Annotated in this window: 50 protein-coding genes and 1 riboswitch (2 of these 51 running past the window's edge); of the genes, 31 read left to right on the forward strand and 19 right to left on the reverse strand. The window is 61.8% G+C overall.

Features of this window, described 5'->3' with window-relative positions:
- Together IB266_RS11320 and IB266_RS11325 are read left to right on the forward strand one after the other, a co-directional pair.
- Positions 1-66: the 3' portion of an HlyD family type I secretion periplasmic adaptor subunit gene (locus IB266_RS11320; RefSeq protein WP_192261224.1), read on the forward strand. Its footprint begins 1,245 nt before the window's first position; only the last 66 of its 1,311 coding nucleotides appear in the window; the start codon falls outside the window, past its left edge; the stop codon is at positions 64-66.
- 56 nt (positions 67-122) lie between these two features.
- Positions 123-6,221, forward strand: coding sequence for a hypothetical protein (locus IB266_RS11325; protein WP_192261225.1), 6,099 nt, complete (start codon positions 123-125; stop codon positions 6,219-6,221).
- Between the two features lie 198 nt (positions 6,222-6,419).
- Here IB266_RS11325 and IB266_RS11330 read toward each other — a convergent pair whose 3' ends face one another.
- On the reverse strand, positions 6,420-9,311 hold the full coding sequence (locus IB266_RS11330; RefSeq protein ID WP_060741041.1) for a ribonucleoside-diphosphate reductase subunit alpha: 2,892 nt from the start codon (positions 9,309-9,311) through the stop codon (positions 6,420-6,422).
- Between the two features lie 862 nt (positions 9,312-10,173).
- Between IB266_RS11330 and IB266_RS11335 the strand changes: the two genes are divergently transcribed.
- Together IB266_RS11335 and IB266_RS11340 are read left to right on the forward strand one after the other, a co-directional pair.
- Complete coding sequence (locus IB266_RS11335; RefSeq protein WP_060741042.1) at positions 10,174-10,896, forward strand: response regulator transcription factor; 723 nt, start codon at positions 10,174-10,176, stop codon at positions 10,894-10,896.
- Entirely contained in the window at positions 10,893-12,503 is a 1,611-nt protein-coding gene (locus IB266_RS11340; protein ID WP_192261226.1) for an ATP-binding protein, read from the forward strand. Before IB266_RS11335 ends, IB266_RS11340 begins: the two co-directional genes overlap by 4 nt.
- Positions 12,504-12,635: 132 nt before the next feature.
- On the opposite strand, the gene IB266_RS11345 is transcribed toward IB266_RS11340, so the two are convergent.
- Both IB266_RS11345 and IB266_RS11350 read right to left on the reverse strand, forming a co-directional pair.
- The gene (locus IB266_RS11345) at positions 12,636-13,361 is read right to left on the reverse strand and encodes a 4'-phosphopantetheinyl transferase family protein (protein ID WP_225613491.1); all 726 of its coding nucleotides are present in this window, start codon (positions 13,359-13,361) and stop codon (positions 12,636-12,638) included.
- 178 nt (positions 13,362-13,539) lie between these two features.
- Positions 13,540-14,331, reverse strand: coding sequence for a dienelactone hydrolase family protein (locus tag IB266_RS11350; protein ID WP_192261228.1), 792 nt, complete (start codon positions 14,329-14,331; stop codon positions 13,540-13,542).
- Positions 14,332-14,475: 144 nt separating this feature from the next.
- Between IB266_RS11350 and IB266_RS11355 the strand changes: the two genes are divergently transcribed.
- From IB266_RS11355 to IB266_RS11365, 3 genes are all read left to right on the forward strand, one after another.
- Positions 14,476-15,075: a hypothetical protein gene (locus IB266_RS11355; protein WP_092330496.1), complete on the forward strand. Its 600-nt coding sequence runs from the start codon at positions 14,476-14,478 to the stop codon at positions 15,073-15,075.
- Positions 15,076-15,180: 105 nt separating this feature from the next.
- Entirely contained in the window at positions 15,181-15,858 is a 678-nt protein-coding gene (locus tag IB266_RS11360) for a response regulator (RefSeq protein ID WP_192261229.1), read from the forward strand.
- The gene (locus IB266_RS11365) at positions 15,855-17,201 is read left to right on the forward strand and encodes an ATP-binding protein (protein ID WP_060741047.1); all 1,347 of its coding nucleotides are present in this window, start codon (positions 15,855-15,857) and stop codon (positions 17,199-17,201) included. Before IB266_RS11360 ends, IB266_RS11365 begins: the two co-directional genes overlap by 4 nt.
- 163 nt (positions 17,202-17,364) lie before the next feature.
- Here IB266_RS11365 and IB266_RS11370 read toward each other — a convergent pair whose 3' ends face one another.
- On the reverse strand, positions 17,365-18,363 hold the full coding sequence (locus IB266_RS11370; RefSeq protein ID WP_192261230.1) for an AraC family transcriptional regulator: 999 nt from the start codon (positions 18,361-18,363) through the stop codon (positions 17,365-17,367).
- 332 nt (positions 18,364-18,695) lie between these two features.
- Between IB266_RS11370 and IB266_RS11375 the strand changes: the two genes are divergently transcribed.
- Positions 18,696-20,048, forward strand: a complete 1,353-nt coding sequence (locus tag IB266_RS11375) for a dicarboxylate/amino acid:cation symporter (protein ID WP_060741049.1) — start codon at positions 18,696-18,698, stop codon at positions 20,046-20,048.
- A gap of 210 nt (positions 20,049-20,258) precedes the next feature.
- On the forward strand, positions 20,259-21,440 hold the full coding sequence (locus IB266_RS11380; RefSeq protein ID WP_192261231.1) for a CaiB/BaiF CoA transferase family protein: 1,182 nt from the start codon (positions 20,259-20,261) through the stop codon (positions 21,438-21,440).
- Between the two features lie 115 nt (positions 21,441-21,555).
- Here the strand turns inward: IB266_RS11380 and IB266_RS11385 are convergent, their stop codons facing one another.
- A complete protein-coding gene (locus tag IB266_RS11385; RefSeq protein ID WP_003204703.1) occupies positions 21,556-22,050 on the reverse strand; it encodes a SprT family zinc-dependent metalloprotease in 495 nt (164 codons plus the stop codon).
- A 148-nt stretch (positions 22,051-22,198) separates the two neighbouring features.
- Positions 22,199-22,801 (reverse strand): Yip1 family protein, encoded by a 603-nt coding sequence (locus IB266_RS11390; protein WP_039591896.1) that lies wholly within the window; start codon positions 22,799-22,801, stop codon positions 22,199-22,201.
- 428 nt (positions 22,802-23,229) lie between these two features.
- On the opposite strand from IB266_RS11390, the gene ttcA reads away from it, so the two are divergent.
- Positions 23,230-24,054, forward strand: coding sequence for a tRNA 2-thiocytidine(32) synthetase TtcA (gene ttcA / locus IB266_RS11395; RefSeq protein ID WP_003204698.1), 825 nt, complete (start codon positions 23,230-23,232; stop codon positions 24,052-24,054).
- Positions 24,055-24,135: 81 nt separating this feature from the next.
- Positions 24,136-24,810 carry a DNA-3-methyladenine glycosylase I gene (locus tag IB266_RS11400; protein ID WP_092169966.1) on the forward strand — a complete coding sequence of 225 codons (675 nt, stop codon included), beginning with the start codon at positions 24,136-24,138 and terminating at the stop codon, positions 24,808-24,810.
- A gap of 89 nt (positions 24,811-24,899) precedes the next feature.
- On the opposite strand, the gene IB266_RS11405 is transcribed toward IB266_RS11400, so the two are convergent.
- Genes IB266_RS11405 through arsC form a run of 3 tightly spaced genes read right to left on the reverse strand, consistent with a single transcriptional unit; the run spans position 24,900 to position 26,273 of the window.
- Positions 24,900-25,325: a DUF2069 domain-containing protein gene (locus IB266_RS11405; RefSeq protein WP_092169969.1), complete on the reverse strand. Its 426-nt coding sequence runs from the start codon at positions 25,323-25,325 to the stop codon at positions 24,900-24,902.
- Positions 25,318-25,923 (reverse strand): NAD(P)H:quinone oxidoreductase, encoded by a 606-nt coding sequence (wrbA, locus tag IB266_RS11410; RefSeq protein ID WP_103310752.1) that lies wholly within the window; start codon positions 25,921-25,923, stop codon positions 25,318-25,320. Before wrbA ends, IB266_RS11405 begins: the two co-directional genes overlap by 8 nt.
- Entirely contained in the window at positions 25,920-26,273 is a 354-nt protein-coding gene (arsC, locus tag IB266_RS11415; RefSeq protein ID WP_192261232.1) for an arsenate reductase (glutaredoxin), read from the reverse strand. Before arsC ends, wrbA begins: the two co-directional genes overlap by 4 nt.
- Before the next feature lie 114 nt (positions 26,274-26,387).
- Between arsC and IB266_RS11420 the strand changes: the two genes are divergently transcribed.
- Positions 26,388-26,855 (forward strand): TlpA disulfide reductase family protein, encoded by a 468-nt coding sequence (locus tag IB266_RS11420; RefSeq protein ID WP_192261233.1) that lies wholly within the window; start codon positions 26,388-26,390, stop codon positions 26,853-26,855.
- Positions 26,856-27,056: 201 nt separating this feature from the next.
- Here the strand turns inward: IB266_RS11420 and IB266_RS11425 are convergent, their stop codons facing one another.
- The 4 genes from IB266_RS11425 to IB266_RS11440 form a co-directional block, all read right to left on the reverse strand.
- Positions 27,057-27,461 carry an META domain-containing protein gene (locus IB266_RS11425; protein WP_060741057.1) on the reverse strand — a complete coding sequence of 135 codons (405 nt, stop codon included), beginning with the start codon at positions 27,459-27,461 and terminating at the stop codon, positions 27,057-27,059.
- A complete protein-coding gene (locus tag IB266_RS11430) occupies positions 27,461-27,895 on the reverse strand; it encodes a hypothetical protein (RefSeq protein ID WP_060741058.1) in 435 nt (144 codons plus the stop codon). Before IB266_RS11430 ends, IB266_RS11425 begins: the two co-directional genes overlap by 1 nt.
- A gap of 205 nt (positions 27,896-28,100) precedes the next feature.
- Entirely contained in the window at positions 28,101-29,090 is a 990-nt protein-coding gene (locus IB266_RS11435; protein WP_192261234.1) for a 2-hydroxyacid dehydrogenase, read from the reverse strand.
- A 77-nt stretch (positions 29,091-29,167) separates the two neighbouring features.
- On the reverse strand, positions 29,168-31,918 hold the full coding sequence (locus tag IB266_RS11440; protein ID WP_192261235.1) for a response regulator: 2,751 nt from the start codon (positions 31,916-31,918) through the stop codon (positions 29,168-29,170).
- Between the two features lie 325 nt (positions 31,919-32,243).
- Between IB266_RS11440 and IB266_RS11445 the strand changes: the two genes are divergently transcribed.
- From IB266_RS11445 to IB266_RS11475, 7 genes are all read left to right on the forward strand, one after another.
- Positions 32,244-32,642 carry a hypothetical protein gene (locus IB266_RS11445; protein WP_192261236.1) on the forward strand — a complete coding sequence of 133 codons (399 nt, stop codon included), beginning with the start codon at positions 32,244-32,246 and terminating at the stop codon, positions 32,640-32,642.
- 229 nt (positions 32,643-32,871) lie between these two features.
- Positions 32,872-33,267 carry a hypothetical protein gene (locus tag IB266_RS11450; RefSeq protein WP_192261237.1) on the forward strand — a complete coding sequence of 132 codons (396 nt, stop codon included), beginning with the start codon at positions 32,872-32,874 and terminating at the stop codon, positions 33,265-33,267.
- A 156-nt stretch (positions 33,268-33,423) separates the two neighbouring features.
- Positions 33,424-34,326 (forward strand): cysteine synthase CysM, encoded by a 903-nt coding sequence (gene cysM, locus IB266_RS11455; RefSeq protein ID WP_060741061.1) that lies wholly within the window; start codon positions 33,424-33,426, stop codon positions 34,324-34,326.
- A complete protein-coding gene (gene rlmD / locus IB266_RS11460; RefSeq protein WP_192261238.1) occupies positions 34,326-35,696 on the forward strand; it encodes a 23S rRNA (uracil(1939)-C(5))-methyltransferase RlmD in 1,371 nt (456 codons plus the stop codon). Before cysM ends, rlmD begins: the two co-directional genes overlap by 1 nt.
- Positions 35,697-35,797: 101 nt before the next feature.
- Complete coding sequence (gene relA / locus IB266_RS11465; RefSeq protein ID WP_192261239.1) at positions 35,798-38,044, forward strand: GTP diphosphokinase; 2,247 nt, start codon at positions 35,798-35,800, stop codon at positions 38,042-38,044.
- 160 nt (positions 38,045-38,204) lie between these two features.
- Positions 38,205-39,038, forward strand: coding sequence for a nucleoside triphosphate pyrophosphohydrolase (gene mazG / locus IB266_RS11470; RefSeq protein WP_103310926.1), 834 nt, complete (start codon positions 38,205-38,207; stop codon positions 39,036-39,038).
- A 26-nt stretch (positions 39,039-39,064) separates the two neighbouring features.
- On the forward strand, positions 39,065-39,604 hold the full coding sequence (locus IB266_RS11475) for a DUF2058 domain-containing protein (protein ID WP_053124301.1): 540 nt from the start codon (positions 39,065-39,067) through the stop codon (positions 39,602-39,604).
- 142 nt (positions 39,605-39,746) lie between these two features.
- On the opposite strand, the gene IB266_RS11480 is transcribed toward IB266_RS11475, so the two are convergent.
- The 4 genes from IB266_RS11480 to purM form a co-directional block, all read right to left on the reverse strand.
- On the reverse strand, positions 39,747-39,941 hold the full coding sequence (locus tag IB266_RS11480) for a hypothetical protein (RefSeq protein WP_025215049.1): 195 nt from the start codon (positions 39,939-39,941) through the stop codon (positions 39,747-39,749).
- A 391-nt stretch (positions 39,942-40,332) separates the two neighbouring features.
- On the reverse strand, positions 40,333-41,046 hold the full coding sequence (locus IB266_RS11485; RefSeq protein ID WP_060741064.1) for a DUF3108 domain-containing protein: 714 nt from the start codon (positions 41,044-41,046) through the stop codon (positions 40,333-40,335).
- Positions 41,047-41,054: 8 nt separating this feature from the next.
- Positions 41,055-41,705: a phosphoribosylglycinamide formyltransferase gene (gene purN / locus IB266_RS11490; RefSeq protein ID WP_192261240.1), complete on the reverse strand. Its 651-nt coding sequence runs from the start codon at positions 41,703-41,705 to the stop codon at positions 41,055-41,057.
- Positions 41,705-42,763, reverse strand: a complete 1,059-nt coding sequence (purM, locus tag IB266_RS11495; RefSeq protein WP_003204658.1) for a phosphoribosylformylglycinamidine cyclo-ligase — start codon at positions 42,761-42,763, stop codon at positions 41,705-41,707. Before purM ends, purN begins: the two co-directional genes overlap by 1 nt.
- Before the next feature lie 363 nt (positions 42,764-43,126).
- On the opposite strand from purM, the gene IB266_RS11500 reads away from it, so the two are divergent.
- The 5 genes from IB266_RS11500 (at position 43,127) to IB266_RS11520 (ending at position 47,706) form a co-directional block, all read left to right on the forward strand.
- The gene (locus IB266_RS11500; RefSeq protein ID WP_192261241.1) at positions 43,127-44,185 is read left to right on the forward strand and encodes a DUF2066 domain-containing protein; all 1,059 of its coding nucleotides are present in this window, start codon (positions 43,127-43,129) and stop codon (positions 44,183-44,185) included.
- Positions 44,186-44,217: 32 nt separating this feature from the next.
- Positions 44,218-45,291 carry an AI-2E family transporter gene (locus IB266_RS11505; RefSeq protein WP_192261242.1) on the forward strand — a complete coding sequence of 358 codons (1,074 nt, stop codon included), beginning with the start codon at positions 44,218-44,220 and terminating at the stop codon, positions 45,289-45,291.
- A gap of 169 nt (positions 45,292-45,460) precedes the next feature.
- Positions 45,461-46,165, forward strand: coding sequence for a DnaA regulatory inactivator Hda (hda, locus tag IB266_RS11510; protein WP_003178999.1), 705 nt, complete (start codon positions 45,461-45,463; stop codon positions 46,163-46,165).
- Between the two features lie 212 nt (positions 46,166-46,377).
- On the forward strand, positions 46,378-47,004 hold the full coding sequence (locus tag IB266_RS11515) for a C40 family peptidase (RefSeq protein WP_192261243.1): 627 nt from the start codon (positions 46,378-46,380) through the stop codon (positions 47,002-47,004).
- Between the two features lie 165 nt (positions 47,005-47,169).
- A complete protein-coding gene (locus tag IB266_RS11520) occupies positions 47,170-47,706 on the forward strand; it encodes a C40 family peptidase (protein ID WP_192261244.1) in 537 nt (178 codons plus the stop codon).
- A 144-nt stretch (positions 47,707-47,850) separates the two neighbouring features.
- Here the strand turns inward: IB266_RS11520 and IB266_RS11525 are convergent, their stop codons facing one another.
- Positions 47,851-49,161, reverse strand: coding sequence for a PQQ-dependent sugar dehydrogenase (locus IB266_RS11525; protein WP_192261245.1), 1,311 nt, complete (start codon positions 49,159-49,161; stop codon positions 47,851-47,853).
- Between the two features lie 177 nt (positions 49,162-49,338).
- Positions 49,339-49,923, reverse strand: a complete 585-nt coding sequence (locus tag IB266_RS11530) for a hypothetical protein (protein ID WP_092170032.1) — start codon at positions 49,921-49,923, stop codon at positions 49,339-49,341.
- 154 nt (positions 49,924-50,077) lie between these two features.
- Positions 50,078-50,289: riboswitch (cobalamin riboswitch) on the forward strand.
- Positions 50,290-50,369: 80 nt separating this feature from the next.
- On the opposite strand from IB266_RS11530, the gene cobO reads away from it, so the two are divergent.
- The 7 genes from cobO to cobU form a co-directional block, all read left to right on the forward strand.
- The gene (gene cobO / locus IB266_RS11535) at positions 50,370-50,981 is read left to right on the forward strand and encodes a cob(I)yrinic acid a,c-diamide adenosyltransferase (RefSeq protein WP_060741073.1); all 612 of its coding nucleotides are present in this window, start codon (positions 50,370-50,372) and stop codon (positions 50,979-50,981) included.
- Positions 50,978-52,372, forward strand: a complete 1,395-nt coding sequence (locus IB266_RS11540) for a cobyrinate a,c-diamide synthase (protein WP_192261246.1) — start codon at positions 50,978-50,980, stop codon at positions 52,370-52,372. Before cobO ends, IB266_RS11540 begins: the two co-directional genes overlap by 4 nt.
- Complete coding sequence (gene bluB, locus IB266_RS11545) at positions 52,369-53,019, forward strand: 5,6-dimethylbenzimidazole synthase (RefSeq protein WP_192261247.1); 651 nt, start codon at positions 52,369-52,371, stop codon at positions 53,017-53,019. Before IB266_RS11540 ends, bluB begins: the two co-directional genes overlap by 4 nt.
- The gene (cbiB, locus tag IB266_RS11550; protein ID WP_192261248.1) at positions 53,016-53,924 is read left to right on the forward strand and encodes an adenosylcobinamide-phosphate synthase CbiB; all 909 of its coding nucleotides are present in this window, start codon (positions 53,016-53,018) and stop codon (positions 53,922-53,924) included. Before bluB ends, cbiB begins: the two co-directional genes overlap by 4 nt.
- Positions 53,917-54,909 carry a threonine-phosphate decarboxylase CobD gene (gene cobD / locus IB266_RS11555; RefSeq protein ID WP_192261249.1) on the forward strand — a complete coding sequence of 331 codons (993 nt, stop codon included), beginning with the start codon at positions 53,917-53,919 and terminating at the stop codon, positions 54,907-54,909. The genes cbiB and cobD overlap by 8 nt, the downstream gene beginning before the upstream one ends.
- Positions 54,906-56,357: a cobyric acid synthase gene (locus tag IB266_RS11560; protein ID WP_192261250.1), complete on the forward strand. Its 1,452-nt coding sequence runs from the start codon at positions 54,906-54,908 to the stop codon at positions 56,355-56,357. Before cobD ends, IB266_RS11560 begins: the two co-directional genes overlap by 4 nt.
- A gap of 150 nt (positions 56,358-56,507) precedes the next feature.
- Positions 56,508-56,800 carry the 5' portion of a bifunctional adenosylcobinamide kinase/adenosylcobinamide-phosphate guanylyltransferase gene (gene cobU, locus IB266_RS11565; RefSeq protein ID WP_060741079.1) on the forward strand. Its footprint extends 229 nt past the window's final position, so the window shows 293 of its 522 coding nt (coding positions 1-293); its start codon is at positions 56,508-56,510; the stop codon falls past the right edge of the window.

Consider the following 56,800-nt stretch of genomic DNA (forward strand, 5'->3'; position numbering starts at 1 on the left):
AACGTCATGTCTTATTTGCTTAAACCGATCAGCGACCACGCCCAGCGGGCCTTCCGGGAAGGATGAGGCTTTGCTGTTCCACTGACGCACAACCGATTCATCAACAGGGCAAGGAAGAAAAAATGGCAGTGATTAATGGGACATCGGGTGCGGACACGCTGGTAGGGACCACGAGTGCGGATCAGCTGTATGGGTTGGAAGGGAATGACTCGCTGAGTGGCGGAGATGGCAATGATTGGCTGGAGGGTGGCGCGGGTGCGGACACCCTCAACGGTGGGACAGGTATCGATACGGCGTCCTACGCGAATTCGACCGCTGGGGTGACAGTCAGCCTGATCACGGGGACTGGCCTGGGCGGGGACGCTCAGGGCGATACTTTGACGGCTATAGAAGCCGTGGTGGGCTCGTCCTTCAACGACACGCTGACCGCCCAGACCAGTGGGCATTCCCTTCAGGGTGGGGCTGGTGATGATGTGTATATCGTCGGCGGAACGGGCGTGACGGTCTCCGAGTTGGTTGACGGAGGCAACGATGAAGTACGCACGACGCTGGGCGACCTGACGTTGGCAGCCAACGTTGAGCGCCTGACCTACACCGGTGCGGGCAACTTCGTCGGTCGTGGCAACGCCTCGGACAACATCATTACCGGCGGCGCGGGTAACGATGTGCTGATCGGTGGCAATGGCGCGGACCAATTGATTGGCGGTGCCGGTGCGGACATCGTCAGTTACGAGGATGCCAGCAGCGTCACCCTGAATCTGAAGACCGGCGTACATACGGGCTTCGCCGCGGGCGATACATTCAGTGGCATCGAAACCTTCCGTGGCTCGACCGCTGGCGACACGTTCTACGCCAGTGCCGCAGCTGATAGCCTGGATGGCTACACGGGCACCGACATGCTCTCTTATTCGCAGTCGGAGCAGGGCGTCAACATCACGATGACGTCTGCCACGGCGGGGACTGGGCTGGGCGGCGACGCCCAAGGCGACACCTTCACGGCCTTCGAGAGAATTACCGGTTCCAACTTTGACGATGTGTTCACCACTGCCCTGGGCACCACCGAATTCTATGGCGGTAATGGTAACGACGTGTACGTCATCAACGGCACGGCCAGCCAGCTCGTGCGGGAGTTTGCCGGTGGTGGTGACGACGAAGTTCGCACCAATCAGGCCAGTGTGACCCTGGCCACAGAGGTCGAGCGCCTGACCTTCACCGGCACGGGTAGTTTCCGTGGCGTTGGCAACGCCTCGGACAACATCATTACCGGCGGCGCGGGTAACGATACCTTGATCGGTGGTGCGGGCGCGGACCAATTGATTGGCGGTGCCGGTGTGGACATCGTCAGCTACGAGGACGCCAGCAGCGTCACCCTGAATCTGAAAACCGGTGTACATACCGGGTTTGCAGCGGGCGATACATTCAGTGGCATCGAGACCTTCCGTGGCTCGACCGCTGGCGACACGTTCTACGCCAGTGCCGCAGCTGATAGCCTGGATGGCTACACGGGCACCGACATGCTCTCTTATTCGCAGTCGGAGCAGGGCGTTAACATCACGATGACGTCCGCCACGGCGGGGACGGGACTGGGCGGCGACGCCCAAGGCGACACCTTCACGGCCTTCGAGAGAATTACCGGTTCGAACTTTGACGATGTGTTCACCACCGCCCTGGGTACCACCGAATTCTATGGCGGTGCGGGTAACGACGTGTACGTCATCAACGGCACGGCCAGCCAGCTCGTGCGGGAGTTTGCCGATGGCGGTGACGACGAAGTTCGCACCAATCAGGCCAGTGTGACCCTGGCCACAGAGGTCGAGCGCCTGACCTTTACCGGCACGGGTAGTTTCCGTGGCGTCGGCAACGCCTCGGACAACATCATCACCGGCGGCGCCGGTAACGATGTGCTGATCGGCGGCAATGGTGCGGACCAATTGATTGGCGGTGCCGGTGTGGACATCGTCAGTTACGAGGACGCCAGCAGCGTCACCCTGAACCTGAAGACCGGCGTACATACCGGGTTTGCGACGGGCGATACATTCAGCGACATCGAGACCTTCCGCGGTTCGACCGCCGGCGACACGTTCTACGCCAGTGCCGCAGCCGATAGCCTGGATGGCTACACCGGTACCGACATGCTTTCCTACTCGCAGTCGGAACAAAGCGTCAACATCACCATGACGTCCGCCACGGCGGGGACTGGGCTGGGCGGCGACGCCCAAGGCGACACCTTCAGTGCCTTCGAGAGAATTACCGGTTCGAACTTTGACGATGTGTTCACCACTGCCCTGGGCACCACCGAATTCTATGGCGGTGCGGGTAACGACGTGTACGTCATCAACGGCACGGCCAGCCAGCTCGTGCGGGAGTTTGCCGGTGGTGGTGACGATGAGGTTCGTACCAATCAGGCCAGTGTCACCCTGGCCACAGAAGTCGAGCGCCTGACCTTCACCGGCACGGGTAGTTTCCGTGGCGTCGGCAACGCCTCGGACAACATCATCACCGGCGGCGCGGGTAACGATACCTTGATTGGTGGTGCGGGCGCGGACCAATTGATTGGCGGTGCCGGTATTGACGTGGTCAGTTACGAGGACGCCAGCAGCGTCACCCTGAATCTGAAGACCGGCGTGCATACGGGCTTCGCCACGGGCGATACATTCAGCGACATCGAGACCTTCCGTGGCTCGACCGCTGGCGACACGTTCTACGCCAGTGCCGCAGCCGATAGCCTGGATGGCTACACCGGTACCGACATGCTCTCCTACTCGCAGTCGGAACAAAGCGTCAATATCACCATGACGTCTGCCACCGCGGGGACGGGGCTGGGCGGCGATGCCCAAGGCGACACCTTTACTGGTTTTGAGAGAATTACCGGTTCGAACTACGACGACGTATTCACCACGGCTGTGGGCACTAACGAGTTTTATGGTGGTGCGGGCAACGACGTGTATGTCATCAACGGCACGGCCAGCCAGTTCGTGCGGGAGTTTGCCGGTGGTGGTGACGATGAGGTGCGCACCAATCAGGCCAGCGTGACCCTGGCCACGGAAGTCGAGCGCCTGACCTTCACCGGTACAGGTAATTTTCGCGGTAATGGCAACGCTTCAGACAACATCATCACCGGCGGCGCCGGTAACGATTTACTGACCGGCGGCAATGGTGCGGACCAGTTGATTGGCGGTGATGGTGTTGATATCGCCAGTTACGAGGATTCGGGTGGCGTCACCCTGAACCTGAAAACCGGCGTGCATACCGGGTTTGCGGCGGGCGATACATTCGACGGCATCGAAACCTACCGGGGTTCGACAATCAACGATACGTTCTACGCCAGTGCCGCAGCCGATAACCTGGATGGCTACACGGGCACCGACATGCTCTCTTATTCGCAATCGGAGCAGGGCGTCAACATCACCATGACGTCCGCCACGGCGGGGACTGGGTTGGGCGGCGACGCCCAAGGCGACACCTTCACGGCCTTCGAGAGAATTACCGGCTCGAACTTTGACGATGTGTTCACCACCGCCCTGGGCACTACTGAGTTCTATGGTGGTGCGGGTAACGATGTTTACGTCATCAATGGCACGGCCAGCCAGTTCGTGCGGGAGTTTGCCGGTGGTGGTGACGATGAGGTGCGCACCAATCAGGCCAGCGTCACCCTGGCCACAGAGGTCGAGCGCCTGACTTTCACCGGTACAGGTAATTTCCGCGGTAATGGCAACGCCTCGGACAACATCATCACCGCCGGCGCCGGTAACGATATTTTGATCGGCGGCAATGGTGCGGACCAGTTGATTGGCGGTGATGGCGTTGATATCGCCAGTTACGAGGACTCGGGTGGCGTCACCCTGAACCTGAAAACCGGTGTGCACACCGGGTTTGCGGCGGGCGATACATTCGACGGCATCGAGACCTACCGGGGCTCGACAATCAACGACACGTTCTACGCCAGTGCCGCAGCCGACAGCCTGGATGGCTACACCGGTACCGACATGCTCTCCTACTCGCAGTCGGAACAAAGCGTCAATATCACCATGACGTCCGCCACGGCGGGAACTGGGTTGGGTGGCGACGCCCAAGGCGACACCTTCACTGGCTTCGAGAGAATTACCGGTTCGAACTACGACGACGTGTTCACCACGGCTGTGGGCACTAACGAGTTTTATGGTGGTGCGGGTAACGACGTTTACGTTATCAACGGTACGGCCAGCCAGTTCGTACGGGAGTTTGCCGGTGGCGGTGACGATGAGGTGCGCAGCAATCAGGCCAGCGTGACCCTGGCCACGGAGGTTGAACGCCTGACCTTTACCGGCACGGGTAACTTCCGTGGCGTTGGCAACGCCTCGGACAACATCATTACCGCCGGCGCCGGTAACGATATTTTGATCGGTGGCAATGGTGCGGACCAATTGATTGGCGGTGCCGGCATCGACACCGTCAGTTACGAGGATGCGAGCAGCGTAACCCTGAACCTGAAAACCGGCGTGCATACCGGGTTTGCAGCGGGCGATACATTCAGCGGAATCGAGACGTTCCGAGGCTCGGCAATCGACGATACGTTTTACGCCAGTGCCGATGCTGACAGCCTGGATGGCTACTCAGGTACCGACATGCTTTCTTATTCGCAGTCGGAACAGGGCATCAATATCACCATGACGTCTGCCACCGCGGGGACGGGGTCGGGCGGCGATGCTCAAGGCGACACCTTCACTGCCTTCGAGAGAATTACCGGCTCGAACTATGATGATGTGTTCACTACTGCACTGGGCACTACCGAGTTCTACGGCGGTAACGGCAACGACGTGTACATCATCAACGGCACGGCCAGCCAGTTCGTGCGGGAGTTTGCCGGTGGCGGTGACGATGAGGTGCGCACCAATCAGGTCAACGTGACCCTGACTTCGGAGGTCGAGCGCCTGACCTTCACTGGCACGGGTAATTTCATCGGTCGCGGCAACGCCTCGGACAACGTCATCATCGGCGGTGCGGGTAACGATACCCTGTTCGGTGGCGCTGGCGCGGACCAACTCATCGGCGGCGCGGGCACCGATACAGTCAGCTACGCTGACAGCGGTGCGAGTGTCACCATCAACACCCAAACGGGTATCCATACCGGCATCGCGGCAGGTGATACCTACAGCAGCATCGAAGCGATTACGGGCTCCAATTACAGTGACGTATTTGTCGGTGATGCAGGGGCCAATATCTTCAACGGCGGCACCGGCCTGGACTTGTTGAGCTTCGCCAGTGAGAGCTCGGGTATCACGCTGGACCTGAGTGCGCCTCTGGTGACGGGTGTCGCGGCCGGCGATAGCTACACCTCCATCGAGATTTTCCAGGGGACCGCCCAGGCCGATGCCTTCACCGGCAGTACGGGAGCTGCGGAAAACTTCATCGGAGGGGCGGGCGCTGACACGCTCAATGGATTGGGCCGTGGCGACGGTGCCTGGTATCTGACCAGCAACGATGCGGTACAGGTCGATCTGTTGGCGGGAACCGCGTCGGGAGGTGATGCGCAAGGCGACGTGCTGGCCAATATCGATAATCTGATCGGCTCGCAATTCAACGACACCCTGACGGGCAATGCCTACTCGAACAAGCTGGAAGGTGGGGCGGGTAACGACTTGCTTTACGGCGGCGATGGCGATGACTTTATCTATGGCGGTACCGTCACGGATATCAGCACCCTTGCATTGACGCCTTCCTCGGGCGCCCAAGCCGATACGCTGTATGGCGGCAATGGCAATGACACCATGATGAGCAGCGGCAACGATGTTGGCAGCGTGCTTTACGGCGAGGCCGGCAGCGATACGTTGACGGTCTCCTCCGGCATTGCTCATGGCGGCGATGGCAACGACATCCTGACGGGAACCGGTTACGCCTATGAGCTTCATGGTGGCGCGGGTTTCGATACCTTCAATATGAATGCGTCTGGCGATGCCTATGGTGGGGAAGGTGGTGACGCCTACATAGTCAACTCCAAGAGCATGGTCGCCATTGAGGACACCGGGACAACCGGTGTCGACACTGTCAGGTTGAAAAATATCCAGAGTGTCAACGACGTGCAGGTGATCAAAACCGATGCGGGCGCCTACATCTTCAACGTGGCCGATTACCAGAGCGGAAACCTGGACTCCGGTGTTTTCCTGAAGGACTGGTACGCAGGAAGCAATACCATCGAGACGTTCTTCACCAACAACGGTGACTCTTTCACCCTTCCGGTCTAAGCGTCACCTGGCCACCGCGGCATCCGTCGATTTTCGGCGGATGTTGCGGTGAGATGAAACACCAACGGCAAAGCCCGCAATCAGGCCTTGCCGTTTTTTTTACCCGGCTTTTCTCCACACAAAAGAAAACCCCCGATAAACCAGCGGTCTATCGGGGGCTTCTTTCAGCAGGCGCCTTTACGCGCCCACCCGCTCAGCTTATTGGCAAGCTTCGCAATCCGGCTCGTCGATCGCACAGGCCTTTGGCACTGGCGCAGGTCCTGCTGGCGCTGCCAGGACCGAATCGTCACCGTGGTTGCCGCCGCTGGAAACCGCGTTCAGCTTGCCGGTGTTGATGGTCGACTTCTCGGTGCTGGTGGCGGCCAGGGCACGGAGGTAGTAAGTGGTTTTCAGGCCACGGTACCAAGCCATGCGGTAGGTCACGTCCAGCTTCTTGCCCGAAGCGCCGGCGATGTACAGGTTCAGCGACTGAGCCTGGTCGATCCACTTCTGGCGACGGCTGGCGGCGTCGACGATCCACTTGGTGTCCACTTCGAACGCGGTAGCGTAGAGCGCTTTGAGCTCTTGCGGGATGCGCTCGATCTGCTGCACCGAACCGTCGTAGTACTTCAGGTCGTTGATCATGACCGAGTCCCACAGGCCGCGAGCCTTGAGGTCGCGAACCAGGTACGGGTTGATCACGGTGAATTCGCCCGACAGGTTCGATTTCACATACAGGTTCTGGTAGGTCGGTTCGATCGACTGCGACACGCCGGTGATGTTGGCGATGGTGGCGGTCGGTGCGATGGCCATGATGTTGGAGTTACGGATGCCTTTCTGCACACGGGCGCGAACCGGTGCCCAGTCCAGGGATTCGTTCAGGTCGACGTCGATGTACTTCTGGCCGCGCTGGGCGATCAGGATCTGTTGCGAGTCCAGCGGCAGGATGCCCTGGGACCACAGCGAACCCTGGAACGTCTCGTAGGCGCCACGCTCGTCGGCCAGGTCGCAGGAAGCCTGGATCGCGTAGTAGCTGACCGCTTCCATGGACTTGTCGGCGAACTCGACCGCGGCATCGGAACCGTACGGGATGTGCTGCAGGTACAGCGCGTCCTGGAAGCCCATGATGCCCAGGCCGACCGGACGGTGCTTGAAGTTGGAGTTCTTCGCTTGCGGCACCGAGTAGTAGTTGATGTCGATCACGTTGTCGAGCATGCGCACAGCGGTGTTCACGGTGCGTTGCAGCTTGGCGGTGTCCAGCTTGCCGTCGACGATGTGGTTCGGCAGGTTGATCGAGCCCAGGTTGCAGACCGCGATCTCGTCCTTGTTGGTGTTCAAGGTGATCTCGGTGCACAGGTTCGAGCTGTGGACCACGCCCACGTGCTGCTGCGGGCTGCGCAGGTTGCACGGGTCCTTGAAGGTCAGCCATGGGTGGCCGGTTTCGAACAGCATCGACAACATTTTGCGCCACAGGTCTTTGGCCTGGACGACTTTGAACAGCTTGATCTTGTTGTACTCGGTCAGGGCTTCGTAGTACTCGTAGCGCTCTTCGAAAGCCTTGCCGGTCAGGTCGTGCAGGTCCGGCACTTCGGATGGCGAGAACAGGGTCCACTTGCCGTCATCGAAGACACGCTTCATGAACAGGTCGGGGATCCAGTTGGCGGTGTTCATGTCGTGGGTACGACGACGGTCATCACCGGTGTTCTTGCGCAGCTCGATGAACTCTTCGATGTCCATGTGCCAGGTTTCCAGGTAGGCACAGACCGCGCCCTTGCGCTTGCCGCCCTGGTTGACCGCAACGGCGGTGTCGTTGACCACTTTGAGGAACGGCACGACGCCCTGGGATTTGCCGTTGGTGCCCTTGATGTACGAGCCCAATGCGCGAACCGGGGTCCAGTCGTTGCCCAGGCCACCGGCGAATTTCGACAGCATGGCGTTGTCGTGGATGGCGCCGTAGATGCCCGACAGGTCGTCCGGAACGGTGGTCAGGTAGCAGCTCGATAGCTGTGGACGCAGGGTGCCGGCGTTGAACAGGGTCGGGGTCGACGCCATGTAGTCGAAGGACGACAACAGGTTGTAGAACTCGATCGCACGGTCTTCGCGCTGCTTCTCTTCGATTGCCAGGCCCATGGCCACGCGCATGAAGAAGATCTGCGGCAGTTCGAAACGGATACCGTCCTTGTGGATGAAGTAACGGTCGTACAGGGTTTGCAGGCCCAGGTAGGTGAACTGCTGGTCACGCTCGTGGTTGATCGCCTTGCCGAGTTTTTCCAGGTCGAATTCGGCCAGGACCGGGTTCAGCAATTCGAACTCGATACCCTTGGCGACATAAGCGGGCAAAGCCTTGGCGTACAGGTCGACCATTTCGTGGTGGGTCGCGCTCTCGGCGACTTCCAGGAAGCTCAGGCCTTCGGCACGCAGGGTGTCCATCAGCAGGCGGGCGGTCACGAAGGAGTAGTTCGGCTCGCGTTCCACCAGGGTCCGGGCGGTCATCACCAGCGCGGTGTTGACGTCCTTGAGGGCGACGCCGTCATAGAGGTTCTTCAGGGTTTCGCGCTGGATCAGGTCGCCATCGACTTCTTCCAGGCCTTCGCAGGCCTCGGTGACGATGGTGTTCAGGCGGCCCATGTCCAGCGGCGCCAGGCTGCCGTCGGCGCGTGCGATGCGGATCGACGGGTGGGCCTGGACCGGAGCGTCGGCCGGGGAGCGGGTAGCACGTTCCTTGGCGCGGGAGTCACGGTAGATCACGTAGTCGCGGGCCACTTTCTGCTCGCCGGCACGCATCAGGGCCAGTTCGACCTGGTCCTGGATTTCTTCGATGTGGATGGTGCCGCCCGAAGGCATGCGACGCTTGAAGGTCGCGGTGACCTGTTCGGTCAGGCGGGCCACGGTGTCGTGGATTCGCGACGAAGCGGCAGCGGTGCCGCCTTCAACTGCGAGAAACGCTTTGGTGATGGCGACGGTGATCTTGTCATCGGTGTAAGGAACGACAGTGCCGTTACGCTTGATCACACGCAGTTGGCCCGGCGCGGTGGCGGACAGATCCGGGCTCGAATCGGCGGCCAGCGGCGCGGTGCCCTGCGGGTTCTCGCGAGTTGTGTCGGTGTGCATGGGTGTCTCCACGTTCTCTATGTTTGTTTGGGCACCATCACGGTGCCCACCGTTCCGTCCTGAAGCACTACAACCGACTGGCGCCGGGCATAACAACTTCGGGACAGTAGGAAGCAGGCGTTTAATGCCGCTTCCATCCGAAGTTCTCAGGTTGCGAGCGAGGCTCGAAACCGGGTTGTCGGGGTGGCAGCAATTGACTGCAACACCCGTACCGTTTCGGTCGTTTTCGACCTAGAAACAGCTGCCATCCGCAGGGGCGGTCTGGGCTTGGGGAAATGCGATGTTTCAGTTGGACAGAAGCAAGAAAAGCGCTTGAATTCTCTGCCCGACTTGTGTTTGGTTTTTGGCCTGAAACCCTACATGTAGGGTTTTTTACGCGGCGGGCTACAAGATAATGCGTTTTTGGGGGGTATGCAACGTACTACCTGTGGATAAGCCTGTGCGTAATTTGTGTGCGAAACGTGGAACTGCTCTGTAGGCCGCGACCTAGCTGGAGTGGACCTTTTTTCACCGGTTTCGACGATCCGAAAACAGCCTGAAGATTTTTGCGGGCGCGGACGTTACCACATAAAACCCACCCGACCGAAACGCATTTGTCCGCTTGTTTTATGTGCAGGCGGCGTTTATACAATCGGCCCGTGCATGGGTGTGTTTATCCCCCTTTAACATGACAAAAAGACGGGGAGGCGCAGGACCCAACCTGTGGGAGCGAGCTTGCTCGCGATAGCGTCGGAGCAGCAGCATGGAGGCTGACAGACACACCGCCATCGCGAGCAAGCTCGCTCCCACAGGGTTCGTGCCTTGTCAGTGAGATTGGCAACACGCCTCTCCTTATTTAGCTAATCAGCCAAAAGGTCCCCCAGTGGAACAAGAAGCCTGGCAGGTATTGATCGTCGAGGATGACCAGCGTCTGGCCGAGCTGACCCGGGAATACCTCGAAAGCAACGGGTTGCGTGTCGCCATCGAAGGTGACGGTGCGGTGGCGGCGGCGCGGATCATTGCCGAGCAGCCGGACCTGGTGGTCCTCGACCTGATGCTGCCCGGCGAAGACGGCCTGAGCATCTGCCGCAAGGTGCGCGAGCACTATGACGGGCCGATCCTGATGCTCACCGCCCGCACCGACGACACCGATCAGATCCAGGGCCTGGACCTGGGCGCCGATGATTACGTCTGCAAGCCGGTTCGCCCGCGTCTGCTATTGGCGCGGATCCAGGCCCTGCTGCGACGCAGCGAGCCGGAGCCGAGCGTGGCGCAGAAGCAGCGGCGCCTGCAATTCGGTCCGCTGGTGGTCGACGACGCCCTGCGCGAAGCCTGGTTGCAGGGCAACGGTATCGAGCTGACCAGCGCCGAATTCGACCTGCTGTGGCTGCTGGTATCCAATGCCGGGCGCATCCTGTCCCGGGAAGAAATCTTCACCGCCCTGCGCGGCATCGGCTATGACGGCCAGGACCGCTCCATCGATGTGCGTATTTCGCGCATCCGGCCCAAGATCGGCGACGACCCGGACCATCCCCGGCTGATCAAGACCATCCGCAGCAAAGGCTACCTGTTCGTTCCCGAAGCTTGCGCAGACTTGGCACCGTGAATTCGATCTTCCTGCGTATTTATGGCGGCATGTGCGCGGCGCTGGTGCTGGTGGCGGTCCTCGGCGTACTGGCCCTGCACCTGCTCAACCAGACTCGCGGCGAGCAATACCGCGAGCGCCTGGCCCACGGTACGTTTTCGTTGATGGCCGACAACCTGCGGCCAATGAACGACACCGAGCGCCGTCGGGCATTGGCCGTGTGGGAGCGTCTGCTGGGCATTCCCCTGGCCTTGCAGACGTTCTCCCAGACCGACCTGGACCTCGGCCAGCGCACTCGCGTGTTGCGCGGCCAGGCGTTGGTCGAGCAGACCGGGCCCCATGCGGCAAAAGTCTATCGGCTGGTCAATGACACCGAGCAATTGATGTTGGTCGGGGAAGTCCAGCAGATCAGCGAGCAACTGGCCCGCGCGACCATTTACCTGTTGGCCGACGAACTGGTGCGTTACCCCGTGGCCGAGCAACCCAAGCGGCTGGCGCAACTGGAGCAGGAAAAAGGGTTTGGTTTCGACCTGCGACTGATGACCGCCGAGCAGGCCGACATGGACGAAGACCAGCGCCGTCGCGTGTCCGAGGGCGATACGGTGATGGCGCTGGGCAAGGGTGGCGATTCGATCCGGGTCTTCGCCGGCATGGTTGGCACACCGTGGGTCCTGGAGATCGGCCCGCTGTACCAGATGAACCCTTATCCGCCGCAATGGCTGGTACTGATCGCGGCGCTGGGGTTGAGCCTGATCGGGTTGATCGTCTACCTGTTGGTGCGTCAGTTGGAGCGGCGCTTGCGGGGTCTGGAGTCGGCCGCCACCCAGATCGCCCAGGGCAGCCTGGAAACCCGGGTGCCGGCCCGAGGCGCCGACTCGGTCGGGCGATTGGCGGCGGCGTTCAATGGCATGGCCGAGCACTTGCAGCAACTGTTGGCGATCCAGCGCGAGCTGGTGCGGGCGGTGTCTCACGAATTGCGCACCCCGGTGGCGCGCCTGCGGTTTGGCCTGGAAATGCTCGGCAGCGCCACCACCCCCCAGGCCCGGGACAAATATCTGGCGGGCATGGACCACGACATCGAAGACCTGGATCGGCTGGTGGACGAAATGCTCACCTACGCGCGGCTGGAGCAGGGTTCACCGGCCTTGAATTTTCAGCGGGTGGATCTGGATGCGCTGGTTAATCAGGTGATCGATGAGCTGGGGCCGTTGCGGGCCGGGATCACGGTCGAGCGCGGTCTATGCCTGTCGGCCGCCGATTGCGACGGCGCCTGGGTCGAGGCCGAGCCACGCTTTCTGCATCGAGCCTTGCAGAATCTGGTGGGCAATGCCATGCGCCACGCCCATTCCAAGGTCACGGTCAGCTACCAGGTGGGTCAGTTGCGCTGTCGGGTGGACGTGGAAGATGACGGGCCCGGCGTGCCGGAAGCGGCGTGGGAGCGGATTTTCAAACCCTTCCTGCGCCTGGACGACAGCCGCGCCCGGGCGTCGGGCGGTCATGGGCTGGGGCTGTCGATCGTGCGTCGGATCATCCATTGGCACGATGGCCGGGCGTTGATCGGCAAGAGCAAAAGCCTGGGTGGTGCCTGTTTCAGCCTGAGTTGGCCGAGGCATCAGGATAGGTCTTGAGAGGTGCGGTGCCTGATCGACCGCCATCGCGGGCAAGCCTTGCTCCCACAGCAAACCACACTTAAATGAAGGTGCACTGACCTGTGGGAGCAAGGCTTGCCCGCGATGAGGCCTTGAAAAGCAGCACAGTTCTCAGGCCTTGACCCCCACCAGGCTCAACAACTGCCCATCCTTCACCCCAAACTGCGCCTGCAGCTCACTGCCATGGCGCCATTCGGTCGACAGGTCTGTCAGCAAGCGCAGCCGCACCTGTCCGTCGTGTGTCCAGTCCAGCACCTCGGCATGTTCGAAATAAAAACGCTGCCTGACGATGGGATACAGCGCCTTGAACAAGCTTTCCTTCACGGAAAAGGTCAGAGTCACCAGCAAGGCCTGGTCATCTCGCCCAAGCGTGGCCATGCGCTGCAATTCGGGCGGCGTGAGGATCTCACCGGCCAGGCGCTCGGCGCGCTCGGGGTCGAGCAGGTTCTCCACGTCCATGCCCAAGCCTTGCCAGTGGTCTTTTTTCGCGACGATGGCCGCTGCCCGGCCCGTGCTGTGGGTGATCGAGCCGCTGATATGAGCTGGCCACACCGGGGCGCGGTCTTCGCCGATGGCCGGCACGCAGGCTAGGCCGTCGAGCCGCTGCAACGCCGCCCGGGCGCAGATCCGCCCGGCCAGGAATTCTGCCTGGCGCTTGGCCACCGAGCGCTGGATGCTCGCCGGTGGTTCGATGGCGCTGTCGGGAAAGTCGGTGCCAGCCAGCAGCAACGGGTCGAAGCAGGTGCTCAGCAGCACCGTACCGGGCAGGGCGTCGGGCAATAGCCAGTGCTCATCCAGGGGCGAGCAACAGGCGGGCAGGGTGGGAAGTGTCTTCATGCCCGGCATTTTGCCGGGTTGGCGGGAGGCTGGGTAGAGGGGGGCGCTTCATGGATAGACGGGAGAGGGCTTTGGTGGCGAGGGAGCTTGCTCCCGCTCGATTGCGCAGCAATCGCAAAAAAGCCGGGGCCGCTGCGCAGCCCAGCGGGAGCAAGCTCCCTCGCCACAGGGTTATGCGTCAGCCAAAGATTTTCTTGAAGAATTTCTGCATGTCCGCCCACGACTTCTCGTCGGCTTCCTTGTTGTAGCCAATGTCCGGCCCGCCATGTTCGCCGTGGCTCAAACGGTCGGCGTCAGGGTTGCTGAAGCCGTGCTTGGCGCCTTCGAGGCTGACGAATTTATAGTCGGCGCCAGCCTTGTCCATCTCGCTCTTGAACGCGGTGACGTTGTCCTGGGTGACCATGCTGTCCAGGGCGCCATGCTCGACCAGCACCTTGGCCTTGACGCTGCCCGGGGTGGCCGGGGTGTTGGTCACCAGCGCACCGTGGAAGCTCACCACGCCGGCCAGCGGTACACCCTGGCGCGCCGCATCCAGCACCACCTTGCCGCCGAAGCAGTAGCCGATGGCGGCGAGTTTGTCCGGATCGGTCTGGGGCTGTTTCTTCAGCAGGTCGAGACCGGCCTGGAAGCGGGCGCTGGCGGCTTTGCCGTCCTTGAGTGCTGCCTGCATGAAGGCCAGGGCGTCCTTGGGGTGCTCGGTGTTCTTGCCGTCGCCGTACATGTCGATGGCCAGGGCGCTGTAGCCCAGGCCCGCGAGGTCACGGGCGCGGCGCTTGGCGTAATCGTTCAGCCCCCACCATTCGTGCACCACCACCACACCCGGGCGCGGGCCTTTGACGGCGTCGTCATAAGCGTAGTAACCGATCAGCTTGGTGCCATCGGCACTGGTGTAGGGAATCTCCTGGGTCTGGATGGCGGCGTGGCTCACGCCGCTCATGGCCAGAAGTACAACAGCAAGCAGCCTGCGCATGACGGATCTCCTTATGAAAGTGGTCCGCACAGATTAGCCGATTCATTCAGCGCAGGTTCAGAGAACGTTCAAGGGGTGTTCAGGGAGCGCTGGTTAACGTGACAGCGACTTCACACACCACCCATGCTTCAAAGGAGCTCGACCATGACTCAGATGAAAAAACTGTTGCTGGCTTTCACCGTGCTGGGCGCCAGCGCCTTGGCCCACGCCGATGACAACTTCGCCAGCCTGACCCTCGGCCAGACCAGCGACAAGGTCAAGAAATCCGACGCCCTGGATGCCAACCTGAACCATCCGAACGCCGACGGCATCATCGGCAAGGACACCACGTATGGCCTGCGCCTGGGCAAGCAGAACGACCAGGGCCGCTACTACGCCACCTACGACAACGTCTCGGGCACCCACAACGGCATCAAGTTGCGCCAGGAAAACCTGCTGGGCAGCTACGATGTGTTCCTTCCGGTCACCAGCAGCACCAAACTGTTCGGTGGCGGCACGGCGGGCCTGACCAAGCTGACCCAGGACTCTCCCGGTTTCAGCCGCGACAGCGACATCGGCTACGCGGTAGGCCTGCAGGGCGGCGTGCTGCAACAAATTTCGCAAAACACCTCGGTTGAACTGGGTTACCGTTACCTGCGCAGCAACGCCAGCACCGAGATGAGCCCGCACGGTGGTGACAAGGTCGGTTCGCTGGACCTGACCAGCAGCGCCCAGACCTACCTGTCCGCCAACTACACGTTCTAAGCGGGCCAGGGTGAGTGCATCCAGCCGGATCGGTCGAAGACGATCCGGCGCCTTTCGTTGAGGTGCGCCGCGCGCGATTGTTTGATTTGCCTGGGGAGAGGCTCCATGAAATTACTGGTCGTCGAAGACGAAGCGCTGTTGCGTCATCACCTGCAAACCCGTCTCACTGACAGCGGCCATGTGGTGCAGGCTGTGGCCAATGCCGAAGAGGCCTTGTACCAGGTCCGGGAATTCAACCACGACCTGGCGGTGATCGACCTCGGCCTGCCGGGTATCAGCGGGCTGGAGCTGATCCGCCGGCTGCGCGCACAGGACAAGACGTTTCCGATCCTGATCCTGACCGCCCGCGGCAACTGGCAGGACAAGGTCGAAGGCCTGGCCGCCGGCGCCGACGACTACGTGGTCAAGCCGTTTCAGTTCGAAGAACTGGAGGCCCGGTTGAACGCCTTGTTGCGTCGCTCCAGCGGCTTCACCCAATCGACCATCGTCGCCGGGCCGTTGCTGCTGGACCTCAACCGCAAGCAGGCGTCCCTCGACGAGGAGCCGCTGGCGTTGACGGCCTACGAATACCGCATCCTCGAATACCTGATGCGCCATCACCAGCAGGTGGTGGCCAAGGACCGCTTGATGGAGCAGCTTTACCCCGATGATGACGAGCGCGATCCCAATGTCATCGAAGTGCTGGTAGGGCGCCTGCGCCGCAAACTGGAGGCCCCGGCCGGCTTCAAGCCCATCGACACCGTGCGTGGCCTGGGTTACCTGTTCAACGAGCGCTGCCAGTGATTCGTTCGCTTCGGCTGCGGCTGATGCTGGCCGCGATGACCCTGGCGGTGCTGTTCATGCTGGCCTTGTTGCCGGCCATGCAAGGCGCGTTCAGCCTGGCGTTGCAGGAATCCATCGAGCAACGTCTGGCCTCGGACGTGACCACGCTGATTTCCGCCGCCCGGGTGGAAAACAACCGCTTGAAGATGCCGACGCAGTTGCCCGATGAGCGCTTCAACCTCGCCGATGCCCGCCTGCTGGGCTACATCTACGATCGTGAGGGGCGGTTGGTCTGGCGGTCGAAGGCCACCCAGGAAGAAAACATCAATTACACGCCGCGCTATGACGGCCAGGGCAACCAGTTCGCCCGCATTCGCGAGAACGACGGCCAGGAGTTTTTTGTCTATGACGTCGAGATCAAGCTGCTTGGCGGCCAGAACGCGGCGTTCAGCATCGTTACCTTGCAACCGGTGCGCGACTACGAAGTGACCTTGCAGGGGCTGCGGGACAATCTCTACCTGGGTTTTGGCGCGGCCCTGGCGGTGTTGCTGGCGCTGTTGTGGATCGGCCTGACCTGGGGCCTGCGGGCGCTGCGACGCCTGAGTCAGGAACTGGATGAAATCGAAAGTGGAGCGCGGGAAAGCCTCAGTACCGAGCACCCCCGGGAACTGTTGCGCCTGACCGGTTCCCTCAATCGCTTGCTCTACAGCGAACGGGAGCAGCGCAGCCGTTACCGTGATTCCCTCGATGACCTGGCCCACAGCCTGAAGACCCCGCTGGCGGTGTTGCAGGGGGTCAGCGAAGACATGGCCCGGCGCCCCGAGGACCGTGGCCAGGCCTGGGTGCTGCAAACCCAGATCGAGCGTATGAGCCAGCAGATCGGCTACCAGTTGCAGCGCGCCAGCCTGCGCAAAAGCGGGTTGGTGCGCCATCAGGTGCGCTTGCGCCCGGTGCTGCAAAGCCTGTGCGACACCTTGGACAAGGTCTATCGCGACAAGCGGGTCAATGTGAGTTTCGATTTGCCGGAGCACTGCCAGGTGCCGATCGAACAGGGTGCCTTGCTGGAGATGCTCGGCAACCTCCTGGAGAACGCCTATCGACTGTGCCTGGGCGAGGTGCGTGTCAGCGTGCACCAGACCCTCGGCGGCACGGAGTTGAGCGTCGAGGACGACGGGCCGGGCGTGCCGCCGGATCAACGTGCGCGGATCCTCCAACGGGGCGAACGGCTGGACCGTCAGCATCCGGGGCAGGGCATTGGCCTGGCGGTGGTCAAGGACATCATCGAAAGCTACGGCGCCCGGTTGAACCTGGGGGATTCGGAGCTGGGCGGGGCGGCGTTCCGGATTCATTTTCCGGTGGTTTGACTGAAGTTTTTCGCTGTGTCGGCGGGGCCCTGTGGCGAGGGAGCTTGCTCCCGCTCGAGTGCGCAGCGCTCGCAAGTTCTTGGGGCCGCTTCGCAGCCCAGCGGGAGCAAGCTCCCTCGCCACAGGGGCCGGCAGGCTCCCCACAGAAGTTGGATGTCACCACTCAGTTCTCCAACTCCCTGTAGGCCCCCGGCGTCAGCCCCGTCCACTTCTTGAACGCCCGATGAAACGCCGACGGTTCGGAGAAACCCAACTGCTCGGCAATCTGCTGCAACGACAAATCCGCACGTCCCAAGTGGTAGATGGCGATATCCCGCCGCAACTGATCCTTGAGCTCCTGGAAGCTGGTGCCTTCCTCCCGCAGATGCCGGCGCAAAGTCTGCGGGCTGATGTGCAAGTGGGCGGCGACGGTGTCCAGGTCGGGCCAGCGTGCCGTGTCGCGGCTGAGCAGGCGGCGCAGTTGGCTGCTCAGGCTATGGCCATCGTCCGGGCGTGACAGCAGGTCGGCGGGGGAGTGTTCGAGGAAATGCTTGAGGGTGCGTTCGTCCTGCAACAGCGGCATTTCCAGATAGCGGCTGTGGAACAGCAGGCTGCTGTCGGGCGCGTCGAACACCAGCGGGTAGGGGAACAATAAGTCGTATTCGGCCCCGTGGGCGGGCCTGGCATAGCCGAAAGTCACCTGCTCCAGGCCTATCCGCTGGCCGATCAGCCAACTGGCGAGGCGATGCCAGACCACCAGCAGGCTTTCAGTCAGGAAGTGATCGGGGTCCCACAACGTCGAGTCGTCCAGCACCAGCCGCACCCGTTCGCCTTCGGTTTCCAGCGTCAGGCGCGGGGCGTCGGGGAACAGACTGTAGAACAGCAGGCCGCGCTGAAGGGCCTTGCCCAGGGTCCGACAGTGGATCAACGCATGACACATCATGGCAAACGTCCCGGGTTTACTCGGCGCCTGGCCGAATCCCAGGTATTCGTCCTCCATTGCCAGCCACAACGCTTGCAACAGGCGGGCGAACTGCTCCGGCGCGATGCGCGCGCGCGGTTCATCCAGCAGTTCAGGGCTGATGCTCAATTGTTGCAGCAAGGGAAAATAGTCGAAACCTTGTCGACGTGCGCCGCCCAGGGCAGCGCGGGCGAAGTGGCTGGCGATCGTGCGTTGGCGCATGGCAGAAATCCGTCCGTTAAGCGGGCGAATGGTAGCAGGGGCTTGAGGCTGGACAAGGCGGATATCCGCCAAATCCCGGAGCGCGGGATGGTCTGTAGGCGGAAATCCGCCACTTACACACTGCGTTTAGTCGTGTGTGGAAACCGCAAGCCCGTCTGCTATACCGGGTGTAGGGCATTTCGCAAAAATGGCACGCGCTTTGCGATGCGTTGGATAGGTCTGCCGCGTGCAGCCGAAAAAAACAAATCCCTCCAGTGCAGGAGGGTTCGCAATTGAGGTGCCGTGGACGACAGGTGGAAGTCGTCATGCGGGACTCTTGAGGAAGGTTTGCCATGACGACTCGTCAGCCACTGTACAAATCCCTGTATTTCCAGGTGATCGTAGCCATTGCCATCGGTATTTTGCTCGGCCACTTCTACCCGCAGACCGGTGTTGCCCTCAAGCCATTCGGCGACGGGTTCATCAAACTGATCAAAATGGTCATCGCCCCCATCATCTTCTGTACCGTCGTCAGTGGTATCGGCGGCATGCAGAACATGAAATCGGTGGGCAAGACCGGCGGCTACGCGCTGCTGTACTTCGAAATCGTCTCCACCATCGCCTTGCTGATCGGCCTGGTCGTGGTCAACGTCGTGCAACCGGGCGCCGGCATGCACATTGACGTATCGACCCTGGACACCAGCAAGATCGCCGGTTTCATCTCGGCCGGTAAAGACCAGAGCATCATTGCCTTCATCCTCAACGTGATCCCGAACACCATCGTCGGCGCGTTCGCCAACGGCGACATCCTGCAAGTGCTGATGTTCTCGGTGCTCTTCGGCTTCGCCCTGCATCGCCTGGGTGCCTACGGCAAGCCGGTGCTGGACTTCATCGATCGCTTCGCCCACGTGATGTTCATCATCATCAACATGATCATGAAGCTGGCTCCACTGGGTGCGTTTGGTGCCATGGCCTTCACCATCGGTGCCTACGGTGTCGGTTCGCTGGTGCAACTGGGCCAGTTGATGATCTGCTTCTACATCACTTGCGTGGTGTTCGTGCTGGTGGTGTTGGGCGCCATCTGCCGCGCCCACGGCTTCAGCGTCATCAAGCTGATCCGCTACATCCGTGAAGAACTGCTGATCGTGCTGGGTACTTCCTCCTCGGAATCGGCCCTGCCACGCATGCTGATCAAGATGGAGCGCCTGGGTGCCAAGAAATCTGTCGTAGGCCTGGTGATCCCGACTGGCTACTCGTTCAACCTCGACGGTACTTCGATCTACCTGACCATGGCGGCGGTGTTCATCGCCCAGGCCACCGATACCCCGATGGACCTGACTCACCAGATCACCCTGCTGCTGGTGCTGTTGCTGTCGTCCAAAGGTGCTGCTGGCGTGACCGGTAGTGGCTTCATCGTACTGGCGGCCACCCTGTCGGCCGTAGGTCACCTGCCGGTGGCCGGCCTGGCGCTGATCCTGGGTATCGACCGCTTCATGTCTGAAGCCCGCGCCCTGACCAACCTGGTGGGCAACGCTGTCGCCACCATCGTGGTTGCCAAGTGGGTCAAGGAGCTGGACGAAGACCAGCTGCAGACCGAGCTGGCTTCCGGTGGTCGCGGTATCTCCGACGTTCGTGAAGATGACGAGCAGATCGCGGCGGCGCAGATTGCAGCGGCTGAGACCTCTGCTCCAGGCACTGTGAAGTAATCTTCAGGCTGCAATGAAAAAACCCGCTTCGGCGGGTTTTTTTATTGGCAGAACTCTTCAGTCGAGGAGGCTTCTGTGGTGAGGGTGCAAGCGCCCTCACCACAAGGCTCTCACGCTGAGCGCAATGGTCATCCAGACTGGCACCTGCGGTAATTGCCCCACCGCCAGTCCCTGCCTAGTCTCTAACCATCCCCCCTTCGGAGATCACTCATGCAAGGCCCACTGGCATCGCTCAAGGTTCTGGATTTCTCGACCCTGTTGCCTGGTCCGTTCGCCTCGCTGTTGCTGGCGGACATGGGGGCCGAGGTGTTGCGCATCGAGTCGCCGACCCGTCAGGACTTGTTGCGGGTACTGCCGCCCCATGACCAGGGCGTATCGGCCAGCCACGCCTACCTCAACCGCAACAAGCGCAGCCTCGCCCTGGACCTCAAGCAGCCGGAAGCGTTGGAGGTGGTCACGCAGTTGCTGGGGGACTACGACATCCTGCTGGAACAGTTCCGCCCCGGCGTGATGGAGCGGCTGGGCCTGGGATACGAAGCCTTGAAAGCCATCAATCCGCGGCTGATCTACGTGTCGATCAGCGGCTACGGCCAGACCGGCCCTTATAAGGACCGCGCCGGCCACGACATCAATTACCTGGCCCTGGCGGGGCTGGCCAGCCACACCGGCCGTGCCGACAGTGGGCCGTTGCCGCTGGGCATTCAAGCGGCGGATATCGCCGGTGGTTCATTGCACGGGGTGATCGGACTGTTGGCGGCGGTCATCGCCCGTCAGCAGACCGGTCAGGGCCAGCACCTTGACGTGAGCATGACTGACTGCGTGTTCAGCCTCAACGCCATGGCCGGCGCCGGTTACCTGGCCTGCGGTGTGGAACCGGGTTGGGAGAATCAGATGCTCAACGGCGGCAGCTTCTACGACTATTACCGCACCCGTGACGGTCGCTGGATGTCGGTGGGCAGCCTGGAACCGGCCTTCATGCAGGCGCTGTGCGAGGCTTTGGGGCGGCCGGAACTGGCGGCCCAGGGGCTGTCGCCCAAGCCTGAGCAGCAACAGGCCTTGAAGCAGGCACTGCAAACCGAGTTCGAGAAGCATGATTTTGCCGAGCTGTGCGGTTTGTTTGCCGGGATCGATGCCTGCGTCGAGCCGGTGCTGAGCCTGGAGGAGGCTGTCCGGCATCCGCAGTTACAGGCTCGGGAGCTGGTGAAACAGGTGCCCCGAGGGGATGGTTCGAGCCAGGCGCAGATGGCCTGTCCATTGCGGTTTTCAGACGGTCTGCCCGAGCCTCGCCATATTGGCGTGGAGCTGGGAGCGCATACGGATCAGGTGCTGGGGGCGTTGGGTTTCAGTGCGCAGCGGATTGCCGAATTGCGCAGGAGCGGGGTGATTTTGTAGGGCGACAAGGCCGCCATCGCGAGCAAGCTCGCTCCCACACTGGATCTTTGGCGTTCACGGATCCTGTGGGAGCGAGCTTGCTCGCGATGAGGTCAGCCCAGGCCCTACAAGAGCATTACTCCACCCGCGTTTCCCCACTGAACACCAAGGTATTGCGACAGCTGCGGCACAAATACCGCCGCCCCTGGCGCACCAGGCTGTGGCGCTGGGCCGAGAACGGGAAGTCGCTGCCATCGCAAGGGCACTTGTAGATGTAGCGGGTCACACTGCGGCGTTTGATTTCGTAGGTGTGGCAACGGTTGGGCGGCAGTTCGTACACGCCGCGCATGATCAGTTGCCATTCTTCGCCATGGGGCTGGATGCGTTCGCCAAACAGTTGGTGGGCGATCAGGTGCGCGACTTCATGGGCGACGGTCTGCTTGAGGAAGTCTTCGGCGTTTTCCCGGTACAACTGTGGATTGAAGCGCAGCAGGTTTTCATGCAGGTGCGCGACACCGGCCTTCTGGCCACGCAATTTGAAGCTGACCACCGGGCGTTTGAAAGGACGTTTGAAAAAGGATTCGGCTTGTTGGTAACACTCTTCGACGCGGGTATTGAGTTGCTCGAGCATGCTTTACGGGTCTCCAGAAGCCCGAGTATGCCGCAAGCGTCGGCCGTTGCGAATCGCCCAGGCGCCCAGTGGTCGTTTCAAACACAGGAAGGCCGCCTTGCGGCGGCCTGTGTCGGCAGATCCTGCTTTTTTATTGGAGGGCACTACTTCAATTGGTATAGACCGGGCCGACGCCCAGCCCCCAGACGATCACCGTGAACGCCATGATGGCCACCAGCACCACCAGGCCGACCGCGAGTACTGAACTGGAAAACAGAAAACCTTCGTCCTGGGGAATGTTCATGAACGTTGGCAGGCCGACGTACAGCAGGTAGACGGTGTAGCAGATTGCCGCCGTGCCGACGATCATCCCCAGCCACATGTGCGGGTAGAGCGCCGCCAGGCCGCCGATGAACAGAGGTGTCGCGGTATAGGTGGCGAACGCGACGCAACGGGCCAGGCTCGGATTGGCGTCGTAGGTACGGGCCATCCAGTGGATGAAGGCACCCATTACCGCCACGCCGCCCAACATGGCCAGGTACGACATGATGGTCATCCACAGCGCGCTTTCCTGCGTGAGCATGACCGGTGGACGATTGCCGATGACCCATCCCACCTGCGTGGTGCCGATAAATGCCGAAACCGCGGGAATGGCCGCCAGGATCAGCGTGTGGGTGAGGTACATGTGGCTGATGCTTTCCTCCTGATCGCCACGGATTTCTTTCCATTCTTGATCAGGGTGGGTAAAGAGCCCCACGACATGATGGATCATAGTCAGTCACTCCTTTGTTATTGCCATCGCCCCCCAACGGAGCGCCTACGGGCCAAACGGCCAAGTAAGTAAAGGTCTGGATATGTATGCGACCTTATGTCGCAGTATAGAAAGGAGTTACCCCGAGGGGGATGGGGGGCTTAGAGCAAATCGCGCTGTAACGGAACGGGTTAATCGCGGCTTGATCTGTGGGCATAACCCTGTTGGCGAACAAATGCCCTGTGGCGAGGGAGCTTGCTCCCGCTCGGCTGCGATCTTGTCCCAGACAATTGAGTCGAGAGCGAAATATCAAGATCAAAAGATCGCAGCCTTCGGCAGCTCCTACCACAGCCGAGCGGGAGCAAGCTCCCTCGCCACAAGTGCGGTGCCACAGCCAGGTTTTTTGCGTAAAATGCCGGCCTTTCGTCACACCTCACGGATTTCGCGTCATGGGCACTCTTACGGTCAACCAGAACAAACTGCAAAAGCGCCTGCGCCGCCAGGCCGGTGAGGCGGTCGCCGATTTCAACATGATCGAGGACGGCGACAAGGTCATGGTCTGCCTGTCCGGCGGCAAGGACAGCTACACCTTGCTCGATGTGCTGATGCATTTGCAGAAGGTTGCGCCGATCAAGTTCGACATCGTCGCGGTGAACATGGACCAGAAGCAGCCCGGGTTCCCCGAGCACGTGCTGCCGGCCTATCTCGAGTCGCTGGGCGTGGAATATCACATCGTCGAGAAAGACACCTATTCGGTGGTCAAGGAACTGATTCCCGAAGGCAAGACCACCTGTTCGCTGTGCTCGCGCCTGCGGCGCGGAACGCTCTACACCTTCGCCGACGAGATCGGTGCGACCAAGATGGCCCTGGGTCACCATCGCGACGACATCGTCGAGACCTTCTTCCTGAACATGTTCTACAACGGTTCGCTCAAGGCCATGCCGCCCAAGCTGCGGGCCGATGACGGGCGCAACGTGGTGATCCGCCCACTGGCCTATTGCAGCGAGAAAGACATCCAGGCCTATTCGGATTTCAAGCAGTTCCCGATCATCCCCTGCAACCTGTGCGGCTCCCAGGAAAACCTGCAGCGCCAGGTGGTCAAGGAGATGCTCCAGGAGTGGGAACGCAAGACCCCGGGCCGTACCGAGAGCATTTTCCGTGGCCTGCAGAACGTCATTCCGTCGCAACTGGCGGACCGCAACCTGTTCGACTTCACCAACCTGCGCATCGATGAAAACGCCACGCCGCGGTTCGTCAACGTGGTGAACCTCTGACGGTGCCAACCGCTCTATTCACGGCGCCAGTGGCTATAAGGGCCACTGGCGCCGTTTTCATTTCCGACCCCAGGAGAGGGCATGCGCGATTACAAGTGGCTGCACGAGTATTGTCTGAACCGCTTCGGTTCGGCGGCTGAACTGGAAGCCCACCTGCCGGTTCCCAAGACCCCGGCGCAACTGCGCAAGATCGGCGACGACCGCTACCTCTCGACCATGGCGCTGCGGGTGTTCCGCGCCGGGCTCAAGCACAGCCTGGTAGATGCCAAGTGGCCGGCGTTCGAAGAGGTGTTCTTCAAGTTCGATCCGGAGAAAGTCGTGCTGATGAGCGCCGAGCACCTGGAGCGTTTGATGCAGGACGCGCGGATCATCCGCCACCTGGGCAAGCTCAAGAGTGTGCCGCGCAACGCGCAACTGATATTGGACGTGGCCCATGAAAAGGGCAGCTTTGGCGCACTGGTCGCCGATTGGCCAGTGACTGACATCGTCGGCCTGTGGACCTATCTGAAAAAGCACGGCCATCAACTGGGCGGCCTGTCGGCTCCGCGCTTCTTGCGGATGATGGGCAAGGACACCTTCGTGCCCAGTTATGACGTGGTGGCCGCGCTCAATGCCCAGGACATCATCGACAAAGTCCCCACCAGCCTGCGGGACCTGGCGACGGTGCAGAATGCCTTCAACCAGTGGCATGAAGAGAGCGGGGGAAGGCCTATGAGCCAGATATCGATGATGCTGGCGTATACCGTTAATCATTGAGACCGCGTTGCCGCCATCGCGAGCAAGCTCGCTCCCACAGGGTGCCATCGAGCCCTTGTGGGAGCGAGCTTGCTCGCGATAACGGTGTATCAGGCGACGGAAATCTCGCCTTCCCCCGCCAACCGCCGGTTCAACTGGAACCGCCAGCGCACATACAGCAGGGCCGAGCAGAACACCGCCACGCTTGCCGCCATTTCCAGCACGCCGAACCATTGCCGGTTCGGGTCATAGGCCGCCAGTGCGCCTTTGATGAAATACAGGTTCACCACGAAGCACATCCATGAGTGTCCACGGGCGCTGCCGCTGAGCATGCCGGGCGCGAGTATCAGCAGCGGCACCAGTTCGATCAGCAGAATCACCCAGGGCCGTGCGCCGTGCAGGTCGGCGATCAGCAGGTAATAGGCGCTGAGCAACCCCACCAGGCCGAAAAAGCACAGCAGGCTGAGGACGCGAGCCAGGCGTACGCGCGGTTCCAGCCATTGGATGGAAGGCAGGATCTTCGGCTTCTTAGCCACGGCCGTTCTCCAGCAGCAGGGCGGTTTTCGCCAGGCGCAAACCCAAGGCGCGGCACAGGGCGACTTCATGTTCGTTCAAGCCGCTTTTACCGTCGGCCCCGGCATGATGGCTCGGACCGTAGGGCGTGCCGCCGCCCTGGGTGTCGATCAGGGCCGATTCGCTGTAGGGCAGGCCGGTGATCAGCATGCCGTGGTGCAACAGCGGCAGCATCATCGACAGCAGGGTGGTTTCCTGGCCGCCGTGCAGGCTCGCGGTGGAGGTGAACACCCCGGCCGGTTTGCCCACCAGTGCGCCGGTCAGCCACAGGTTGCTGGTGCCGTCGAGAAAGTACTTGAGTGGCGCAGCCATGTTGCCGAACCGCGTCGGGCTGCCCAAGGCCAGGCCGGCGCAATGTTTCAGGTCATCGAGGCTGGCGTAGAGCGGGCCTTGCTCGGGGATGTCCGGGGAAACCGCTTCGCACTCGGCGGAAATCGCCGGCACCGTACGCAACCTGGCTTCCAGCCCGGCCTGTTCGACCCCCCGGGCGATTTGCCGGGCCATCTCGTTGGTGGAGCCGCTGCGGCTGTAATACAGCACCAGGATGTACGGCGTGGTCACGGCAGGATCTCCAGAATCTTCTCCGGCGGCCGGCCGATCACGGCCTTTTCACCGGCTTCCAGAATCGGCCGTTCCATGAGTTTCGGGTGGGCGGCGATGGCTGCGATCAACTGGGCCTGGCTCAGGCTTTCGTCGGCCAGGTTCAGGTCTTTGTATTCATCCTCGCCGGTGCGCAGCAATTGCCGGGCGGTGATGCCGAGCTTGCCCAGCAGGCGTTCCAGTTGCGCGGCGTCGAGCGGGGTTTCCAGGTAGCGGACCACGGTGGGCGTCAGGCCGCGGGCCTCCAACAGTTCCAGCGCACCGCGGGATTTCGAGCAGCGCGTGTTGTGATAAAGCGTCAGATCGGTCATGAGCGGGTCGCATCTTGCGTAAGGTGGCGGCTATTCTACTGTGCCGCGAAGTCCCTAGCACCTTAGAGAGGCGACGGGTCGCAGCAGCGTTCACATTCAGACAAGGATTGGTACATGACAAGGCGATTGATGGCGGCACTGACATTCATGGGCATCCTGTTGCTCGCCGGTTGCGGAAACGACTACGGAGTGGACCAGAACGGCCAGGCCATCGACTCGCAGCGGCTGGACAAACAATGGCTGGTGCTCAACTACTGGGCGGAATGGTGCGCGCCGTGCCGCACCGAAATCCCGGAATTCAATGCCTTGGCCGAACAGCTCAAGGGGCGCAACGTCGGTGTGTTCGGGGTCAACTTCGACCAGGTGCAGGGCGAAGAGCTCAAGAGTGCCAGCGACAAGATGGGGATTCGCTTCACGGTGCTGGCCCGGGATCCGGCCGAGATCTTCGACCTGCCTCGCAGTGAAGGCTTGCCGGTGACTTACATCATCGATAACCGGGGCAAGGTGCGCGAGCAGTTGCTGGGGGAGCAGACGGCGGCGGGGGTAATGACCAAGCTTGAGGCGTTGCAGGCGTTCAAATAACCCGCTTGTGGTTGAGGGCTTCGTGTGTGGCGAGGGAGCTTGCTCCCGCTGGACTGCGCAGCAGGCCCCTGCATTCTGCCTGAAACATCAAAGTGACAGGTGCATCCGGGGGCCGCTTCGCAGCCCAGCGGGAGCAAGCTCCCTCGCCACAGGGTTAACCATGTCCCTGGTCCAACCAGGTGTGTCTGGAGGGCTCAGGCCTCAGCCTTCTTCCAGCCACCACCGCAGCGGCTTGCCCTGGGCCGGCCAGAAGCGCATCTGCTCGATGGGCGAGATGTCCCAGCGTTCGACCTTCTCCAGGGCCTGCAAGAAGCGCGTCTCCTGCTCCATCAGCGCCGGGGCGCAGAGCTTGCGGGTGCTGCCGATCTTGCCGAAGCTCAAGCGATGGCCTTCCAGGGTGTAGGGCGCGAACCAGTGGTTGCAGCCGCCGTTGCCATAGGCCCGGCCGTCATCCCCAAGGGTGATGGTCAGGTGGCTGTAGTCCATCAATGGCCGTTCGCCGATCCATTCCAGGATATAGCTGCGGTTGTGTTGCAACTGCACAGGTTCAGCGGCACACCCCATCAGGCTCATGCCGATCGACGCGGACAGGGCCAAACGTTTCATCAGGCGGCTTCCTGGCATGTCGGGCACAGGTGTTTTTCACCCACGGTGGTCCAGCCCAGTTCGGCGATCCGTGCGGTGGCGGCCGGTTTCTCGGCCTTGACGCCGAGTTTGGCATCGACGGCGAATTCGAAGCTCAGTGCCTTGGCGCAACCGTCACAGTTGACCTGCCAGGTATGGATCGCCAGTTCGCCGAACACCGGGCCGGTGGTCATGGCGGTCCATTGGCCCATGGGTTTGAGCAGGTGTCGCACGGTATCCACGGTCAGGCGCATGGACAAATCCTTGCTGCCCTTGAGCGTGACGAGCAATACATCGTTGGCCTGGATCGAGCCGCCATTGCCGGTGACCTGATAGCGGCCCGGCGCCAGGGCGCGGACTTCGGTCAAGGTGTGCTGCGGGTTCATCAGGGTGTAGCGGAAATCGTGTTCGGCCATGGGTCCTCCAAATAGGCGCGACATGCTAGCACGGGGCATGGCTTGGGATGGTCCGGATGCCGGTCAACCTGGGATCTGGCCGACGAAACTCCCTTCTGTGGGAGCGGGCTTGCTCGCGAAGGCGGTGTGTCAGTACCACATTCATAAACTGACACACCGCTATCGCGAGCAAGCTCGCTCCCACAGGGGGTGTGTTGGTTCAGGTTTAGCGGTTCACCAGGTTCTTTGGTGTGCCGGCCGCCCAGGCTGCGATGTTATCCAGCGTAGTCATGGCAATCGCCGCCAAGGCTTCATGGGTGAGGAAGGCCTGGTGAGCAGTGATCACCACGTTGGGGAAGGTCAGCAGGCGTGCCAGCACATCGTCTTGCAAAGGCTGGTCGGAGCGGTCCTTGAAGAACAGTTCGGCCTCTTCTTCATAGACATCCAATCCCAAATAGCCCAGTTGACCGCTCTTCAGCGCCTCGATCAGGGCTGGTGTGTCCACCAGGCCACCGCGTCCGGTGTTGATCAACATGGCGCCGCGTTGCATCGACGCCAGGGATTGGGCGTTGATCAGGTGGCGGCTCTGTTCGTTCAGCGGGCAGTGCAGGCTGATGATCTGCGCTTGTGCCAGCAGTTCATCCAGAGGCAGGTAGCGGGCACCGAGGGCTTCGATCTGCGGGTTGGGGTACGGGTCGTAAGCGAGCAATTGGCAGCCGAAGCCGGCCATGATCCGCGCGAACGTCGCGCCGATCTGTCCGGTGCCGATCACCCCGACGGTCTTGCCCACCAGGTCGAACCCGGTCAACCCATGGAGGCTGAAATTGCCGTCCCGGGTGCGGTTGTAGGCGCGGTGCAGGCAGCGATTGAGGGCCATGATCAACGCCACGGCATGTTCGGCCACGGCGTGGGGCGAGTAGGCCGGTACCCGGACGATGCTCAAGCCCAGGCGCTTGGCGGCGGGCAGGTCGACGTGGTTGTAGCCGGCCGAGCGCAGGGCGATCAGCCGCGTGCCGCCCGCGGCCAACCGTTCCAGAACCGGGGCGCTCAGGTCATCGTTGATGAACGCGCAGACCACTTCATGCCGTTCGGCCAGGGCCACGGTGTCCAGGTTCAGGCGGGCGGGCTGGAACTGCAACTCGAGGCCGGCGGGCGCCGGGGCTTTGATGAAACTGTCACGGTCGTAGGTCTGGCTGCTGAAGAGAATCGCGCGCATGGGGCCTCCTGGCAAAAAAATAAACCTGTAGGAGCGTGGATTTTCAGCGATTCCGATTTCCAGGGTATTGCCCTGGATCAGGCGCTGATACGCGCCTCGCTGGCGAGGCGGTTGATCGCACGCTCCAATTCTTCCAGGGCGACGGCAGCCTTGGGGTCCTGTTGCTTGAGCAGGGTTTCGCTGCGCTGGCAGGCCGCCCGCAATTGCGGTACGCCGCAGTAGCGGGTGGCGCCGTGCAGGCGGTGGACCCGTTCGATCAGGGCGTTGTGATCGTTGGCCTCGCTGGCCTGGCGGATCGCTTCGCGGTCGGCTTCCAGGGACGCCAGCAGCATTGCCAGCATGTCCGCTGCCAGATCGGCCTTGCCGGCAGCCAGGCGCAAGCCTTCTTCATGATCGAGCACCAGCAGTTCGCTACCACCCTGGGCATCGCTGTTGCGCTCCGGCGACTGGTTGCGCAGGGCCAGGCCGGTCCATTTGAGCACCACCTGGGCCAGTTGCCGTTCGCTGATGGGCTTGGTCAGGTAGTCGTCCATGCCGCTTTGCAGCAGCGCGCGTTTTTCGTTGGCCATGGCGTGGGCGGTGAGGGCGACGATGGGCAGCGGCGTGCAGTGCCGCTCGCTTTCCCACTGGCGGATCGCCTCGGTGCTCTGGCGACCGTCCATGCCGGGCATCTGCACGTCCATCAGCACCAGGTCGAAGGTTTCCTTCTGCACCGCCTTGACCGCTGCGTAGCCGCTTTCCACCGCGAGCACCTTGGCACCCATGTCTTCGAGCAGGGTCTGCACCAGCAGCAGGTTGGCCGGGTTGTCGTCCACGCACAGCACTTTCGGGGCACGGCTGGAAACCGGCTCACTGGGTTCGCTGCGGGGCGGGCGCGGGTTGACCAGATCGGACAGCGCGCGGCGCAACTTGCGGGTGCAGGCCGGCTTGGCCTGCAACTGACTGTGGGGGTTGGGCACCGAGAGGTGGTACAGGGTCTGTTCGGTGGTGGGGCACAGCACGAGCACTTTGCAGCCCAAGTGCTCAAGGTCCCAGATGTGCTGGTTGAGGCGCTCCGGCGGCATGTCGTTGCTGGTAATGCCCAGTACGGCCAGATCGATCGCCTGGTCGGTCTGGTGGGCGACGGTGATGCCGTTGGTCAAGCTCTCCAGGGTGTTGAACGGCGTCACTTGCAGGCCGCAGTCTTCGAGCTGGTGCTGCAAGGCCTGGCGGGCCAGTTCATGGTTCTCCAGCACCGCTACGCGCCGGCCCAGCAACGGCGGGCCCGGCAGGTCTTCGGCATCGTCACGGGTCTTGGGCAGGCGCAGGCTGATCCAGAACTCCGAGCCTTCGCCCGGTGTGCTGTCGACGCCGATCTCGCCGCCCATCTGCTCCACCAGGCGCTTGGAGATCACCAGGCCCAAGCCGGTGCCACCCGGTTGTCGGGACAGCGAGTTGTCGGCCTGGCTGAACGCCTGGAACAGCGCCCGAACGTCCTGGTTGGACAGGCCGATACCGGTGTCCTGGATGCTGATGCGCAACTGCACGCTGTCTTCGTGCTCGTCTTCGAGCATGGCCCGGGCGACGATGGTGCCCTCGCGGGTGAACTTGATGGCGTTGCTCACCAGGTTGGTGAGGATCTGCTTGAGGCGCAGCGGATCGCCCACCAGCGACAGCGGTGTGTCCCGGTAGACCAGGCTCACCAGTTCCAACTGCTTGGCGTGGGCGGCCGGGGCGAGGATGGTCAGGGTGTCTTGCAGCAGGTCCCGCAGGTTGAACGGAATGCTGTCGAGCACCAGCTTGCCGGCCTCGATCTTCGAAAAGTCGAGGATCTCGTTGATGATCCCCAGCAGGCTGTCGGCGGATTTCTCGATGGTGCCCAGGTAATCGAGCTGGCGCGGGGTCAGTTCGCTTTTTTGCAACAGGTGGGTAAAACCGAGGATGCCGTTGAGCGGTGTGCGGATTTCATGGCTCATGTTCGCCAGGAACTCGGATTTGATCCGGCTCGCTTCCAGGGCTTCCTTGCGGGCCAGGTCCAGCTCGATGTTCTGGATCTCGATGGTTTCCAGGTTCTGGCGCACGTCTTCGGTGGCCTGGTCGATGCTGTGCTGCAATTCTTCCTGGGCGTTCTGCAAGGTACTGGCCATGCGATTGATGCCCGAGGCCAGTTCATCCAGCTCCTGGCTGCCCAGCGGTGGCAGGCGGGTTTCCAGGTGACCGTCCTTGAGTTGGGCCACGGCTTGCTTGATCTGGCTCAGTGGGCGGTTGATCGTGCGGCCCATGCGCAGGGCCAGCAGCGCGGTCAGGCACAGGCCGGCGGCGATCAGCAGCAGGCTGGCGAACAGGCTGCGATAGCCGCGCAGTAACATGCCGCTGTGGGACAACTCCAGCTCGACCCAGCCCAGCAGACGGTCGGCTTCCTCGGGAATCAGTTCGCCCGCCAGGTTACGGTGCTTGCCGAATACCGGCAGCAAGTAGCGCGTGGCGTCGTTGCCGGTGCGTTGCAGCAGCTGTGCACTGTTGCCCTCCGGTGCCCGGTTGAGCATGGTCGGGCCGGCGTGGGCCAACGGCGCGCGGTCGGGGGCGAGGAAAGTCACGGCGCGCACGTCCGCTTGCTCGAGGGACTGGGTGGCGATGCGCTCCAGCAGATCGGTGTCCTGGCGGCTCATGGCCGGGGCGACCAGCGGGGCCAGTTGCTCGGCGATCATCTCGCCACGTTGCAGCAACTGGGCGTGCAGGTCCGATTGCTGCATCCAGGTGAAATAGCCGCCCAGGACCAGCGCCATCAGGCTGGTCGGCAACAGGGTCAGCAACAGCACGCGGCCTTTGATTCCCAGTTTCTTGAGCACACTTGTCTCCTGCATCCAGCGGTCTGATTGAGCTGTGCGCGCATCCGGCACGCACCACCTGGGCAGTGTAGCGATTTGCAGGCGGGCAATCTTCGTAAATTCATGTCTGCCGTGCATTCGTAGCGCTGGGCAATTGCCCACGGCGATAAGTGGCGGTGGCGTCTGGCGTCGATCTTGCGATGACCGAGTAGGCAACCTCCGAACCTTTTTGGCTCAGGCCCGCCCTTTGACCATCGGTCGGGCCTGTCAACCTTGACAGGTGTCCTTTTCTTTCTTCTGTTTAAGCTCGGTGTCGTGAGTTATATAAATTCATCAGGAGAAAAACATGAATGCCGTCAGCACAGAAGAAAAGTTAAAGCGTGTAAAGTCTGCTGCCAAGCTTAACGCGAAAGGCTCAATGACTATTACCCTGAATGGACGCACTATCCAAACGGAGGATGTTTATATTTTGGATGCTCCTGATAACTCCCTTGTGGGGTTTATAGGCGATGGAGATGATTTGGCTATCGTGCAGTTCAGCACGCTGACCGAACCGGGTGCCTATAACCTAAAAGAACACCGTATTTGGATATATCTTGCGTTTGACGGTTTAATCTGGGATGCAGAAACTGGAGATTTAACGCTTGAGGTAATCGAGCTGAAGAGTAAATACAAAGGTCATTTTGATATAAAAACCCTGGACCACCGGAAAGTTGATGGGGTATTTGACGTCCGGAAGGTATAGATTCGAGAGTCGCGGATTGGGGGCCGGTTCCCACCCTGAAGGTTTCGATATGGGTCGATATGCGCAGCAGCGCCAGGCTGGGCGTCTGCTGGCTCCCTCCGGCTGTCGATGTCAACACTCTTGTAGGTTCCACCGTTGGTCAGGACTGTCATACCTGACAGGTGCGGCAGCGCTTTGGGGCATCGTATTGTTTGGACGCTGTTCCAACTTTCAATCCGGAGTTGCCGCTATGAACGCGAAAGCTGTCAAACCACGCAATGCAACAGGTTCAGTAAAGGTTCGTATTGAAGAACTGAACGCTGACTTCACCTCCTTGGCAGTTTCTTTTTCTTTGCAGCCTTTGCCTAAGATCCAGGGGTACGATTTTGAAGGAGACCCTCAAATAGTTGTCATTGGAACTTCTGGTGTAACAGGTCCCGGTACCTATAGTGTCAGTCCCCACTGGGGCACATCCGTTGCAATGAGTTTTATTCTTACAGCGCTCGGTGGGACCGAGATTACAAGGGATGGAACGATTGTTTTTGAGGTCTATGAACTAGGGAAAAAAGCGAAGGGTACTTTCGATGTTACGCTTCTTTCGTCAGGGCTCAGGACACAAGGCTCCTTTGACGTCGTCAACGACTGATGTCTCCGTGCAGTTGAGCAGAGGGCGAATAGCCGAGCGGGGCGTGTGGGAATCTATTTATATCTTTCGGTTATAGGCACTTCATTTTGAGTGATATGGAGCGCCGACATTTGCCGGTATGATAGGCGCCCCCGCAGTCCGGATTGCGAATACGCCATGACTTTGCAGTACCCCACCATCGCCGATTGCGTCGGCAACACCCCGCTGGTCCGCTTGCAGCGCTTGCCCGGCGAGACCACTAATACGCTTTTGCTCAAGCTCGAAGGGAATAACCCGGCGGGTTCGGTCAAGGATCGGCCGGCGCTGTCGATGATCACCCGTGGCGAGTTGCGCGGGCAGATCCAGCCTGGCGATACGCTGATCGAGGCGACTTCCGGCAACACGGGTATTGCCTTGGCGATGGCGGCGGCGATCAAGGGCTACAAGATGATCCTGATCATGCCCGACAACTCCAGTGCCGAGCGCAAGGCGGCGATGACCGCCTATGGCGCCGAGTTGATCCTGGTGACCCAGGAACAGGGCATGGAAGGTGCCCGGGACCTGGCCGAGCGTATGCAGGCCGAGGGGCGTGGCAAGGTGTTGGATCAGTTCGCCAATGGCGACAATCCCGAGGCCCACTACACCACCACTGGCCCTGAGATCTGGCGCCAGACCGACGGCACCATCACCCATTTCGTCAGCTCGATGGGCACCACCGGTACCATCATGGGCACCTCGCGCTATCTGAAAGAACAGAACCCGAACGTGCAGATCATCGGCCTGCAACCGATGGAAGGCTCGGCCATTCCCGGCATCCGCCGCTGGCCCGAAGAGTATTTGCCGAAGATTTACCAGGCCGACCGCGTGGACCGCATCATCGACATGGCCCAGAGCGAAGCCGAGGACGTGACCCGTCGCCTGGCGCGTGAGGAGGGCATCTTCTGCGGCGTGTCTTCGGGCGGTGCCGTGGCGGGGATGCTGCGCCTGTCCAAGGAAGTGGAAAATGCGGTGATCGTGGCGATCATCTGTGACCGTGGCGACCGTTACCTGTCGACCGGCATTTTCGACGCGCCCAACTGATGGCCAAGCAAGAAAGAGGCTTGCGCTTCCAGCCCAGCGGCGGAAGCCGGGCCCCGCAAGTGCCCACCGGTAAGAAGCAGCGCCTGACCATCGAGCGCCTGGCCAACGATGGCCGGGGCATTGCGTTCGTCGATGGCCGGACCTGGTTCGTCATCGGCGCCCTGGCCGGCGAAGAGGTCGAGGCGCGGGTGCTCGGTGCCCACGGCAAAGTGGTCGAAGCACGTACCGAGCGGGTTTTCCTGTCCAGTGAGCTGCGTCGCGCAACGCCGTGCATCCATGCCGGTCGTTGCGGCGGTTGCAGCGTCCAACATTTGCCCCATGACGAACAGCTCGCCCTGAAACAGCGCATGCTCGCCGAGCAACTGTCGCGGGTGGCCGGGGTCGAGCCGGAGGAATGGGCCGCGCCATTGAGCGGGCCTGAGTTCGGTTATCGGCGTCGCGCCCGGGTGGCGGTGCGCTGGGATCAGAAGGCGAAAAAACTTGAAGTGGGTTTTCGCGCCGTCGGCAGCCAGGACATCGTCGCCATCGGTGATTGCCCGGTGCTGGTACAGCCCTTGCAGCCGATCATGAGTCGCCTGCCGGAGATGCTTCGACGCCTGGGCAAACCCCAGGCGCTGGGCCATGTGGAATTGTTCGCCGGTTCGTCCCTCGCGGTATTGCTGCGCCACATGGCGCCGCTGTCGGAGGCCGACCTGACCATCCTCAAGGATTTCTGCGCGTTTCATGCAGCCCAGTTGTGGTTGCACGGTGAAGGTGAGCCGCAACCGGTCGAGCCCGGGCAGGCCCTGGGCTTTCGCCTGGATGCCTGGGACCTTGAGCTGGCGTACCAGCCTGGGGATTTCATCCAGGTGAACGCTGGGGTCAACGAAGCGATGATCGCCCAGGCCCTGCAATGGCTGGCGCCGCGTTCCGAGGAGCGAGTGCTGGACCTGTTCTGCGGCCTGGGCAATTTTGCCTTGCCGCTGGCCAAAAGCGTGCGCCAGGTGGTGGCCGTGGAAGGCGTGCAAACCATGGTGGACCGTGCGGCGGCCAATGCCGTCAGCAACAATTTGAATAACACTGCCTTTTTTCAGGCCGATTTATCCCAGCCTCTGGCGGGTGCCGAATGGATCGGCGAAGGCTTTTCTGCGGTACTCTTGGACCCACCCCGTGACGGTGCTTTCGAGGTGGTGCGCAAGCTGTCGTCCCTGGGGGCCAAACGGTTGGTTTATGTTTCGTGCAACCCGGCAACTTTGGCCCGGGATACGGTCGAACTGATCAAGCAGGGCTACCGGTTAAAACGTGCCGGGATTCTCGATATGTTTCCTCAAACGGCGCATGTCGAGGCCATGGCGTTATTTGAAGCGAGCCAGGATGGCTTGTCCGACTGACCCGTTCGTGCCAACCCGCCACAGCCCTGGGCGGAAACACGGGCAGCGAAGGTCAGCGAAGTTGACGCATTGAATCTGCGTCGTAGGGAAGGTAAGTAAAGATGGTACAGGTGAGAGCACACCAGCCGATCAACACCGACGGCAGTATCAATCTCGAGGCTTGGCTCGATCATGCGGTCAGCGTCGACATGGCACTGGATCGCGAAGCCTTGAAGGCCGCCTGCGAGTTCGCTCGCGAGGCGGAGCAGCAACACAACGCGGCGAAGAACCTGTGGTCCGAAGGCACCTCGAGTTTCCAGACGGGCCTGGAGATCGCTGAAATTCTCGCTGACCTCAAGCTCGACCAGGACTCCCTGGTGGCGGCGGTGCTGTACCGCGGCGTGCGCGAAGGGCAGATCCAGCTACCGGTGGTCAGCCAGCGCTTCGGCACCGTGGTGGCCAAGCTGATCGACGGCGTGCTGCGCATGGCCGCTATCAGCACCAGCCTCAGCCCGCGCCAATCCATGGTGCTGGGTACCCAGGGCCAGGTGGAAAACCTGCGCAAGATGCTGGTGGCGATGGTCGACGACGTGCGCGTCGCGCTGATCAAGCTGGCCGAGCGCACCTGCGCGATCCGCGCCGTGAAGTCCGCCGATGACGAAAAGCGCAATCGCGTCGCCCGGGAGGTGTTCGACATCTATGCACCCCTGGCCCACCGTCTCGGCATCGGTCACATCAAGTGGGAGCTGGAAGACCTGTCCTTCCGCTACCTGGAGCCCGACCAATACAAGCAGATCGCCAAGCTGTTGCATGAGCGGCGCCTGGATCGCGAGCGCTTCATCACCGATGTGATGACCCAGTTGCGCGAAGAGTTGCAGGCCACCGGCGTGGAAGCCGACATCAGTGGCCGGGCCAAGCATATCTACTCGATCTGGCGAAAAATGCAGCGCAAGGGCCTGGAATTCAGCCAGATCTACGACGTTCGTGCCGTTCGTGTACTGGTCCCGGAAATGCGCGACTGCTACACCGCGCTGGGAATCGTCCACACCTTGTGGCGGCACATTCCGAAGGAGTTCGACGACTACATCGCCAACCCCAAGGAAAACGGCTATCGCTCGTTGCACACCGCGGTGATCGGCCCCGAGGGCAAGGTGCTGGAAGTGCAGATTCGCACCCATGCGATGCACGAGGAAGCCGAGCTGGGGGTCTGTGCCCACTGGAAATACAAGGGCACCGACGTCAAGTCCGGGTCCAACCACTACGAAGAGAAAATTTCCTGGTTGCGCCAGGTGCTCGAGTGGCATGAGGAACTGGGTGACATCGGTGGCCTGGCCGAACAGCTGCGCGTCGACATCGAACCGGACCGGGTCTATATCTTCACCCCCGACGGCCACGCGATCGATCTGCCCAAGGGCGCGACACCGCTGGACTTCGCCTACCGGGTCCATACCGAGATCGGCCACAACTGCCGTGGCGCCAAGATCAACGGGCGGATCGTGCCGCTCAACTACAGCCTGCAGACCGGTGAGCAGGTCGAGATCATCACCAGCAAGCACGGTACGCCGAGCCGCGACTGGCTGAACCCGAACCTGGGCTACATCACCACATCCCGGGCGCGGGCGAAAATCGTCCACTGGTTCAAGCTGCAGGCCCGTGACCAGAACGTCGCCGCCGGCAAGACCCTGCTCGAGCGTGAACTCGGGCGCCTGGGGCTGCCGCAGGTGGACTTCGACAAACTGGCCGAAAAAGCCAACATGAAAACCGCCGAGGACATGTTCGCCGCCCTCGGTGCCGGCGATCTGCGCCTGGCGCAGTTGGTCAACCTGGCCCAGCAGCTGGTGGAGCCGGAGCGTGGCAACGAGCAACTGGAGCTGATCCCGCGCAAGGCCACCGGCTACAAGCCGGGCAAGCGCGGCGATATCCAGATCCAGGGCGTGGGCAACCTGATGACCCAGATGGCCGGCTGCTGCCAGCCATTGCCGGGGGATGCGATCGTTGGCTACATCACCCAGGGCCGCGGCGTGAGCATTCACCGCCAGGACTGTGCCTCGGTGCTGCAACTGGCCGGTCGCGAGCCGGAGCGGATCATCCAGGTCAGTTGGGGCCCGGTGCCGGTACTCACCTACCCGGTGGACATCGTCATCCGCGCCTACGACCGATCCGGTCTGCTGCGTGATGTGTCCCAGGTGTTGCTGAACGAGCGGATCAACGTGCTGGCGGTCAATACCCGTTCGAACAAGGAAGACAACACCGCGCTGATGTCACTGACCATCGAGATTCCGGGGCTGGATGCGCTGGGGCGCTTGCTGGGGCGGATCTCCCAGTTGCCGAACATCATCGAGACCCGGCGTAACCGGACGCCAGGTTAAGCGCAGTCCAAAAATGTGGGAGCGAGCTTGTGGGAGCAAAGCTTGCTCGCGATAACGGTGTTTCAGTCAGCATTCATGTTGTTGGCCAGACCGCCATCGCGAGCAAGCTTTGCTCCCACTGGCCCGCCCCCACAAGATTTTTGTGTGATGGGATGGATTGATGTACAGCCTCGAAGACCTGCTCCACCTGATGAACCGCCTGCGGGACCCGCAGTACGGCTGCCCGTGGGACATCAAGCAAACCTACGCCACCATCGTTCCTCATACGCTTGAAGAAGCCTACGAGGTGGCCGATGCGATCGAGCGCGGCGATTTCGATCACCTGCAGGGCGAGTTGGGCGACCTGTTGTTCCAGGTGGTGTATTACAGCCAGTTGGCCCGGGAAGAAAACCGCTTCGAATTCGCCGGCGTGGTCGACAGCATCACCCGCAAGCTGATCCGCCGCCATCCCCATGTGTTTCCTACCGGTGACCTGTATGCGCCCGTGGATATCCCGCGCTTGAGCGAAGAGCAGGTCAAGCAGCGCTGGGAAGAAATCAAGGCTGAGGAGCGGGCCGAGAAAGCCTTGGCGCCCGAGCAGTTGTCGCTGCTCGACGATGTACCGGGGGCGCTGCCGGCGTTGTCCCGCTCGGCGAAGCTGCAAAAGCGTGCCGGCCAGGTCGGTTTCGACTGGCCAGGTCCTTTGCCGGTGCTCGACAAAGTCCGCGAGGAACTGGACGAGGTGCTCGAAGCCATGGCCGACAACGATCCGGTGGCTATCAGCGACGAGATCGGTGATCTGTTGTTCAGCGTGGTGAACCTGGCTCGCCACCTCAAGGTCGACCCGGAAACCGCGCTGCGCGATGCCAACGGGAAGTTCGAGCGGCGGTTCCGATTTATCGAACAGGCATTGCGCGACACCCACCGTCCCATGGAAGATTGCACCCTCGAAGAGTTGGACGCCTTGTGGGGCGAAGCCAAACGTCAGGAAAAGAATTTGCCCAGCTGTGGCTGAGGCCGTTGCCTAAGTGAGTAAGCACCATGAGCCTTTCCCTTCGCGACCAGTTGCTCAAAGCAGGGCTGGTCAACCAAAAGCAGGCCAAGCAGGTCGGCAAAGAGAAACAGAAACAGCAGCGCCTGGCCCACAAAGGCCAGATCGAACTGGATGATTCCCAGCAGCGTGCCGCCCAGGAAGCCATGGCCGAAAAGGTCAAGCGCGACCAGGAACTCAACCGGCAGCAGCAGGAAAAGGTCGAGCAGAAGGCCCGGGCCGCGCAGATCAAGCAATTGATCGAAGTCTCGCGCCTGCCGAAGCTGACCACTGAGGATTATTACAACTTCGTCGACGACAAGAAGGTCAAGCGCATCTCGGTCAATACGCTGATGCGCAACAAGTTGAGCAGTGGCTCCCTGGCAATCGTCCACCACGCCGGCGGCTACGAAGTGATCCCGCGCGAGGCCGCCCTGAAGATCCAGGAACGCGACCCCAAGCGCATCGTCCAGCTCAACACCCAGACCGAAGAAGTGGATGCCGATGATCCGTACGCGGCGTATCAGATTCCTGATGATTTGATGTGGTAAGCAGGGCGCAATACTGCTGAGCCAAATGCAAAACTTAATGTGGGAGCGGGCTTGCTCGCGAAAGCAGTGGGTCAGTCGACATCATCGTTATCTGACACACCGCATTCGCGAGCAAGCCCGCTCCCACAAGGGTTTCTGTTGTTCAGGATTCTGCCATTTCACGCGAGCGCAGTCGTTCCTCACGCTCCAGCTCAGCCTTGTAGCTATGGGCGTCCGTTTCGGAGTGGAACATGCCCACCAGCAGATCCTGTTGATGCACATCCCAGATCCGGATACCGGCGGCAATGCCTTCGTGGGACATATGGGCGTCGTCGCGTTCAGTTACTTTCACAGTCATCTTGCAAGCTCCAATCTCTGTTATCTGCAGCAAGGCGTGTGCAGGACTTTGTTATAGATTTGGATAGCGTGCTAAGTAAATGCCCCGGTTCGTTAAGAAGTTTTCATGGAAATCGCAATAATCCTGCAGGCCAGGTGGTGCGCGGCATTCGGTCGCAGGTGTTATTCATGAAGAAGATTTCATGTTGCAGTGGTAGTCCTCCATGAACACTAACCCTGTGGGAGCGAGCTGGCTCGCGATGGCGGTCGATCAGCGACAAACATGGCGACTGACACACGGCTATCGCGAGCAAGCTCGCTCCCACAAAGCCCGCCAGGGGAATGCAGGCATTCATGAAAATTTGGGCAAAAAGAAGCCCCGCAGGTGCGGGGCTTCTTGATATCAGTGTGGATCAGCTGCCTTTCACAGCCTTGCCATTGACCGTGCCGTCCTGGAGCATGATGTTGTACTCCTTGCCGTCGGTCTCGACCTGTTGCAGGCGCACCAGCAGGTAATCCCAGTCCTTGGCGAACCAGAGCACGGTGATGCGCTTGCTTTGTGTCGGGTCGCGCACGCGCTCGACCTTGATCGCATCGATCTGTCCGGCCTTGGTGTCGACCTTCTCCGAGCCCAGGACACGGAAGTCATAGGTATCGACTTCGCCATCATCCACGACCTGATAGCTCATGCTTTTCTTGCCAGCCGCCACGTCATGCTGCAGGGCCAACTGGTAAGTGGATTTATCGACCATGCCACGGTTGAGCGGCAGCTTGACCGCGTCACCGCGATCGGTGCCGGTGACCATCTTGGTGTTCCAGTCGAAGTCCAGGTCGGCCTTCTTGGCCTTGCCCAGGCCACCACGTTCGAAATGGTAGGACTGTGGCAGCAGGGTGTCCTTGTCCAGGGTCAGGGTGCTTTCTTCGGTCAGGCTGGCGATCATCATCGAAGCCTTGAAGCTCAGCTTCCAGGTGCCGTTGGCCTCCTTGGTCAGGTTGCGCTCGGCGGTGCCGCTCATGGGCAGCTGTTTCCAGTCGGCGGTGTAGCTGGCGGAGAACGGTTGAAGTTCTGCGGCCTGTGCCAGGGGCAAGGCAAGCAGAGCGCAAGCGAAGAGCAGGGCGCGACGCATAAAATCTCCTAGTATCGAATCAAATGGCCGCTGGCGGCGAGCAACTGGCCGTCCAGTGAGGCACCGCGATCGTCGAGGGTCAGCCTTCCTTCGGCAAACCAACGTACGGCCATCGGGTAGATCTGGTGCTCGCGGGTGTGAACCCGCTGCGCCAGACTTTGCGGCGTGTCGTGCAACTCTACCGGTATTACTGCCTGTACGACCAGTGGTCCGCCATCGAGTTCCTCGGTGACAAAGTGCACGGAGCAGCCGTGCTCCGTGTCTCCGGCCTCCAGCGCGCGCTGGTGAGTGTGTAACCCTTTGTATTTGGGCAGCAGCGAGGGATGGATATTGAACAGGCGGCCCTGGTAGTGACGCACGAAGCCAGCGCTGAGGATGCGCATGAAGCCAGCGAGCACGACCAGTTGCGGATTGAAGGTGTCGATCTGTTCGATCAGCGCGGCGTCGAAGGCTTCGCGGCCCTCGTACGCCTTGTGATCCAGGACCCGGGTGTCGATGCCCGCGTCCCTGGCGCGTTGCAGGCCGTAGGCATCGGCGCGGTTGGAAATCACCGCACGGATACGGACCGGGCTGTCGCCGGTCCGCGTGCTGTCGATCAAGGCCTGCAAGTTACTGCCGGTGCCGGACAGCAGCACCACCACGTCACAGGTTGCGGACATCAGTGTGCCTTAAGGTTTTTCAGCTCGACCTGTGCGGCGCCTTCGGCCGCGGTGGCGATCTGGCCGATGACCCAAGGCTGTTCGCCGGCTTCACGCAGGACGTTCAGGGCGGTCTCGACGTGCTCCTGGGCCACGCAGATGACCATGCCCACGCCGCAGTTCAGCACGCGGTGCATTTCGGTTTCATCGACATTGCCTTTCTCTTGCAGCCAGTCGAACACCGCCGGGCGGGTCCAGCTCGCCACGTCGACCACGGCCTGGGCGCCTTTTGGCAGCACACGCGGGATGTTGTCCAGCAGGCCACCACCGGTGATGTGGGCCATGGCCTTGACGGCGCCGGTGTCCTTGATCAGCTTGAGCAGCGGCTTGACGTAGATGCGGGTCGGAGCCATCAGCAGGTCGGCCAGTGGCTTGCCGTCGAGCTGGGTGTTTTCAATGTCGGCACCCGAGACTTCGATGATCTTGCGGATCAGCGAGTAGCCGTTGGAGTGCGGGCCGGAAGATGGCAGGGCGAGCAGGGCATCGCCAGCGGCGACTTTCGAACCGTCGATGATCTCGGCTTTCTCCACGACGCCGACGCAGAAGCCGGCCAGGTCGTAGTCTTCGCCTTCGTACATGCCGGGCATTTCAGCGGTTTCGCCGCCGACCAGGGAGCAGCCGGACAGTTCGCAGCCGGCGCCGATGCCGGTCACGACCTGGGCGGCGGTGTCGACGTTCAGTTTGCCGGTGGCGTAGTAGTCAAGGAAGAACAGCGGCTCGGCACCGCACACCACCAGATCGTTCACGCACATGGCCACCAGGTCGATGCCGATGCTGTCGTGCTTGTTCAGGTTCAGGGCCAGGCGCAGCTTGGTGCCGACGCCGTCGGTGCCCGAGACCAGCACCGGTTGCTTGTAGCCGGCCGGGATCTCGCAGAGGGCGCCGAAACCGCCCAGGCCGCCCATGACTTCCGGACGCGCAGTGCGCTTGGCGACGCTCTTGATGCGTTCGACCAATGCTTCACCGGCGTCGATGTCTACACCGGCGTCCTTGTAGCTCAGGGAGGGTTGCTTGCTCATGATCCAGGCCTTTAGGGGGGATTTCTGGGTAACGACCGACGCCGGGGCCATTGAATAACCGTTGTACGAATTATTCCGGGAGCCCAGCCATTGCCGGTCTGCGAAGGCGCGCGATTTTATCAGGCTTGAGGGGCAGCGGCCATCCTCGCGCCGACGGGCAGGGACATATCCGCGGAAAAAAACCGATATTTCTTATATTGGTACTGCGCAACGCCTCTGTATAAGGTGTAGCGGTAACCGGTTATGGTGATGACCGTGCGAAACTTTCACTGGCGTGTGAATGTTTTGCCGGGTGCTGTGGTCTCAGCCATGCTCAATCTTCTTCACACGGCCTGTTCCAGCCGTTATGTCCGGGAATCTTCCATGCGTTTGTTCAAAATCTTGTCCGTGGGCTGCTTGTCGCTGATCAGCCTGGCGAGCCATGCCGAAACCGTCAATGGCCTCTATCAAGTGCTCGAACCGGTCACCAGCCAGACGCCGGAGGAGCGCAACCAGGCGACGTTGCGCGCCCTGGATACGCTGGTGCTGCGCCTGACCGGCGATGCCAAGGCGGCCCAGAATCCCGGATTGGCCGCCATCCGCCAGGACCCGCAACAGATCATTCTTCAATATGGCTACGACGCCGGCCCGCCGGAAAGCCTCAAGGTGGATTTCGACCCGGCGAGTACCGACCGGGCATTGCGCTCGGCAGGCTTGTCGCTCTGGAGCGCGAACCGGCCGTCAATCCTGGGCTGGTGGCTGAACGATTCGGCCGAGGGCTCCAGCCTGGTGGGCGATGGCCAAGCCAGCGCCACGCCGCTGCGGCGTGCCGCGCAGCATCGGGGTCTGGCTTTGCACCTGCCGCTGGCGGATCTGAGTGAGCAGATCGTCGCCACCGCGCCGAACCTGGAAGGCAGCGATCCGGCGCCTCTACGCGATGCGTCGGAGCGCTACGCGGCGGACGCCTTGCTGGCGGTCCATGCGAAGGAAGAAGGCGGCCAGTGGCATGGTACCTGGCGCCTGTGGCTGGGGGACCAGCGCGAGCAGGGTACTGCCCAGGGCGCCGATCCTGCGGCCTTGGCCGATGCGGTCATGCTCGCGGTGAGCCAGCGCCTGGCGCCGCGCTTCGTCGCCAAGCCGGGGGTGGCCACGGAACAATTGCTGGAAGTGCAGGGCATGAACCTGGAGCGCTACGCGGCCCTGGGGCGTTTGCTCGAACCGTTCGCTGGGCAGTTGCAGCGGGTCGAAGGGGACCGGATCGTCTATCGGGTCAACGGCAGTGCCGAACAATTGAAGGCGCAGCTGGCCCTGGCAAGACTGCAGGAGGTTCCAGCCGGTGAGGCCATCGCGCCGGTGCCGGTCGCGCCACCCGCCGCCGATGGCTCGGCCCCGGTTGCAGCACCTGCGCCAGCACCGGCCGCCAATTTGCGGTTCCGCTGGTAGGTTGTCTTTCTTTATATAGCTAGGAGTGGTTCATGGGCGATACGCGGCGTTGGTTCTGGTTGGGTGGGGTTGCCCTGCTGTTCGCGCTTATCTATTTGCTGCATCCGATCCTCACGCCGTTCCTGGTTGCGCTGCTGTTGGCCTATCTGTTCGATCCGGTGGTGGATCGCCTGGAAAAACTCGGCCTGTCGCGGACCTGGGGCGTGGTGGCGGTGTTTGCGCTGTTCACACTGATTGTGAGCGCCCTGTTACTGGTGCTGATACCGATGCTCGCCAAGCAACTGGTGCGCCTGTACGAATTGGCGCCGCAGATGCTCGATTGGTTGCAGCACAGCGCGGTGCCGTGGGTGCAGTCGAAATTGGGCTTGGCCGACGGTTTCTGGAAGTTCGACAAGGTCAAGGCCGCCATCAGCGAGCACATGGGCCAGACGACCGACATCGTTGGCATGGTGTTGAGCCAGGCCACGGCTTCGAGCCTGGCGTTGATCGGCTGGCTAGCGAACCTGGTGCTGATCCCGGTGGTGGCTTTCTATCTGCTGCGGGACTGGGACCTGATGATGGCCAAGATCCGCAGCCTGCTGCCGCGTCATCGCGAAGAACGCATCATGACCCTGACCGGCGAATGCCATGAAGTGTTGGGGGCGTTCGTGCGCGGGCAGTTGCTGGTGATGGTGGCCCTGGGTTTCATCTACGCGGCCGGCTTGATGCTGGTGGGGCTGGAGCTGGGGCTGTTGATCGGCTTGATCGCCGGGCTGGCGGCCATCGTGCCGTACATGGGCTTTGTGATTGGTATCGGTGCGGCGTTGATCGCCGGGTTGTTCCAGTTCGGCGGTGACTTGTACCCGATGGTCGGCATCGTGGCGGTGTTCATGGTCGGGCAAGCCCTGGAGGGCATGGTGCTGACGCCGCTGTTGGTGGGCGACCGTATTGGCCTGCATCCAGTGGCGGTGATCTTTGCGATCCTGGCCGGTGGCGAGTTGTTCGGTTTCACCGGGATCCTGCTGGCGCTGCCGGTGGCAGCGGTGATCATGGTGCTGGTGCGGCATATGCACGATCTGTACAAGGATTCGGACATTTATAGCGGCGCTGAAGACCCTGATCTGTAGGGCAAATCCGCGACGGAGCGTCAGGGAAACCGACGTTCCGTTCTCTTGCTGCTGCAAACCTTTGATTTTGCTCGTGGTCCGGCGCATTGTGCGGTCCGCGCCACGGGTATAAACTTTGCGCACTTTACACAGAGGCCACTAACGGTTCCTTGGGAACTGTTCAGTCAGCATGAAACCGATTCAGCTGCCCCTAGGTGTGCGTCTGCGTGATGACGCTACCTTTATCAACTACTACCCAGGCGCCAATGCCGCTGCACTCGGCTATGTCGAGCGACTCTGCGAAGCCGACGCCGGCTGGACCGAAAGCCTGATCTATCTGTGGGGCAAGGACGGGGTAGGGCGCACGCACCTGTTGCAGGCGGCTTGCCTGCGGTTCGAGCAGTTGGGCGAGCCGGCCGTGTATCTGCCGCTGGCTGAATTGCTGGATCGCGGCGTTGAAATCCTCGATAACCTTGAACAGTACGAACTGGTCTGCCTGGACGACCTCCAGGCCGTGGCCGGCAAGGCTGACTGGGAAGAAGCGCTGTTTCACCTGTTCAATCGGTTGCGCGACAGCGGTCGGCGCTTGTTGATCGCCGCCTCGACGTCGCCTCGGGAGCTGCCGGTGAAACTGGCGGATCTCAAATCCCGTCTCACCCTGGCGCTGATTTTCCAGATGCGCCCGTTGTCCGACGAGGACAAACTCCGTGCCTTGCAGCTACGCGCTTCCCGACGTGGCCTGCACCTGACCGACGAAGTCGGGCATTTCATCCTCACCCGTGGCACCCGCAGCATGAGCGCATTGTTCGAGCTGCTCGAGCGCCTCGACCAAGCCTCGCTCCAGGCCCAGCGCAAGCTGACTATTCCTTTTTTGAAAGAAACTTTGGGCTGGTAGAACCGTTGTGAGTAGTGGCTCATGGCCTGTTCTGGACGCGGCGAAACCCGCGGTCCTGCTGGGTTGCAGGCTGCGTGACGTTCAAAATGGGCTTAAGCGCTTAGATGTAAACGTAAAACCGAGAAGTCACATTTGCATCGATTGAATTTGCAAATGAGGTTGATAGAAGGCATAGTCTCGCCATCTTTACTACTTCAGCCACGGTCGTGCCCATGCTAAATCGCTTCGCACCCCTCGTGCCTCTCGCACTCGTTACCCTGTTGTTCGGTTGCGCTGCCCACTCTCCAGTGACCCAGCAAGCACCACAACCACAGGTCCAGAATTCCGTTACCGCCCAGTCTTCCTCCGTTGCGTTCCAGGAAGAAATGGCCTCCGACAAAGAACTCGCAGCCTTCGCCGGCAGCAAGCCCTACCAGCTTCCAGTACTGGCTGACAGCATCCTGGAACGTGGCATGTCGTTGATCGGTACCCGCTACCGTTTTGGCGGTACTTCCGAAGCCGGCTTCGATTGCAGCGGTTTCATCGGTTATCTGTTCCGCGAAGAGGCTGGCATGAACCTGCCGCGCTCCACTCGCGAAATGATCAACGTGAACGCCCCCCTGGTAGCGCGCAACCAGCTGGAGCCCGGTGACCTGCTGTTCTTCAGCACCAACGGTCGTCGCGGTCGCGTCAGCCATGCCGGTATCTACTTGGGCGACAACCAGTTCATCCATTCCAGCAGCCGCCGCAGCGGTGGCGTGCGGATCGACAGCCTGGGCGACAGCTACTGGAGCAAGACCTTCATCGAAGCCAAGCGCGCCCTCGCCATGGCACCGACTGTGGTCACTGCTCGCAAGTAAGCACACAGTTTGTAAGGCAAACTTAAAGTCTTACTTGAAGTTTGCCACATAGCCGCTAGAATCCTTGATCATTGATTGATGGCAATCCGCCTGCGTACTACGCAGGCGGATTTGTTTTCATGCCCACGGCAGAAAAGCCGCATCCAGATCAGGATTGTTCTGCATATGTCGACGTCGGCCCGCCTCGCGCTCATCTTCCTCGCCGCACTGCTCAGTGCGTGCGCCAGCCGAACCCCGCCGCCAGCGCCTGTTGTGCGGGCCCCGGTGGTCTTTGCTCCCTCGCAACCCTTTTCCCCGGCCGCCGAAGACGTCCTGTTCCGGGCGTTGGGCCTGGTGGGGACGCCGTACCGCTGGGGCGGCAACACGCCGGATTCGGGCTTCGATTGCAGTGGCTTGATCGGTTATGTGTACCGCGACGCTGCCGGTATTTCCCTGCCGCGCTCCACGCGCGAGATGATCGGCATGCGCGCCCCGGATGTCGGCAAGAACGCCTTGCAGACCGGCGATTTGATTTTCTTCGCCACCAACGGCGGCTCTCAGGTCAGCCATGCCGGGATCTATGTCGGCGAGGGGCGCTTCGTCCACGCGCCGGCCACAGGTGGCACGGTCAAGCTCGACAGTCTGTCCAAGGCTTATTGGCAAAAGGCTTACCTGGGCGCCAAGCGTGTGTTGCAGCCGGAGCACCTGGCGCGTAATCCCTGACCCTTAATTTGTGTGCCGCTGGCAAGCTTTTGTGGCGAGGGAGCTTGCTCCCGCTCGGTTGCGCAGCAACCGTCAGAGCCCAAGTGCAGCCCAGCGGGAGCAAGCTCACTCGCCACAGGGGACCTTCAAAAGTCTTGAGTGGTGTTATTGACCCGACACCCGCCAGATCTTGTTCCCCACATCATCGGCCACCAACAAACCACCCTGCTTGTCGATTACCACGCCCACCGGCCGGCCTTGGGCTTTTTCGTCGGCGTTCAGGAAGCCGGTCAGCACATCCACCGGTTGCCCCACGGGTTTGCCGCCGTTGAACGGTACGAAAATCACTTTATAGCCACTGTGGGGTTTACGGTTCCAGGAACCGTGCTGACCAACGAAAGCCCCTTCGGTAAACGGTGCAGGCAAGGCGCTGCCTTCGGCGAAGGTCAGGCCCAGTGAGGCGGTGTGGGGGCCGACAGCGTAGTCCGGGGCGATGGCCTTGGCCACCAGGGCCGGGTTCTGTGGTTCGACCCGGACATCGACGTGCTGCCCGTAGTAGCTGTAGGGCCAGCCATAGAACGCGCCGTCCTTGACCGAGGTGATGTAGTCCGGCACCAGGTCGCTGCCGATCTCATCCCGTTCGTTCACGGCCGTCCACAGGGCTCCGCTGCGGGGTTCCCAAGCCAGGCCGTTGGGGTTGCGCAGGCCTGAGGCGAAGATCCGGTGATTGCCGCTGGCCCGGTCCACTTCCCAGATGGCGGCGCGACCTTCTTCGGCCTCCATGCCATTTTCCGCGACGTTGCTGTTCGAACCGGTGGTGACGTACAGCTTGCTGCCGTCACGGCTGGCGATCACGTTCTTGGTCCAGTGATGGTTGAGGGTGCCGCCCGGCAGGTCGACGACCTTGGTCGGCTGCGCCTTGATCTGCGTGTCACCGTCCTTGTACGGGAAGCGGATCAGTCGGTCGGTGTCGGCCACGTACAGATCATTGCCCACCAGGGTCATGCCGAACGGTGAATTGAGGTTTTCCAGGAAGACCGTACGGGTTTCGGCGATGCCATCGTGATTGGCGTCGCGTAATAGCGTGATGCGGTTGGGGCTGGGCACCCCGGCGCCAGCACGGCCCATGACCTTTTTCATCACCCAGCCACGGATGCCCTTGCTGTCGTCTGGCTTGGGCGGGGCATTGGTTTCGGCCACCAGCACATCGCCATTGGGCAACACGTAAAGCCAGCGCGGATGATCCAGTCCTTCGGCGAACGCACCCACTTGCAGGCCCTGGGCCGGGGTTGGCTTGGCGCCTTGCGGCCAGCCGATGGCTTCGGCGATGTTGACGGTGGGGACCAGGGTCTTGTTCGGTTCCGGCAGTTTCGGCGCAGGACCGGTGCCATCGGACACTTGCAGGGTGGAAGACTCGCCACAAGCGACAAGCCCGGCGGCGAGGGCGACGATCAGAAGATGGGGTGGCTTGAGCATGCTGGCTTCCCTATGAATGCATGTGGTTATTCATAGAGAAGCGTAGACGCACGGATGGTTCAAACTGCGCGCAAAACCTTGTGGGAGCGAGCTTGCTCGCGATGGCTACATGACAGTCAACATAGATGTTGCCAGGTGCACCGCTATCGCGAGCAAGCTCGCTCCCACAGTAATGAGTCAGCCATGGGCCTGTTTGAACAGCACGGCAATGCCTGGATGGTATTGGCCGGCCTCGTTGCGCAACTTGCGATAGGCGTATGGGAAGTACCAGGCCACCGCGCAAGTGTTTTCCTTTTGCAGGTCGTCGATCATGTCCTGCAGTTCTTCGGGCGTGGCGCTTTGCTGGGCTTTTTGCGGCGAGACGAACAGGCAGCCCAGCTTCAGGTCGCTGGCGTAGCTGATGCGCTTGGCATCGCTGGTGGCTTCCGACAGCGGTTGGGTCAGGTTCAGGTTGTTGACCTTGGGCCAGCGTTGGGTGGCCTGGATGAAGGCCCGCTCATCGGTGCTGGCGATGAACAGGTCGGCGCTGACGTTGCGTTCGCCTTCTTCATTCTGCTTGCGGGTCGGCGCGTTCTGTAGCGTGACCATCTCGGCCATCCAGGCGGCGGCCGACAGCAAGCTGAGATTGGCTCGTTCATCGAACCAGTAGGGGGTGTCGTTATCGCCGCGCACCGCGTTGTAGCGGTCGATACAATCAAACCAGCGTTCCAGCACCGGGCGCAGGAATTCCAGTTTTGGATTGCTGATGAGCATGCCTTGCATATTTTGCCCTCTTGTTCTTGTGATATCGGGTCGTAATGTCTCTTTGATATCACTTGCCGCAGCATCACACAAGATTGGCGTCATTTTATTGATCGGTGCCAATGAGCACCCCCGACAGGCGGCTTTAATTGACGCTCCACCCCCAACCCTCTAACCTTCGCCGCTTGTTTCAGGTGCTCTGTGACTTGAGTTCGACAGAGTGAAACAGGGAAGCCGGTGAGTGCACACGAACCCGGCGCTGCCCCCGCAACGGTAAATGAGTCAACGCTGTGCCTAAGCCACTGTGTCGCATGACATGGGAAGGCGCGCAGCCCGGCGCCACGCCGCTCATGAGCCCGGAGACCGGCCTGATTCATCCAACGGCATCACGGTGGGCGATGCCAGGCTTGCTGCCGTCTTTTTTTGTGCCCCGCCCGCCGTTATCCAATCCCAACGGAGAGCTCCCCATGACCGACACCCCTGATCGCGACGAACGCCACCTGGCGCGCATGCAGCGCAAGAAAGCCGTGATCGACGAGCGCATCGCCAACTCGCCGAACGAATGCGGCTTGCTGCTGGTGCTGACCGGCAACGGCAAGGGCAAGAGCAGCTCGGCGTTCGGCATGCTGGCACGGTCCATGGGCCATGGCATGCAATGCGGTGTGGTGCAGTTCATCAAGGGACGCAATAGCACCGGTGAAGAGCTGTTTTTTCGCCGCTTCCCGGAGCAGGTGCGTTTTCATGTCATGGGTGAAGGCTTCACCTGGGAAACCCAGGACCGCCAGCGCGACATCGCCGCCGCCGAAGCCGCCTGGGCCGTATCCCGTCAGTTGCTCAGCGATCCGTCCATCGGCCTGGTGGTGCTCGACGAATTGAATATCGCCCTCAAGCACGGCTACCTCGACCTCGATCAGGTGCTCAGCGATCTGCAGGCGCGTCCGCCGATGCAGCATGTGGTGGTGACCGGTCGCGGCGCCAAGCCGGAGATGATCGAGCTGGCCGACACCGTGACTGAAATGGGCATGATCAAGCACGCGTTCCAGGCGGGTATCAAGGCGCAGAAAGGCGTCGAACTGTGAATGACCCTTGCCTGACAAGCCGCCACTGTCCGGCGGTGTTGATCGCAGCGCCGGCCTCGGGACAAGGCAAGACCACGGTCACTGCGGCGTTGGCCCGGTTGCATCGCAACCAGGGACGCAAAGTGCGCGTCTTCAAGTGCGGCCCGGACTTCCTCGATCCGATGATCCTGGAGCGGGCCAGCGGCGCGCCGGTCTATCAATTGGACATGTGGATGGTCGGCGAGCAGGAAAGTCGCCGGCTGTTGTGGGAAGCCGCCGCCGAAGCGGACCTGATCCTGATCGAAGGGGTGATGGGGCTGTTCGACGGCAACCCGTCCAGCGCCGATCTGGCGCGGCATTTTGGCGTACCGGTGCTGGCGGTGATCGACGGTACGGCCATGGCCCAGACCTTCGGTGCCTTGGCCCTGGGCCTGGCCCGTTATCAACCGGACCTGCCATTCGCCGGGGTCTTGGCCAACCGGGTCGGCACCTTGCGTCACGCGCAATTGCTCGAAGGCAGCCTGACCGAAGGCCTGCGCTGGTACGGCGCGCTGTCCCGGGAAACCGGCATCGAATTGCCCAGCCGTCATCTCGGGTTGGTCCAGGCCAGTGAATTGAACGATCTCGACCTGCGCCTCGACGCGGCGGCCGATGCTTTGGCCAGTAGTTGCGAAGTGGCGCTGCCGCCGGCGGTGGAGTTCGCCGCACCGCAGGTGATCGCCGTTGAGCCGTGGCTCGCCGGGGTGCGCATCGCCGTGGCCCGTGACGAAGCGTTCGCCTTCACCTATGGCGCAAGCCTTGATCTGCTACGGGCCATGGGTGCGCAGTTGAGCTTTTTTTCACCGATCCATGACACCGAACTGCCTGAGGCGGACAGTCTTTATCTGCCTGGCGGTTATCCGGAGCTGCACCACCTTGCGCTGGCTCGAAATAAGCCGATGCTGGCCGCGATCCGTGCCCACCACGCCGCCGATAAACCGTTACTCGCCGAATGCGGCGGCATGTTGTATCTGCTCGATTCATTGACCGATGTCGACGGCGTGCGCGCCGAACTGCTGGGTTTGCTGGCCGGCGATGCGCAGATGCAAAAGCGCCTGGCGGCCTTGGCATTGCAGTCGGTGGATTTGCCGGAAGGCAACCTGCGTGGGCACACCTATCATCATTCCCTGACCAGCACCGAGGTTGAACCGATTGCCCGTGGCCATAGCCCCAATGGCGGACGCGGTGCGGAGGCGGTTTTCCGGCAAGGGCGGATGACGGCTTCCTATGTGCACTTTTATTTTCCGTCGAATCCCAGGGCGATTGCCGCGCTGTTTGTGCCAGACCTTGAGGCCGCCTTCGCGAGCAAGCTCGCTCCCACATTTGATCACCTGAACCCTGTGGGAGCGAGCTTGCTCGCGAAAAGGCCATGACCGACAACGCTTTCTCCCAGACCGAACGCGACGCCATCTACCGCGCCATCGCCGAGCGCCGCGACATGCGCCATTTCAGCGGCGGCACGGTCGAACCGGCCCTGCTGCGCCGTCTGCTGGAAGCCGCGCACCAGGCCCCGAGCGTCGGCCTGATGCAACCGTGGCGATTCATCCGCATCAGCGACCGCGCCTTGCGTGGGAACATCCAGCAGTTGGTGGAAGAAGAACGTATCCGCACCGCCGAAGCCCTCGGCGAGCGCAGCGATGAGTTCATGAAGCTCAAGGTCGAAGGCATCGACGACTGTGCCGAAGTGCTGGTGGCGGCGTTGATGGAGGATCGCGAGCGGCACATCTTCGGTCGTCGGACCTTGCCGGAAATGGACCTGGCCTCGCTGTCCTGCGCCATCCAGAACCTGTGGCTGGCCTCCCGCGCCGAAGGGCTGGGGATGGGCTGGGTGTCATTGTTCGAACCTCAGGCCCTGGCCGACCTGCTGGGCCTGCCCGCCGGGGCCAAGCCGCTGGCGATCCTTTGCCTGGGCCCGGTCGAAGGGTTTTACCCAGCGCCGATGCTCGCCCTGGAAGGTTGGGCGCAACCGCGTCCGCTCAATGAACTGCTGTATGAAAACCGTTGGGGAGTGAGCCCATGAGCGTGGCGTTGCTCAGTGCCGCTGCGGTGGCGCTGGATGCGCTGTTGGGCGAGCCTCGGCGCTGGCATCCGTTGGTGGCGTTCGGCGGCTTTGCCGATCGCATCGAACAACGTTTCAACTCAGGCGGACGTGGCTGGCGCAGCCACGGGGTGACGGCCTGGGTGATCGCCGTGGTGCCGTTGACCTTGCTCGCCACGGCCCTGTCCTGGGCGCCGATGGTGGGCTGGTTGGTGGATATCCTCGCGTTGTACTGTGCCCTCGGCCTGCGCAGCCTCGGCGAGCATGTCGAACCGGTGGCGCGGGCACTGCGCAGCGGTGATCTGGAGCAGGCGCGCCAGCGCGTCGGCTACCTGGTCAGTCGCCAGACGGCTGAACTGGATGAAACCGCCGTGGCCCGCGCCGCCACCGAGTCGGTGCTGGAAAACGGCAGCGACGCGGTGTTCGCCGCGTTGTTCTGGTTCGCCGTGGCCGGCGCGCCCGGGGTGGTGCTGTACCGCCTGAGCAATACCCTCGACGCCATGTGGGGCTATCGCAACGAACGCTTCGAGCGCTTCGGCTGGGCAGCGGCCAAGATCGACGATGTGCTCAACTACATTCCGGCGCGCCTGGTGGCGTTGACCTACGCGCTGCTCGGCCAGACCCGCCTGGCGCTCAAGTGCTGGCGCACCCAGGGCCCGACCTGGGACAGCCCCAACGCCGGGCCGGTGATGGCCGCCGGGGCCGGAGCGCTCGGTGTCGAGCTGGGCGGGGCGGCGGTTTACCACGGCGAACTGCACCAACGTCCGCCCTTGGGCGAAGGCGTACCGGCGAGTGCCGATTCCATTGATCGCGGCTGGCAATTGGTCCAGCGCGGGGTATGGTTGTGGTTGCTGATTCTCTGCCTGGGAGCTGAGTTCTATGCTTGAGCACGGCGGACGCTTGCGCAACGCGGCCCGGCAATACGGCATTGCCGAGGCCGATTGGCTCGACTTGTCCAGCGGCCTCGCGCCTTGGCCGTTCGACGTCCCGGCGATTCCCCTGCGGGCTTGGGCGCGCCTGCCGGAAACCGATGACGGCTTGGAGCAGGCCGCCTGCGATTACTACGGTGCGTTGGATGTGCTGCCGGTGGCCGGTTCGCAGATGGCCATCCAGCTGTTGCCGCGCCTGCGTCGCAGCGGCAAGGTCGGCGTCTTGTCGCCGTGTTACGCCGAGCACGCCGAAGCCTGGCGCCGCAGCGGCTATATCGTGCGCGAAGTGCTGGAAGCGGAAGTGGATTTCTTCCTCGATAGCCTCGATGTGCTGGTGGTGGTCAATCCGAACAACCCCACGGGCCTGAGCCTGGCGCCCGAGCGTTTGCTGGATTGGCATGCCCGCCTGGCCCAGCGCGGTGGCTGGTTGGTGGTGGATGAAGCGTTCATGGACGTCACACCGGCGCTGAGCCTGGCGGCGTACACCCATCTGGTCGGGCTGATCGTCCTCCGTTCGTTCGGCAAGTTCTTTGGCCTGGCTGGGGTTCGCCTGGGCTTTGTATTGGCCGAACGCCGCTTGCTCAAGTTGCTTGCCGAACAAGTCGGGCCGTGGGCGGTCAGCGGGCCGACCCGGGTGCTGGGCCAGGCGTGCCTGCTGGACAGCGCTGCCCACGCAGCCCAGCGCCAACGCTGCGAAGCCACCAGCCAACGCCTGGCGCTGTTGCTCGAACGCCACGGCTTCAAGCCGCAGGGCGGCTGCGGATTGTTCCAATGGCTGGTCACCGAACACGCCCTGGGGCTTCACGATTTCATGGCCCATCGCGGCATTCTCCTGCGCCTGTTCGTGAACACCAGCAGCCTGCGTTTCGGGCTGCCGGCCGACGACAGCGAATTCCTGCGCCTCGAACAAGCCTTTGAAGCCTACGCCAAGGACACCCCATGACCACAGTGATGGTGCAGGGCACCACCTCCGATGCCGGCAAAAGTACCCTGGTCACGGCCTTGTGCCGCTGGGTCAGGCGCCAGGGCGTGGGCGTGGTGCCGTTCAAGCCGCAGAACATGGCCCTCAACAGCGCCGTGACGGCCGACGGCGGCGAAATCGGTCGGGCCCAGGCGGTGCAAGCCCAGGCGGCGGGGCTCGAACCGCACACCGACATGAACCCGGTGCTGCTCAAGCCCAACAGCGATACCGGCGCCCAGGTGATCATCCATGGTCGCGCCGTCACCACCATGAACGCCGTGGCTTATCACGACTACAAAGCCATCGCGATGCAAGCGGTGCTGGCCTCCCACGCGCGCTTGAGCGCGGCCTATCCGGTGGTGATGGTGGAAGGCGCCGGCTCGCCGGCGGAGATCAACCTGCGTGCCGGTGACATCGCCAACATGGGCTTTGCCGAGGCGGTGGACTGCCCGGTGCTGCTGATCGCCGATATCAATCGCGGCGGGGTGTTCGCCCATCTGGTCGGCACGCTGGAGTTGCTTTCCCCCAGCGAGCAGGCGCGGGTAAAGGGCTTCATCATCAACCGTTTTCGTGGCGACATCGCCTTGCTGCAACCGGGCCTGGATTGGCTGGAGGCGCGCACCGGCAAACCGGTGATCGGCGTGTTGCCGTACGTCATGGATCTGCACCTGGAAGCCGAGGATGGCCTCGATCAGCGCCAGATCGACAAGGCCGAGCAGGTGCTGAAAGTGGTGGTGCCGGTCTTGCCGCGCATCAGCAACCACACCGATTTCGATCCGTTGCGCCTGCATCCACAGGTCGACCTGCAATTCGTCGGCCCCGGCCAGCCCATCCCGCCGGCCGACCTGATCATCCTGCCCGGTTCGAAAAGCGTGCGCAGCGACCTGACCTACCTGCGGGCCAACGGTTGGGAGACGGCGATCCATCGGCACCTGCGCTACGGCGGAAAAGTGCTGGGCATCTGCGGCGGTTTGCAGATGCTTGGCCAGCAGGTCCACGACCCGCTGGGGCTGGAAGGCGCGTCGGGTTCCAGTGCCGGTCTGGGCCTGCTGGATTTCGAAACGACCCTGGAACATGAGAAGCAACTGCGCAATGTCCGTGGGCGACTGGCCTTGGAAGCGGCCGAGATCAGCGGCTACGAGATCCACGCGGGCGTGACCACCGGCCCGGCCTTGGAAAATGCTGCGGTGCATCTGGAAGATGGTCGTTGCGACGGTGCCCAGAGCCTCGACGGACAGGTGTTCGGTACCTATCTGCACGGGCTGTTCGAGTCGTCCCAGGCCAGCAGCGCGTTGTTGCGTTGGGCTGGGTTGGCGGATGTGCAAACGGTGGATTACCACGGCTTGCGTGAGCGGGACATCGAGCGGTTGGCGGATCTGGTGGAGCGGCATCTGGATACTGGATTGTTGCGTGAGCTTTGTGGGATTTAGGGTGGCTGGGCTGGCCTCATCGCGAGCAAGCTCGCTCCCACATTGGATCGCTGATGAGCACAGAATTTATGTACACCCCAGATCAACTGTGGGAGCGAGCTTGCTCGCGAAAGCGCCTGTCGCCACACCGCCAATAAAAGGTAATGCACCATGCTGCAACTGATCCTCGGCGGCGCCCGCTCCGGCAAGAGTCGCCTGGCTGAAAAACTCGCGGCGGACACCCGCTTGCCAGTGACCTACATCGCCACCAGCCAACCCCTGGACGGTGAGATGAACCAGCGCATCGCCCAGCACCGTGCCCGACGGCCGGCCGAATGGGCGCTGGTGGAGGAGCCCTTGGCCCTGGCCCGGGTGCTGCGGGAAAACGCCGCCCCCGGGCAATGTCTGCTGGTGGATTGCCTGACCCTGTGGCTGACCAACCTGTTGATGCTCGAGGCTCCCGA

The organism is Pseudomonas sp. Pdm06 (assembly GCF_014851795.1).
GTDB classification, from domain to species: domain Bacteria; phylum Pseudomonadota; class Gammaproteobacteria; order Pseudomonadales; family Pseudomonadaceae; genus Aquipseudomonas; species Aquipseudomonas fluorescens_AA.

What these genes read in the sequence shown, in the direction of transcription:
- bluB (WP_192261247.1), top strand. Translation starts at nt 52,369, where the DNA reads ATGACCGACAACGCTTTCTCCCAGACCGAACGCGACGCCATCTACCGC.
- hda (WP_003178999.1), top strand. Translation starts at nt 45,461, where the DNA reads ATGAAACCGATTCAGCTGCCCCTAGGTGTGCGTCTGCGTGATGACGCT.
- mazG (WP_103310926.1), top strand. Translation starts at nt 38,205, where the DNA reads ATGTACAGCCTCGAAGACCTGCTCCACCTGATGAACCGCCTGCGGGAC.
- IB266_RS11445 (WP_192261236.1), top strand. Translation starts at nt 32,244, where the DNA reads ATGAATGCCGTCAGCACAGAAGAAAAGTTAAAGCGTGTAAAGTCTGCT.
- IB266_RS11385 (WP_003204703.1), bottom strand. Translation starts at nt 22,050, where the DNA reads ATGCTCGAGCAACTCAATACCCGCGTCGAAGAGTGTTACCAACAAGCC.
- IB266_RS11345 (WP_225613491.1), bottom strand. Translation starts at nt 13,361, where the DNA reads ATGAAGACACTTCCCACCCTGCCCGCCTGTTGCTCGCCCCTGGATGAG.
- IB266_RS11370 (WP_192261230.1), bottom strand. Translation starts at nt 18,363, where the DNA reads ATGCGCCAACGCACGATCGCCAGCCACTTCGCCCGCGCTGCCCTGGGC.
- IB266_RS11480 (WP_025215049.1), bottom strand. Translation starts at nt 39,941, where the DNA reads ATGACTGTGAAAGTAACTGAACGCGACGACGCCCATATGTCCCACGAA.
- ttcA (WP_003204698.1), top strand. Translation starts at nt 23,230, where the DNA reads ATGGGCACTCTTACGGTCAACCAGAACAAACTGCAAAAGCGCCTGCGC.
- arsC (WP_192261232.1), bottom strand. Translation starts at nt 26,273, where the DNA reads ATGACCGATCTGACGCTTTATCACAACACGCGCTGCTCGAAATCCCGC.
- IB266_RS11360 (WP_192261229.1), top strand. Translation starts at nt 15,181, where the DNA reads ATGAAATTACTGGTCGTCGAAGACGAAGCGCTGTTGCGTCATCACCTG.
- IB266_RS11515 (WP_192261243.1), top strand. Translation starts at nt 46,378, where the DNA reads ATGCTAAATCGCTTCGCACCCCTCGTGCCTCTCGCACTCGTTACCCTG.
- cysM (WP_060741061.1), top strand. Translation starts at nt 33,424, where the DNA reads ATGACTTTGCAGTACCCCACCATCGCCGATTGCGTCGGCAACACCCCG.
- IB266_RS11355 (WP_092330496.1), top strand. Translation starts at nt 14,476, where the DNA reads ATGACTCAGATGAAAAAACTGTTGCTGGCTTTCACCGTGCTGGGCGCC.
- purN (WP_192261240.1), bottom strand. Translation starts at nt 41,705, where the DNA reads ATGTCCGCAACCTGTGACGTGGTGGTGCTGCTGTCCGGCACCGGCAGT.
- IB266_RS11525 (WP_192261245.1), bottom strand. Translation starts at nt 49,161, where the DNA reads ATGCTCAAGCCACCCCATCTTCTGATCGTCGCCCTCGCCGCCGGGCTT.
- IB266_RS11330 (WP_060741041.1), bottom strand. Translation starts at nt 9,311, where the DNA reads ATGCACACCGACACAACTCGCGAGAACCCGCAGGGCACCGCGCCGCTG.
- IB266_RS11500 (WP_192261241.1), top strand. Translation starts at nt 43,127, where the DNA reads ATGCGTTTGTTCAAAATCTTGTCCGTGGGCTGCTTGTCGCTGATCAGC.
- IB266_RS11390 (WP_039591896.1), bottom strand. Translation starts at nt 22,801, where the DNA reads ATGATCCATCATGTCGTGGGGCTCTTTACCCACCCTGATCAAGAATGG.
- IB266_RS11530 (WP_092170032.1), bottom strand. Translation starts at nt 49,923, where the DNA reads ATGCAAGGCATGCTCATCAGCAATCCAAAACTGGAATTCCTGCGCCCG.
- IB266_RS11375 (WP_060741049.1), top strand. Translation starts at nt 18,696, where the DNA reads ATGACGACTCGTCAGCCACTGTACAAATCCCTGTATTTCCAGGTGATC.
- cobO (WP_060741073.1), top strand. Translation starts at nt 50,370, where the DNA reads ATGACCGACACCCCTGATCGCGACGAACGCCACCTGGCGCGCATGCAG.
- IB266_RS11435 (WP_192261234.1), bottom strand. Translation starts at nt 29,090, where the DNA reads ATGCGCGCGATTCTCTTCAGCAGCCAGACCTACGACCGTGACAGTTTC.
- IB266_RS11485 (WP_060741064.1), bottom strand. Translation starts at nt 41,046, where the DNA reads ATGCGTCGCGCCCTGCTCTTCGCTTGCGCTCTGCTTGCCTTGCCCCTG.
- IB266_RS11350 (WP_192261228.1), bottom strand. Translation starts at nt 14,331, where the DNA reads ATGCGCAGGCTGCTTGCTGTTGTACTTCTGGCCATGAGCGGCGTGAGC.
- cbiB (WP_192261248.1), top strand. Translation starts at nt 53,016, where the DNA reads ATGAGCGTGGCGTTGCTCAGTGCCGCTGCGGTGGCGCTGGATGCGCTG.
- relA (WP_192261239.1), top strand. Translation starts at nt 35,798, where the DNA reads ATGGTACAGGTGAGAGCACACCAGCCGATCAACACCGACGGCAGTATC.
- IB266_RS11505 (WP_192261242.1), top strand. Translation starts at nt 44,218, where the DNA reads ATGGGCGATACGCGGCGTTGGTTCTGGTTGGGTGGGGTTGCCCTGCTG.
- IB266_RS11325 (WP_192261225.1), top strand. Translation starts at nt 123, where the DNA reads ATGGCAGTGATTAATGGGACATCGGGTGCGGACACGCTGGTAGGGACC.
- IB266_RS11400 (WP_092169966.1), top strand. Translation starts at nt 24,136, where the DNA reads ATGCGCGATTACAAGTGGCTGCACGAGTATTGTCTGAACCGCTTCGGT.
- IB266_RS11420 (WP_192261233.1), top strand. Translation starts at nt 26,388, where the DNA reads ATGACAAGGCGATTGATGGCGGCACTGACATTCATGGGCATCCTGTTG.
- IB266_RS11475 (WP_053124301.1), top strand. Translation starts at nt 39,065, where the DNA reads ATGAGCCTTTCCCTTCGCGACCAGTTGCTCAAAGCAGGGCTGGTCAAC.
- IB266_RS11450 (WP_192261237.1), top strand. Translation starts at nt 32,872, where the DNA reads ATGAACGCGAAAGCTGTCAAACCACGCAATGCAACAGGTTCAGTAAAG.
- IB266_RS11520 (WP_192261244.1), top strand. Translation starts at nt 47,170, where the DNA reads ATGTCGACGTCGGCCCGCCTCGCGCTCATCTTCCTCGCCGCACTGCTC.
- IB266_RS11430 (WP_060741058.1), bottom strand. Translation starts at nt 27,895, where the DNA reads ATGGCCGAACACGATTTCCGCTACACCCTGATGAACCCGCAGCACACC.
- cobD (WP_192261249.1), top strand. Translation starts at nt 53,917, where the DNA reads ATGCTTGAGCACGGCGGACGCTTGCGCAACGCGGCCCGGCAATACGGC.
- rlmD (WP_192261238.1), top strand. Translation starts at nt 34,326, where the DNA reads ATGGCCAAGCAAGAAAGAGGCTTGCGCTTCCAGCCCAGCGGCGGAAGC.
- IB266_RS11380 (WP_192261231.1), top strand. Translation starts at nt 20,259, where the DNA reads ATGCAAGGCCCACTGGCATCGCTCAAGGTTCTGGATTTCTCGACCCTG.
- purM (WP_003204658.1), bottom strand. Translation starts at nt 42,763, where the DNA reads ATGAGCAAGCAACCCTCCCTGAGCTACAAGGACGCCGGTGTAGACATC.
- IB266_RS11425 (WP_060741057.1), bottom strand. Translation starts at nt 27,461, where the DNA reads ATGAAACGTTTGGCCCTGTCCGCGTCGATCGGCATGAGCCTGATGGGG.
- IB266_RS11560 (WP_192261250.1), top strand. Translation starts at nt 54,906, where the DNA reads ATGACCACAGTGATGGTGCAGGGCACCACCTCCGATGCCGGCAAAAGT.